Raw genomic sequence first — 57325 nt, 5'->3', positions numbered from 1 at the left:
CGCCGTCCTTTCTCGCGCGCTGCTGGTCTCAGATGCGCCCGAACCTGCCCACGACCTCGGCGCGCGACGGGTCCTCGCTGGAGAACACGCCCCCGTTCGCGACATGGTCTGCCTCGATCTCTGTGAACACGATCCGCACGTCCTGAGCCCGGGCGCCCAGCAGGTCGACGGCGTTGCGCGTCACCTCTTGGGCGAAGGCGCGACGCTGGTCGAGGGTGCGGCCGGTCAGCAGTTCGACGGTGATGTTCGGCATCGGCTCTCCTCAGGGGACGGATCCACAGGTCAGTGGATCAGGGGCCCACTCTAGCCAGCGCCGATGCTCAGGCGCTGTCGCGGACGACCAGCTCCGTGTCCATGATCGTGACGTGCGGCGGGTTGCCGCCGCCGAGCAGGCTCAGCAGCACGTCGGTCATGACCGCTCCCTGCGACAGGGACGGCTGGCGCATCGTCGTGAGCCGCGGCGTCAGAGTGGTGGCGACAGGGGAATCGTCGAACCCGATGATCGCCACGTCGTCGGGCACATGCATCCCCTCGGCCGCGAGCGCCGCGATGGCACCGCGTGCCATCAGGTCGCTCGCCACGAAGATCGCATCCGGAAGCTCGCCCTGCTGCAGGATGCGGCGCATGGCTTCTGCGCCTCCGTCGGCGGTGAAGTTGCCGTCGACCGCCTGCCCCTCTTCGAGCCCCGCCGCGGCGAGCGCGTCGCGCCACCCCTGGTGACGGTCGATGCCCGCCGGCATGTCGTGCGGACCGGTGATGGTCGCGATGCGGCGGTGGCCCTTGCGGATGAGGTAGTCGGTCGCGTCGCGGCCGCCCCTCACATTGTCGACATCGACGTAGTAGTCGCCTGGCCGCTCGTGCACGGGGCGGCCGCCGTAGACCACCGGCACGGCCGCTGCGATGCGCTCGATGAACGTGTCGCTCGTGTGGTGGGAGACGACCACCGCACCGTCGGCGTTCCCCCCGAGCAGGTAGCTCGTCGTCTTGTCGCCCGGGTCGTCCGAGGCGATGAACAGGCTGAGGATGTAGTCGGACCGGCTGAGGCGCGAGCTGATGCCGGTGACGATCGACGCGAAGAACGGGTCGCCGAAGAACCGCGTGGTGTCCTCGGGCACCACCAGCGCGATCGTGTGCGTCTGCCTGCTTGCGAGCGAGCGCGCGGCGCGGTTCGGCACGTAATTCAGCGCGCCGATCGCGGCCTTCACCGCCGCCACCGCAGAGGGGCTGACGGCCGTGGAGCCGTTGACGACGCGGGAGACCGTCGAACGCGACACACCGGCGGCGGCGGCGACCTCTTCGATCGTCGCCGGCCCGTGTCGTGCCTCGGTTTTCATACGGTCCCCCCGCGCGTCAGACGTTCGCGGGAGACGGCGACGATACAGCGCTCGGGATGTCGATCGCCCGCTCCGCGATGATGCGACGATACTCCAGGCCGCTGTCCTTGAGGGTGCGCTCCTGCGTCGCGTAGTCGACGCGCACGATGCCGAACCGCTTCTCGTAGCCCCACGCCCACTCGAAATTGTCGAGGAGCGACCAGTAGAAGTAGCCGCGCACGTCGACGCCCTGTTCGATGGCGTCGAGGATGGCTGCCACGTGCACCCGCACGAACTCGGTGCGCTCGCGATCGTGCACGCGGAGCTCGCCGCCCTCCCGGACGAGCTCGTCGTCGTAGGCCGCGCCGTTCTCGGTGACGAAGAGCTTCACCCCGGCAGGGCCCGAGTACTCTTCCTGCACGCGCAGGAGCAGTTGGGTGAGGCCCGCGGGCTGCACCTCCCAGCCCATGCTGGTGCGTGCGAGTCCTCGCTCGTGCGGGTGGATGTCAGCCACGATCGGGTACGGCGACGCACCCGGCCGGTCAGTGGGCGCGTCCCCGCGCACCGGCGGGTTCTGCGGCGCGTGCCCGCTGACGAAGTCGCCGTGGTAGTAGTTCACGCCGAGGCTGTCGATGGGCGTCGAGATGGTGTCGAGGTCGCCAGGACGGATGGCGGCGCGGAGCGCGTCATCCGCCACCTCGTCGTAGATGTCGGCGGGATAGGCGCCCCGGAAGATCGGGTCGAGGAACCAGCGGTTGAACTGACCGTCGATCAGGCGCGCGGCGTTCACATCCGCCGGGTCGGCCGGGTCCGCCGGCTCGGCCACCGTGAGGTTCAGCGTGATGCCGAGGTCGAGCGACGCGTCGCGCTTGCGCAGCTCGCTCACCGTCATCCCGTGCCCGAGCAGCAGGTGATGCGATGCCCGGAGCCCGTCGCTGACGCTGTACCGTCCCGGCGCATGCAGCCCGGCGGTGTAGCTCAGGAACGACGAGCACCACGGCTCATTGAGCGTCGTCCAGACGTTGACGCGATCGCCGAGCGCGTCGTGCATCGTGAGCGCGTACTCCGTGAACAGCTCGGCCGACTCGCGCACGGCCCAGCCGCCTCGCTCCTCGAGCGCCTGCGGCATGTCCCAGTGATACAGCGTGAGCCACGGCATGATGTCGGCGTCGAGCAGCTCGTCGACCAGGCGCTTGTAGAAGTCCACACCCTTCGGGTTGACGGCTCCGGCGTCGGGACGCACGCGCGACCAGGAGGTCGAGAAGCGGTACGTCTGCAGTCCCATGCTCTTCATCAGGGCGACATCGTCGCGGTACCGGTGGTAGTGGTCGCAGGCCACATCGCCGTTGTCGGCGTTGATGACCGCACCGGGAACCCGGGAGAAGGCGTCCCAGATCGATGCGGTGCGGCCGTCCTCGAACGCGGCGCCTTCGATCTGGTACGCCGCCGTGGCGGCTCCGAACAGGAAGTTCTCGGGGAATGGGCGGGTGGGGGTCTCGGGCATGCGCGCGAGGTCCTCTCTCGTCAGGATCGTCATGCGTCAGCCCTTCACCGCGCCGGCCATGATGCCGCTCACGAGCTGCTTGCCGGCGAAGGCGAACAGGATGAGGAGCGGGATCGTTGCGAGCAGCACTCCGGCGAGCACGATGGAGTAGTCGATGAAGTAGTTGCCCTGCAGCAGCGACAGAGCCACCGGAAGCGTGGGGCTCTGACGGTCGAGCACGATGAAGGGCCAGAAGAACTGGTTCCACGCCCCGACGAAGGTGAACAGGAACAGCATGGCCGCTGCCGGGCGGGCGGCGACCACGCCGACCGTCCAGAACGTGCGGAGCATCGAGGCGCCGTCGACGCGTGCGGCCTCGATGAGCTCGTCCGGGACGGTCTGGCTGAGGTACTGCGTCATCCAGAACACTCCGAACGCGCTGGTGAGGGCGGGCACGATGATGGCACCGATCTGACCCGTCCAGCCGAGGTCGGAGAACAGGATGTAGAGGGGCACGACGCCGAGCTGCATGGGCACGGCCATGGTCGCCACCACGAACGCGAGCAGCCACTTGCCGCCCTTGAAGTGCAGCTTCGCGAAGGCCCATCCGGCGAGTGTGGAGAAGACGACGACGGATGCTGCGATGAGCGTCGAGCTGAAGATGGAGTTCCACAGGGCGACCCAGAAGTTGACCGCCGAATCGTTGACGACCGACAGGGCGTTGGCGATGAAGTTGCCGCCGGGGATCCAGGACATGTTCGGATCGTTGATCGTCGAGGCGGTGCCCGAGCCGATCAGGAACGACCAGTAGTAGGGGAAGATGGCGGATACCGCGACGACGCCGAGGCCGATGTAGACCCAGGTGCCCGCGCGGATGCCGCGGATCCTGGTCGTGCGCTCCGCGCGACGGCGACGGCGACGACCGTCGTTCGGCAGGTTCTCTTCGATGATCGCGAGAGGGGGCGTGCTGACGGCACTCATGACTGGACTCCCTTCCGACGGCGGCGGTTGCGGACGACGCCGCGGCCGCCGTCATCACGCACCATGCGCCGAGTGATGAGCAGATTGATCAAGCCGATGACCAGGATGATGATGAACAGGATCCACGCGAGCGCGGCTGCTCGGCCGAAGTTGAACTGGCCCCAGCCGATGTTGTAGAGGTACAGCGTGATCGTGAGCCACTGCTGGGCGGCTCCGCCTTCACCGGTGTTGTCGAACATGCGGGGCTCGTCGAAGATCTGCAGGCCGCCGATCGTCGCGGTGATGACCACGAAGATCAAGGTGGGGCGCAGCGAGGGGAGCGTGATGCTCACGAACTGGCGGAAGGCGTTCGCGCCATCCACCGTCGCCGCCTCGTAGTACTCGCGCGGCACGGCCTGCATCGCGGCGAGGAGGATGAGGGCGTTGTACCCCGTCCAGCGGAAGTTGACCATCGTCGCGATCGCGATGTGGCTCCAGAACGGGTCCGTGTGCCAGGGGATGGGGGACAACCCGATGTCGGTCAGGACGTTGTTCACGAGACCGTGGTTGTCGCCGAACATGTTGCTGAAGATGAGGGAGACGGCGACCGGGGCCATCACGTACGGCAGGAGAACGCTCATGCGCCAGAACGTCTTGGCGCGGATGTTGCGATCGAGCATCGCGGCGATGAAGACCGCGAGCACCAGCTGCGGGATGGTCGAGAGCAGGAAGATGCTGAAGGTGTTGCGCAGGGCGGTCCAGAACTTGGGGTCGTTCAGGATCCAGATGTACTGCTCGAAGCCGACGAACGTGCCCGAATTGCGCACGAGGTCCCATTCCTGGAACGAGATGACGGCGGTGAACACGATCGGGAAGAGCCCGATGATCGCGAAGAGGACGAAGAAGGGGGCGATGTAGACGTAGGGGGAGTACTTGAAGTCCCACCTGCTCAGCTTGTTTCCGAACGACAGGCCGCTCTTCGGCTGCTTGTCCGGAAGGGTGCGCGGCTTCGGTGTCGTCCTCGCGCGGGTTTCGGTCGCGGTCACGTGAGTCTCCGTATCGTCGGGTCTCTGGGGCGAAAGCATCGGGGATGGGCGGGTGAGAACGATGCGGGCCGCGCCGCGTGGCGCGGCCCGCAAGGTTCGGATCGCTAGAAGGCCTCGACCTCGGCGACGTAGGTGTCCCACGAGGTCTGCTGGTCCTCGGTGCCGTCGAACACCCGGTTCACCGCGTTCTGGAGAGCGTCGTGGTACTTGTAGTAGTTCGCGCTCTTGTACGGCAGAACCGTCACGGCCTCGGCGCGGTCGGCACCGATGGCACCGGTGGGCGCGTCCTGGAAGTACGGGTTGGTGTAGTCCGTGAGCTTCGGGTTCTCGTACGCGTCGACCTGGCTCGGGAAGGTTCCGACGTTCAGGAAGGCCTCGACCTGCGTCTCCGGAGCGGAGAGCCAGTCAGCGAGCTCCTGCGCAGCGGCCACGTTCTTTCCGTTGGCCGGGACGGTCAGGTACGACCCACCCCAGTTGCCACCGCCGTTGGGGAAGACGTTGGCGATGTTCCAGCCCTCCACCTCGGGGGCGGTGCCGGAGATGATCCCCTGCATCCACGCGGGGCAGAGGAGCGTGGCGAACTCCCCGTTGGCCATGGAAGCGTTCCAGTCGTCGCCCCACTGCTTCGAGTACTTCGAGTTCGGCACGGCGCGTTCGATGACGGTGTTGTACGCCTCCTCGATCTCCGGGTTGGTCGTCGCGATGACCTTGCCGTCGGGCTCGTCGTAGGTGTACTCCATCTGGTTGACGATGCCCTGCAGCACGGAGTTCGCCGCGTCGATCATCGCCTTGCCGGTTGCGGCCTTGTACTGGTCGGCGACGTCGAAGTAGTTGTTCCAGTCGCCGGTGAACAGCGCCTCCACGTCTGCGGGGGCGCTCGGCAGACCGGCGGCCTCGAACAGATCCGCGCGGTAGCAGATCGCCTGAGGACCGATGTCGGTGCCGTAGCCGATCAGGTTGCCGTCGGGGTCGGTCGCCGCGGCCTCCTTCCAGTCCAGCCAGCGGCCCTTCAGCTCGTCGGGCACGGGAGCCAGCAGGTCGGAGTACTGCATAGCCTCGGCGAGCCAGTCGACCTCGACGGCCTCGATGTCGGCGAGGCCCTCCTTGCCGAGCTTCTGGAAGAAGTTCTTGCGGGCGTCGCTGGATTCGGCCGCCTTGTTGTGGACGATGGTCACGTTCGGGTGCTCGTCCATGTACTTCTGGAGGAACTCTTCGGTGTAGCCGAAGTTGTTGAACGTCGCGATCGTGAGGGTGATCTCCTCGTCGGGATCGGCGGATGCCTGGCCCCCGCCGCCGCTTCCGCCGGCGCAGCCGGCGAGGACGAGGGCGGTGGTGGATGCGGCGGCCAGAACGATGCCGGCCCTCCGCAGTGCGGGTGAATTCACTGTCACTCCTTTGTGGTGTCAGGGTGTTTTTTGCGCAGTGGTGCATGTGGCGGTGCTGCCGATGACGACGGACTGCCCGGCGCGATCCACTCCCCGAACTTCTTCCGTGGGAGCGCTCTCACGACCTTGTGGGGACTCTATGGGACCGCTCCCACGAAAGTCAAGGGAGCGCTCCCATCCGCATCGTCACGGTTATGTCACAGCGGTTGACCTGCTGCCGGAGCGAGGGAGATGACCGGGGCGCCGCGGCGCCCGGAGTGCGGCGGATAGACTGGGAGGAACGCCCGCCCGCGACATCCGGAGCCCTCCATGCCCACCATCGTCGTCGACGTCATGCCCAAGGCCGAACTGCTCGACCCCCAGGGGAAGGCCGTCTCCGGCGCGCTGACCCGGCTCGGAGTCGACACCTTCTCGGGGGTGCGCATCGGCAAGCGCTTCGAACTCACCGTCGAGGGGGAGGTCGGAGAAGACGTGCTCGCGCAAGCACGCCGGATCGCCGATGACATCTTGTCGAACTCCGTTATCGAGGACGTGGTGAACATCGAGGTGGTCGAGTGACCGCGCGCATCGGCGTCATCACCTTTCCCGGGTCGCTCGATGACCGCGACGCGCAGCGCGCGATCCGCGTCGCCGGGGCCGAGCCGGTCGCGCTGTGGCACGGCTCGCACGACCTCGAGGGCGTCGACGCGCTCGTGCTGCCCGGTGGCTTCAGCTACGGCGACTACCTGCGGGCGGGTGCGATCGCCGCGCACGCGCCGATCATGAGCGAGGTGTCGGATGCCGCGGCGAAGGGCATGCCCATCCTCGGGATCTGCAACGGCTTCCAGATGCTCGTCGAGGCGCATCTGCTGCCGGGCGGTCTCATCCGCAACGCGCACCAGCAGTTCATCCGCCGTGACCAGCGCCTGCGCGTCGAGAACTCCTCGACCGCGTGGACCTCGGACTTCGCGGACGGCCAGGAGATCGTCATCCCCTTGAAGAACGCCGATGGCGGGTATATCGCCGCGGAGTCGGAGCTCGACCGCCTCGAGGGCGAGGGGCTCGTCGCCTTCCGCTACCTCGGGGTCAACCCGAACGGATCGCTGCGCGACATCGCCGGCCTCTCCAACGAACGGGGCAACGTCGTGGGGCTCATGCCCCACCCCGAGCACGCCGTGGAGGAGGGCTTCGGCCCGAACACCCGCGAGGCGATGCGCTCGGGAACCGACGGCATCGGTTTCTTCACGTCGGCCGTCGCCGCGGTCGTCGGTGCCGCGGCCTGACCCGCAGAACCGCCGGGTGCGGCGCTAGACCGTTCCGGCCGGCGGCCAGACGCCGATGATCACCGCCATGAGAAGCACGGTGACGAGTTCGTGGGCGATGTTGAGGACCGTCAGCGACGACGGGCGGCCCTCGAACGCGTCGTGGGTGATGAAGCGGGCCGCGGTGAACCCCGCCCACAGGGCCACCGCCGTGGCGATCGCGGTCCACAGGTATCCGCCGCCGTAGAAGTGCCATGCGATCGCGGTCGCACCGGCGAGGACCCACGCCGTCACGAAACTCACGAGCACCGTGACCACGATGGGCAGCACCGCGGATGCCCCCGGTCGATTCATGTCGACGTCGGCGAGCTTCGCCCAGCGCGTTCCGAACACCTTCGGCGTGTACCAGATCGTGCCGACGACCATGCTCGATGCGGTCGCGATCAGCACCGCCCAGTAGTTGATCTCGGGAACCATGACAGCCTCCTTCGGATGAGCCTGCCGGCTCGCGCCGAGGGTATCGCCGTAGGCCGGCCTCGCGTGCGAAGCGCGCCGGAAGCGGGGCCGTGTGACCGCGTGCTGGCAACAACGGGCAGAGCCGCGCACGAGGTGGGTAGCGTGGAACCGTGACCACCGACATCCGAAACGTGACCGCATCCGTGCCGAGCCAGGAGCTCGCCGACGACGTCGCCCGTGCCATCGGTCGCCCGGAGGGGGTCGAGCTGATCGTCTGGGAGATGGACGGGCCCGCGCCGAGGGCGACGATCGACATCGTCGTGCCGCCGTACATGAGTCAGGGACGCGGGCTCGCGCTGCTCGCCGACGTCGAGACGCGGCTCGTGCAGGGTCAGTCCATCGGCTATGAGGGCATCGACGAGAAGCTGCCGCCGGGCACGACTTTCGCCAACGCGTCGTCGGTGCACGAGACGTCCACGGCGGAGCTGGCCGTGGGGCTCGCGATCGCCGCGCAGCGGCACTTCGCCGACTTCGTGCGTGCCCAGGATGCCGGTCGCTGGGCGCCGGTCTTCGCCAACAGTCTCGCCGACCGGCGGGTGCTGCTGCTGGGCTACGGCGGCATCGGCAAGGCGATCGCGGCCCGGCTCGCCCCGTTCGAGGTGGACATCACGGCGGTTGCACGCCGCGCCCGCACCGAGGACGGCATCCCCGTGCACGGCATCGACGAGCTGCACGACCTGCTGCCCCACGCCGAGATCGTGATGCTCTCGCTGCCCGGCGGCGATGACACCCGGCACGTTCTCGATGCCGAGGCGCTGCGTGCGCTTCCCGATGGCGCCCTGCTGGTCAACGTCGGCCGCGGCCCGCTGATCGACACCGACGCCTTCGTCGCCGAAGGCGGACGCATCCGGGCCGCCCTCGATGTCACCGACCCCGAGCCGCTCCCCGAGGACCACCCGCTCTGGAGCATGCCCGGGGTGCTGATCGCGCCCCACGTCGGTGGGGCGACGAGCGCGATGCGGCCGCGCATGGCCCGGCTGATCGCGCGTCAGATCCTCCGGATGCAGCGCGGCGAGGAACCGCTGAACGTGGTGTTCGGGGGCTGAGTCAGCCCGGTTCGCGGACGTCGATGTCGGCGCCCGACCACAGATCGCCGCACTCGACGGCCACCGCACCGTGGGTCTCGAGGTAGCCTGCGGCTCCCCGATCGCCGCTCAGATCGCCGGCCAGTGCGCTCCAGTGGGCGCTGCCCACCAGCACCGGGTGCCCGGGGTGGCCTCGGTACACCGCACGGGCGAGCGCGTCCGGGGCGGATGCCGCGGCGAGGCCCGCCTCCAGGACCCGTCGAGCTGCTTCCGCCGGGGCGTCAGGGGTGTCGACCGGCGTGATCAGCACGGCATCGAAGCCGGATGCCGCGGCGAGGGCGACCCGAAGGGTGGCCGAGACGCCATCGGCCCACTCCTCGACCACGACGACACGGGCGCCCACCGGCACCAGCATCCGGGCGGCATCGGCGTCCGCTCCCACCGCGACGAGCACGTCGGCGCATCCTCCCGCGACCAGCATCCGCACGGCCCTCGTCACCCAAGGGTCACCCCCGGCCGTGCGTGCGAGCGCCTTCGGGCCGCCGTAGCGGGTGCCTGCCCCGGCCGCCAGCACGAGGCCGCAGATGCGGGCATCCATGGTCACGATAGCGTAGCCCCGCGGTAACACACGGCGGGTAGCGTGGGTTCATGCTCGAGCTGGCCGCCGACCTGGTGCCGCGCCTCCGCGCGGGGGAGCGGCTGGCCGTCGTCACGGTGACCGCCGTGGCGCGCAGCGCTCCTCGAGGGACCGGCGCCTCGATGGCGGTGACCGGCGCCGGCGACGTGATCGGCTCGATCTCCGGCGGGTGCGTCGAGACGGATGCCGTGGCCCTGGCACACGAGGCGCGCCTCTCCGGAGCCGGACGCACCGCCCGGTTCGGCTTCTCCGATGCCACCGCCCACGCCGCCGGATTGGCGTGCGGCGGCGAGATCGAGGTCGTCGCCTATCCCCTGGACTCCGGCGATGCGATCGCCATGGCCGCACTCGACGGTGCGCTGAACGATGAGCAGGTCACGGTGTCGCTCGTCGTGCGCGGGCCTGATGCGGGAACATTCCGGGCGGCGTCGGATGCCGACCCCCGCGACGACGCGCTGCTGACGCTCTCGCACGCCCCGCGACCTCGCCTCCTCGTGCTGGGAGCGGGCGACTACGCCGCCGCCCTCTGCCGGACGGCCTCCACCGCCGGCTACGCCGTGACGGTCTGCGACGCGTGGGAGCTGCTCGTCACGCGCGCGCGATTTCCGGATGCAGCGGACCTGGTCGCAGCGATCCCTGCGCACTACCTCGTGGCGGAGGCCGCTGCCGGGAGGCTCGACTCCCGCTCGGTCGTGTGCGTGCTGACGCACGACGAGCGACTCGACGTGCCGGCGCTGGAGGTGGCGCTCCGGCTCCCCGTCGCCTTCGTCGGGGCTCTGGGAGCCCGCCGCACCGTCGCCCGCCGCGCCGATCTGCTGCTCCGACGGGGCCTCAACCACCTCGAACTCGAGCGCCTGCACTCCCCGCTCGGGCTGGACCTCGGGGCGACCACTCCGGAGGAGACCGCGATCTCCATCCTGGCCGAGGTGGTCGCCGCCCGCCGCGGCGGGCCGGGAACGCCGCTGCGCGACAGCCCGACGCCGATCCACCGGAACGAGCGCCGCGGCAACCACCCGGACAAGCTCCGCGACGAGCAGCGGAGCGAGCGCCGCGGCGCGGCACCCGGAACCGCCGCCGGGTCGGCATGCGGCATCGCGGAGCCCGCTCGATGAGCGCCCAGGACGCTGACGGCTCCCGCCGCACCGTGATCGAGGGTGCGCACATCGCGACCGTCGACGCGGCGGGCACCGAGCATCTCGCGGGCCACATCGTGTTCGAGCGGGGGCTGATCGCGGCGGTCGGCGCCGGGCCCGCACCGGCCGAGTGGCGCGAGGACGCGGACGTTCTCGACGCCTCCGGGTGCCTGGTCACGCCGGGGCTCATCAACACGCACCACCACCTATACCAATGGCTGACCCGGGGATATGCCCCGGACGACATACTCTTCGACTGGCTGACGTCGCTCTACCCGCTGTGGTCGAGGATCGACGCCCGTCTGACGGGGGTCGCCGCCGCAGGCGCGATGGCGGTGCTCGCCCGCTCGGGGTGCACGACCGTGGGCGATCACCACTACATCTTTCCGCGGGGGTCGGGCGACATCGTGGGTGCGATCGTCGAATCGGCCGGCCGGATCGGCGTGCGGCTGCATGCGACCCGCGGGTCGATGGATCTCGGCGCGTCGGATGGTGGCCTGCCCCCGGACTTCGCGGTGGAGACGACCGACGCCGCGCTGGCGGCATCCGCCCAGGCGGTCGAGCGCTACCACGACCCGTCGTTCGCCTCGATGGTGCGCGTGGCGATCGCGCCGTGCTCGCCGTTCTCAGTGACGGCCGATCTGCTGCGCGAATCGGCGGTGCTCGCGCGCTCGCTGAACGTGCGGCTGCACACGCACGCCTCCGAGACGGTCGAGGAGGACGCCTACTGCCTCGAACGCCTCGGGATGTCTCCGACGGACTATCTCGATTCGCTCGGCTGGCTCGGGTCAGACGTGTGGATGGCGCACGGTGTGCACCTGGACGAATCGGCGATCGCGAGATATGCCGAAACCGGAACGGGTGTGGCGCACTGCCCCTCCTCGAACGCCCGGCTGGCCGCCGGCATCGCCCCGGTGCGCGATCTCCTGGCCGCCGGGGTGCCCGTCGGCCTCGGCGTGGACGGGGCGGCGTCGAACGAGTCCGGCCAGCTCGGCATGGAGATCCGCGAGGCCGTGCTGATGAATCGGCTGCGCACCGGCGCCGACTCGATGAGCGTGCGGGCCGCGCTGCGCATCGCGACGGTGGGCGGCGCACGCGTGCTCGGCCGGGAGGCGGAACTCGGGTCGCTGGACATCGGGAAGCTGGCGGATGTCGCCGTGTGGCGCATCGACGGCGTCGAGCACGCCGGAATCCTCGATCCGGTAGCCGCGCTCGGTCTTGGCGCACTGCCCCCGATCTCGCGGCTCTTCGTCGGCGGCCGCACGGTGGTCGAGGACGGTCGGCTCACCACCGCCGAAGAGGCGGTGCTCGCCGAAGAGGTCGCCGCCGCGTCGCGCGAGCTCGCCGGGCGGCGCTGATCCGTGGACATCAACACGATCGCGGAATTCCGTCGTCCCGGCTCGCGGGAGGAGGCCGTTCTGCGGCCGGGTGAGACCTACCTGGCCGGCGGAACCTGGCTGTACTCCGAGCCGCAACCGGGGGTGACCGGCTTCGTCGATGTCACCGCACTGGGGTGGCCCTCGCTGACCATCGAGGCCGGCGGCCTGCGCATCGCCGCGACCTGCACCATCGCGGAACTCGTCGCGCTTCCCCCGCAGCCCGGCTGGACGGCTCAGCGCCTCTTCTTCCACTGCGCCACCGCGCTGCTCGCGTCGCACAAGGTGTGGAACGCGGCGACGGTGGGCGGCAACGTCTGCCGGTCGTTCTCGGCGGGCGCGATGGTCTCGCTCGCCGCGACGCTCGACGGAACCGCCGAGATCTGGGCCGCGGACGGCACGACCTCCGTGGCCCCCGTCGCCGAGCTGATGACCGGCAACGGCACGAACCGCCTGGCCCGCGGTGATCTGCTGCGCTCCATACTCCTCCCGGAATATGCGTTGCGCGCCCGCACCGCCTATCGCAAGATCGCGCTCGCGGAGCTCGGCCGATCCGGTGCTGTGGTCACCGCCCGGGTGGACGACGACGGCGCCGCGACCTTCGTCGTGACGGCGGCGACGGCGGTGCCGACGGTGCGCCGGTTCGCGGAGATCCCGGATGCCGCGGGCATCGCCGACGCGTTCGCGGACGTGCCCTTCGGAGGCGGCGGCTGGTACACCGACCCGCTCGGCGAGGCCCGGTGGCGGCGCGGGGTCTCTTTGGTGCTCCTCGAGCAGGTGCGCGCGGAGCTGGCCGGCGGCGCGGCTCGGAAAGCCGGAGGTGCCGGCGCATGAGGTTCACGCTGAACGGCGAACCGATCGAAGCGGATCCTCGACCCGGTCAGTGCCTGCGCACGCTCGTGCGTGAGCACGGCGGCCACGACGTCAAGAAGGGCTGCGACGCCGGTGACTGCGGCGCGTGCTCGGTGCTCGTGGATGGAACCCCCGTGCACTCCTGCATCTTTCCCGCGCCCCGTGCCGACGGCCGGCGGGTCACGACCGCCTCCGGCCTCGGGCCGGGGGACGAGCTGCATCCCGTGCAGGAGTCCTTCATCGAGCACTTCGGCTTCCAGTGCGGGTTCTGCACACCCGGGATGACGGTCAGCGCCTCGGTGCTCACCGAGCAGGACCTGCCGGATCTGGACCGGCTGATGAAGGGCAACCTCTGCCGATGCACGGGCTACCGAGCCGTGCGGGAATCGATCGAGGGCGCGGTGCGCGGGACCGGGTCCGCGTACCGACGGGACGACGCCTCGACCGGCTCGGCGACCGCGACCAGCCACGCCTCGACGGGCTCGGCGACCGCGACCAGCCACGACTCGACGGGCTCGGCGACCGGGACCAGCCACGCCTCGACGGGCTCGGCGACGGCCACCACGCGCTCGCCGGCGACCGGCGGAGGATCCCGCGTCGGACAGAGCGCCCACCCGCCGGCCGCCCGCCGGGTGGTGCAGGGCCTCGAGCCGTTCACCTTCGACACCGTCGTGCCCGGCGCCCTCACTCTGCGGGTGCTGTCGAGCCCGCACGCGCACGCGCGCATCACGGCGATCGACACCGCCGACGCCGAGGCAGTCGAGGGGGTCGTGGCAGTCTTCACCCACCGCGATGCACCGCCGAAGCTGTACTCGAGCGCGCGGCACGAGCATCCGGAAGACGATCCGGCGGACACCCGCCTGCTCGATGACGTCGTGCGGCACCGCGGCCAGCGGGTCGCGGCCGTGGTCGCCGAGACCGCCGCCGCGGCGGAGGAGGCGTGCCGTCGCATCCGCGTTTCGTACGAGGCGCTGCCGGCGGTCTTCGATCCCGAGACGGCGCGCGCGCCCGGATCCCCGGTTCTGCACCCCGACCGCACCCCGGGAGACCGCGTCGATGACGCCGCCCGCAACGTCGTCGCGGCGATCCACGAGGACTACGGCGACGCGGATGCCGCGCTGGCGGCCAGCGCGGTGACCGTGAGCGGTGAGTGGCGCACCTCTCGCGTCAGCCACGCACAGCTCGAGACCCACGGCTCGATCGGCTGGCTCGACGAACAGGGGAGACTCGTCGTGCGCACCAGCACGCAGGTGCCCTTCCTGACCCGCGACGCGCTCTGCGCGCTGTTCGACCTGCCCCAGGACCGCGTCCGCGTCTTCACCGCGCGCGTCGGGGGTGGCTTCGGCGGCAAGCAGGAGATGTTCACCGAGGACCTGGTGGCCCTGGCCGTGCTGCGAACAGGCCATCCGGTCGCGTACGAGATGAGCCGCACCGACGAATACTGGCGCACCGCCGTGCGGCATCCGATGCGCGTGCGCGTCGAGCTCGGCGCCTCGGCCGAGGGCGTGCTGACGGCGATGAAGCTCGATGTGCTGAGCGACGCCGGCGCCTACGGCAACCATTCCCGCGGCGTGCTGTTCCACGGATGCGCGGAGTCCGTGAGCGTCTATCGCGCGCCCGTCAAACGCATCGACGCGGAGGCCGTCTATACGAACAACGTGCCGTCGGGGGCGTTCCGCGGGTACGGCCTGGGACAGGTCATCCTCGGAGTCGAGTCGGCGATGGACGAGCTCGCCCTTCGGCTCGGGATCGACCCGTTCGAGCTGCGCCGCATCAATGCCGTGCGCGAGGGCGACCCGCTGGGCACCCACGAAGAGGCCGAGAGCGATGTGATCTGGGGTTCGTACGGCCTCGATCAGTGCCTGGACCTCGCCCAGCAGGCGCTCGCCCGCGGCAACGGCGTGCAGCCACCCGAAGGACCGCAGTGGCGAGTGGGCGAGGGGATGGCCGTCGCGATGATCGCCACCATGGCCCCCTTCGGGCACATCTCGGAGACATCGGTCACGGTCACGCCCGACGGTCGGTACCTGGCCGCGGTGGGAACCGTCGAGTTCGGCAACGGCACGACGACCGTGCACACGCAGATCGTCTCGACGGATCTGTCGACGACTTCGGACCGGGTGGTGCTGCGCAATTCGGATACGGAGAACGCCCGCTACGACACCGGCGCCTTCGCATCCGCGGGCATCACGGTCGCCGGCAAGGCGCTGCACGCGGCATCCCTCGCCCTGCGCGACCGCCTGCTCGGCATCGCCGCACGACTCGCCGGCCCAGGCGGCTCGCTCGAGGTGGACGGCGTGCGCGTCGGAAGCCGGCTGCTGCCCTTCGCCGAGCTGATCGCCGCCGCACCCGCGGAGTGGCTCTCGCCGGAGGGGCTGGTCGCCGACGGCAGCGAGTACGGCGAGCACCGGTCGCTGGCGTTCAACGTGCACGCCGTGCGGGTGGCGGTCGATGTGGAGACCGGAACCGTGCGCATCCTGCAGTCGCTGCAGGCGGCGGATGCGGGCTTCGTGATGAACCCGCAGCAGTGCCGCGGCCAGGTCGAGGGCGGGGCGGCGCAGGGCATCGGCAGTGCGCTCTACGAAGAGGTCATGATCGACGACGAGGGGTCGGTGCTGAACCCGGTGTTCCGCCTGTACCGGGTGCCGCAGATGGCCGACATCCCCGTCACCGAGGTCTACTTCGCCGACACGAGCGATGACCTGGGTCCCTTCGGCGCGAAGTCGATGAGCGAATCCCCCTACAACCCGGTCGCGCCCGCGATCGGCAACGCGATCGCCCGGGCGCTCGGCGCCAGGCCGTTCGAGCAGCCGTTCTCCCGAGACCGCGTCTGGCGCCTCGCGCAGGGACTCTGACGGGAGAGGTCGCCGCCGCCCTCAGTCCACGCGATCGCTGCTCACGCGTAGGGCTCGAATGGTGTGCCGGTACCCGACGAGCTCGTGCCCGACCACTTCGATGACCGCGCTGGCGGCGATGAGGGCGATCACCACGACGAGGGTGCTGATGTTGGATGAGACCGTCGCTTGCTCGACGGACCCCGCGGTGGACGCGGCGACGACGACGGCGGCGACCAGCGGCACCAGCGCGGCGACGAAGAGAGGAACGTGGGTGAGGTCGTACGTCTTCATGAGGACGCTCCACGTCAGGAAGACCGTGACGATGACCGCGGCCACCGGGATCGCGAGCGCGAGCGCGACCACCAGGACCGTCGTCTCGTCGTCTTCCACCGCTTCGGCTGCGATGTGCAGGCCAGCTCCGACCGCCGCCATCGAACCGAACATCGGCAGGTGCGCGTATCGCCATGCGAAGATCCGCTCCGGCCAGCGCTCGAGGATGGTACGGGAGGGAATCAAGAAGTATGCCCACCAGAGCGCGGCGGCAAGGACGAGTCCGGCCGTGATGACAGTGACGGCTCCCACCGACCAGCCTTCTTCCGCGGTCAGCGCACCCACGGCCGCGGTCGTGGCGGCGATCATCTCACCGATCGTGATGATCGTGAGGAGGGCGAAGCGCTCGGCGACGTGTCCGGCATTCCACGGCGCGAACCCCAGCTGTCGTTCCGCAATCACGGGCGCGGCCATCTCTGCAACGGCGAGCACGACGAGCGCGACGATGGTGGCGTCGACGGGAAGAGGAAGTACCGCGGTGAGGATCCAGCCGACCTGTGCGACGGCAATCATGATCGCATATGCCACGGCGATTCTTCGGTGCGCCGCATCCTCGCGGGCGGCGCGGAGCCAGAGTCCGATGAGCGGAACGCGCATGATGACGTAGCCGATGACCATGAGCGCATTGTTCGGGCTCTCACCGTGCGCGGCGGCGGAGAAGCTCACCGGCAATCCGAAGGTGAGCACGATGACACCGACCATCTGAACGATGGTCGCGACGCGGAACAGCGCATCGTCATTGCCGTAGGCAGAGGAGAACCACGTGAAGTTCATCCATGCCCAGCTGACCGCGAACACGGCGAAGATGTACGCCCCCAGAGCAGGGACCACTTCGCCGGCCACGACGCCGTGAGCGAGCTGGTCGGCGGCCGCGGCGAACGCGACGACGTAGGTGAGGTCGTAGAGGAGTTCCAGCGGTGTGGTCGCGCGGTCGCGCTCTGACGGGCCATGCCCCCCCCAAGGGCCGCAGTCTGTGGCGGAGCTGTTCTTTCAGCTCCGCGCGCAGCTTGTCGTCTACGTCGGCCACCCTGCCCATTCTGGGCACGCTTGCCCGCCGCGTCCAGCATCCGCCGCCGTCGGAGCACGGCCTTCACACCGCGGAAACACGGCGGCGGTGCAACCGAAACCTCGCCGGTCTACGTTCAGGGCGACCACACTTCTTGGAGGACACCCGAATGTCATCACACCGCACCTTCTCGAGGCGCGCCCGCCTCGCCGCATTCGTCGCAGCGGCCTCGGCGACCGCGCTTCTGCTCGCCGGCTGCGCGGGCAACGGCGCCGCAGCGGGCGAGTCGTCCTCGGACGCGGAAGCGGGCTACGGCGAGATCAGCGTGCAGTACTCGTGGATCAAGAACGAGGAGTTCGCCGGTGAGTTCCACGCGTACGAGAACGGCTACTACGAGGAGGCAGGCTTCGACGAGGTCATCGGCATCTCCGGCCCCGACACCGGTGTCGCGAAGCTGCTCTCCGGCACGGTGCAGGTGGCGCTCAGCGACGCGGCATCCGTCGGCGCGGCGATCGCCGAGCAGGACGCCCCGCTGAAGATCATCGGCGCGACCTTCCAGAAGAACCCCTTCACGATCCTGTCGCTCGCGGACGGGGGCAACATCCTCACTCCCGAGGACCTCGTCGGCAAGACGATCGGCGTTCAGGACTCCAACGCGAGCGTGTTCGCCGCGCTGCTGAACGCCAACGGCATCGACCCGGCCGACGTCAATGTCGTGCCGGTCGACTTCGACCCGACCCCGCTGATGAACGGCGATGTCGACGGCTTCATGGCCTACCTCACCAACGAGGCGCTGACGGTCGAGCTGGCCGGGTACGAGGTGGCGAACCTCTCCTACGCCGAGAACGGGGTGCCGTACGTGGCCGAGACGTTCACCGTCACCGACCAGTACCTCGCCGAGAACGAAGACCTGCTGAAGGCCTTCCTGACCGCCGAGATCAAGGGCTGGACCGACGTGTTCACCGGGTCGACCGACGACGTGGTGGCGCTGATCGAGAAGTACTACAACCAGGCGGCCGATGAGTCCGAAGAGGGACTCGAGTCGGTCTTCGGTGCTCTCGACCCCGAGAAGACCGCACTCGGACTCGAGGCGGAGAAGCTCCTGATCTCCACCGACGAGACCGAGGCGAACGGACTCTTCACCATCTCGGACGACCTCAAGCAGCAGACCGTCGACTCCCTCGCCGCCGCCGGGTGGGAGGTCTCGGTCGACGACCTGTTCGACACGAGCATCATCGACGAGATCTACGCCGAGTCGCCCGAGCTCAAGGACTACCTGCCCTGAGCAGGGGTCCCGACCCGCGATAGGTCTCATGGTCGACATCACCACCTCTGCCGTTCCGGATGCCGGGGCCCTCGCGGGCACCGGCATCCGGATCGATGGTCTCAGCAAGACGTTCGCCACCGGCCGCGGCAAGAGCGTCACCGCCCTGCAGGACACGCACCTGCACACCGACAAGGGTTCCTTCCTCGCCCTGCTCGGCCCTTCGGGCTGCGGCAAGTCGACGATCCTCCGCATCCTCGCCGACCTCGACGCGCCGACATCCGGGGAGATAAGGGTCGACGGAAAGACGCCGCACGAGCTGCGCGCCGCCAGCGAACTGGGCATCGCGTTCCAGGACCACGCCCTGCTGCCGTGGCGCAGCGTCGCAGCGAACATCCGACTGCCGTTCGAGGTGGCCGGGCGCAGGCCCGATCAGGGCTACATCGACGAGCTGATCGCCCTCGTCGGGCTGACCGGCTTCGAGAAGGCGAAGCCGGCGACGCTGAGCGGCGGGATGCGGCAGCGCGTCTCGATCGCGCGCGCGCTGGCGCTGAAGCCATCCGTGCTGCTGCTCGACGAGCCGTTCGGCGCCCTCGATGACATGACCCGGCAGAACCTGAACCTCGAGCTGCTGCGCATCTGGACCGAGAAGCCCGCAACCACCCTGCTCGTGACGCACGGCATCTCCGAGGCGATCTTCCTCTCCGACCAGGTGGCGGTCATGTCGCCCCGTCCGGGGCGGATCAAGGAGATCATCGACGTCGATCTGCCGAGGCCCCGCACGCCCGAGATGCAGCGCACGCCGGAGTTCCACGCGCTCGTGGACGAGGCATCCGAACTGCTTTTCGGCTCGTCGGGCAAAGCCGCCGCGGAGGCCTGATGAAGGCCGCGAAAGGCATGCCGGGCTGGCTCGCCGGCGTGATCGGGGCCGTAGCGCTCATCGCCGCGTGGTGGCTGTTCGCCGTGACGGTGTTCGTGCCGCCGGAGGGGACGACCTTCACGCCGGTGCCGACCCCGTGGACGGTGCTGCAGACGCTCGTCCAGGACGGCCTCGCGCCGTACTGGACGGTGTTCCAGGTGACCATCACCGAGGCGGCGATCGGGTTCGTCTGGGGCAACGCGCTCGCCCTGCTGCTGGCATCCACCGTTCTTCTCTTTCCCCGCATCGAGACCGTGGTGACGCAGGTCGCCGTCGTCAGCTACTGCCTGCCGGTGGTGGCCGTGGGTGGCCTCGCCATCGTCATCCTGGGTGGCGCGAAGCGGCCGGGCGATCCCAGCTCTACCGCGATCTTCCTCGCGGCCCTCGCGGTGTTCTTCACCACCGTCGTCGGAGCGCTGCTCGGCTTCCGGGCCGCCGACAAGGCGAGCCTCGACGTCGTGCGGGTCTACGGGGGCACACGGTTCACGCAGCTGCGCAAGGTGCGCCTGATCGCGGCGCTGCCGTCGATCCTCAACGCCCTGCAGATCGCCGTGCCCAGCGCGTTCCTCGGCGCCGTGCTCGGCGAGTACATGGGCGCCATCGACCGCGGGGTCGGCATCACGCTGATCAAGCTGCAGGGCGACCTGGACTCCGCACGGGTGTGGGCGGTGTTCCTGCTCTGCGCGGTCGTCGCCCTGATCGGCTACGGAGCGTTCGGGCTGCTCTCGCGGCTCGTCACGCCGTGGATCTCGGGAAAGACTCAGTCGTGAACGCCACAGGAAAGGCCGTCGGCCGCGCCGTGCTCAATGCCGTGCTGACCCTCGTGATCGTCGTCGCACTCTGGCAGGCGGTGATCAGCTTCACGAGCGTTTCGCCCTACGTGGCCAAGGGGCCGCTGGAGGTCTGGCAGTTCCTCTTCGTCGACGGCGACGAGCCGGGCAGTGCGGCCGCGAACCGCGCCGAGCTGTCGCCGCTCGTGGTGCAGACGCTGCAGGATGCCGCGCTGGGTTTCGTCGTCGGGATGCTGCTGGCCATCGTGATGGCCGTGCTCTTCTCCCTGTCCCGGGCCATCGAGGCCGGGGTGATGCCACTCGCCCTGCTGCTGCGCAGCGTGCCGCTCGTCGCGATCGCACCCGTCATCATCCTGATCACCGGTCGCGGAACGACGGCCTCCGTCGCCGTGATCGTCAGCATCGTGGTGCTGTTCCCCGCCCTCGCGGCGATCCTGTTCGGCCTGAGCCGCGCGAGCCAAGAGAGCCTCGACCTTGTGCACGTCTACGGCGGCGGCCGGTTGACGGGGCTGCGCAAGGTCAGCATCCCCGGGGCGACGCCGTCGCTCTTCGCGGCCGCCCGCGTCTCCGTCCCTGGTGCGGTGACGGGCGCCCTGCTCGCCGAGTGGCTCTCGACCGGTCAGGGCATCGGCGGGATGATCCAGAAGTTCAGCGCGTCGGCCCGGTTCGACGATCTCTGGGCATCGGTGGCGCTCATCACCCTCATCACGCTCGTGCTCTACAACCTCGTACAGGTGGCGGAGACCGCGGTGCTCGCGCGGATGGGAATGTCGACCGCCCAGCGCTGAGGCGCGGCGCGGGCCGGCGATTCGGTCCGCGGGTCCGTCGGTGGGCCGGCCGGCGGGTCGGTCGGTGGGCCGATCGGCGAATCCGACGGCGGGTCGGTCGACGGGGCGGCGTTACGGGAGGAGATCCGGGTTGCGGAGGGAGAGAAGCCCCGCGATCGGTCCTCCGCAGCCCGGATCTCCTCCCGTGTGTTCCCGCGGTCCGCGCAGGGACGCGTCAGCGCGGTCTCCCGCGGGGGCTCTCAGCGCGGTTCAGCGGCGAGGTGCAGGACCGATTCGGCGAGGGCCCGGATGCCCAGGGCGACATCAGGGGCGCTGACCGACTCGTCCGGGTGATGGCTGATGCCGTCGGGGTTGCGCAGGAACAGCATCCCGACATCGGTGATCGCCCCGATGGCCATCGCGTCGTGGCCGGCCCGGCTGAAGATGGTGGCGGGCTCCGCCGCGCCGTCCGGCAGGGTCGAGAGGATGCCCTCGCGCACGATGTCACGCAGCAGCGGGGCGCACATCACCGCGGCCGCGTTGTGGATCTCGCGCGCCTGCCACCGCAGGCCCCGGCGGCGCATGATCCCGTCGAGCTCCAGCGAGATCGCATCCCAGACCCGGTCGCGGGAGCCGTCGAACTCTCCCCGCAGGTCGAGGCTGAAGTGCGCCTCGCCGGGGACGATGTTGACGGCGCCGGGGAAGGCCTCGAGCTGCCCCACGGTGCCGATCACGTGGTGCTCCCCGAGGCAGATGCGCTCGACGGCGAGCGCCGCCTCGCTCGCACCGAGGAGCGCATCGCGGCGCATGTCGTAGGGGGTCCCGCCGGCGTGGCGCGCCTCGCCCTCGACCACGAGCTGGAAGCGCCGCGCGCTCGCGATCGACGACACGACGGCCAGCGACTCGCCGCGGCGATCGAGCTCCGGGCCCTGCTCGATGTGCGCCTCGAGGTATCCGACGAGCTCGTCGGGCCGCCGCGCGGCCTCGCCGATTCTTCCTGGGTCGAGCCCGAACTCGAGGAAGGCCTCGCGGAGCGTGGTGCCATCGGCATCCGTGTGCGCCCACCAGGCGTCGTCCCACTGCCCGGCCACGGCCGACGAGCCGAGCAGCGCCTTGCCGAAGCGGGTGCCCTCTTCGTCCGAGAACGCGATCACCTCGAGGGCGAAGGGCCAGGATGCCGCGGCTCCCCTCAGGAGCCGCACGACCTCGAGCGCCATCAGCACGCCGATGATCCCGTCGAACCGCCCCGCGTCGGGCACCGTGTCGAGGTGTGAGCCGAGCAGCAGCGCGGGCCATCCGGTCCCTGAGCTTGTCGAAGGGTCGAGCCGCCCCACCTGGTTGCCGGCGGCATCCTGCCATGTCGTCATCCCGAGCTCGCGCATCCACTCGGCCGCCAGCCGGTTCACCCGCGCGTGCTCGGGCGAGAGGTACACGCGCTCGATCGCCCCCGAGGTCGCCGACACCCGCGCCAGCTCGTCGCACCGCGCCATCACGCGCCGCGCCGCGCCCTCGAACACATCGGGGGCGAGCGAAGGCAGGCGGGTGAGCACGGTTCAGTCGCCGCCGGTGTCGCGATACACGTCCATCGCCGCCTCGACGCCGCCGCCCGTCGGGAGTGAGACCCCGAACCGGCTCAGCACGACCTCCAGCGCCGCCAACGTCTGCAGCACGGCGTCGTTGCGCGCGTTGTAGCCCATCGTCCCGATGCGCCAGACCTTGCCGTGCAGCGGGCCGAAGGACGTGCCGATCTCGATGCCGAAGTCCTCGAGCATCGCTGCGCGCGCGGCATCGCCCGGCACACCGTCGGGGATGTGCACGGCGACGACGTTGTTCATCTTGTGTCCGACGTCACCGAACACCGCGAGGCCCAGCCCGCCGACGCCGGCGAGCATCGCGGCGCCGTGCAGCCGATGCCGCTCGATGACCGTGTCGCGTCCCTCGACCAGCAGCACCCGGGCGCACTCGCGGGCGGCGTAGAGCATCGACGTGGCCTCGGTGTGGTGGTTCAGGCGCCGCGGTCCCCAGTACTCGAGGATCATGCCGAGGTCGAAGTAGTTCGAGCGGATGAAGTCCGGCGCGTCGGCGTCACCCGGCTCCCGGATGCCCGCTTCCACCTTGGCGCGCGAACGGACCACCTCGACCGCGCGCGCGGACAGGCTGATCGGCGCCGATCCGGATGGCCCGCCGAGGCACTTCTGCAGGCCGGCGGTCGCGGCATCCACACCCCACTCGTCGAGCTCGAACGGGTTGCCTCCGAGCGACGCGGTGGCGTCGGTGTAGAACAGGGCCCCGTGCTTTCGGCACAGGGCGCCGACCTCGTCGAGCGGCTGGTTCATCGTCGTGGAGGTGTCGCCCTGTACGAGGGCGAGCAGGTGCGGCTTCACCCTGGCGAGCGCCTCGTCGAGGACGGATGCCGGGAACACCTGCCCCCAGGGCACCTCGATCGTGTGCACCTCGGCCATCGCGCGTTCGGCGATCTCTGCGAGGAGGTGCCCGAAGCGTCCGAAGACGGGAACGAGCACGCGATCGCCCGGACGGATGAGCGACACCATCGCCGCCTCGATGCCGGCGCGGGAGGTGCCGTCCACCAGCAGCGTCGCCTCGTTCCGAGTGCCCCACACCCGGCGGTAGAGCTCCTGCGTCTCGTTCATCGTGGCCGTCATGAACGGGTCGTACTGCCCGACGAGCGGCGCCGACATCGCGCGCAGCACGCTGGGGTAGGCGCTGATGGGACCGGGTCCCATCAGCAGCCGGGGCGGCGGGTCGATCGGGCCGGGGATCGCCAATTCGGTCATGCGTTCTCCTTGCTGAAACGTCGCCGAGGACACGACCTCGCGCCGAGCGTACGGCGTGGTCGCGCGACCAGCTCGTGCACTCGACGAGATGCCGTGCACCGGGCACAGCGCACGCAACGCTCACGGGGTCTCCAGGGTGTCGGCAAGCCGGCGCGCGAGACGCACGAGGGCGATGTCGGTGCCGGCCGGCGCGATGAGGCAGACGCCGACGGGCGCGGGGCCGAGCGCGGAGGGCACGGTGAGCAGCGGGATGGAGATGCTCGGGAGCCCGGCGATCGCCGCCGGGGTCGTCATCCGCAGGGTTTCGCGACGCACGACGTCGATGCGCCCGCTCTCCGACGTGCGCATCGGCGCCGGTCCAGGCACGGTCGGCAGGATCAGCACGGTCTCGGCGACGAGGGAACGCATCCGCTCGCGCAGTGGGGCAAGGGCCGCCCGTGCGGATGCCTCGTCCTCGGCCGTCACCTCCGACGCCGCACGGAAGCGCTCGGCCACCGCGGCACCGACCGCATCGGGATGTGCGCGCAGCCAGTCGCCGTTGTTGCGCCACGCCTCCGCACCCTGCACCGTGCGGAAGGGCGCGAGGTAGTCGTCGAGATCGCCGAGCGAGACGGATGCCACGGCCTCGGCCTCCTCATTGCGCAGCCGATCGAGCATCCGGTCGAACTCCGCGAGCGTCTCCGGTTCGATCGATGCCCGCACCTCTGCGGGCACCGCGAAGCGCCACGGCAGGTCCGACTCCGAGGCGCCGTAGGCGCGGTCGGTGGAGGGCGAGCCGTCATAGCTCAGACACCAATCGGCCACGCGCTGCAGCGTCTCACCGTCGCGGGTCAGCCACCCGACGGTGTCGAAGGACTGCGCAAGGGGCAGCAGTCCCTGGCGGGGGACGAGGCCGTGCGTGGTGCGGAGTCCCCACAGCCCCTGGTACGACGCGGGCACCCGCACGGAGCCCGCCGTGTCGGTCGCGAGGCCGACGTCGGCCTGCCCAGTGGCGACCGCGGATGCCGGTCCGCTCGATGACCCACCCGGCAGGGCGCCGGGGAGCGCACCGTTGGGCGGTGTCCCGTAATGCGCGTTGTCGCCGGCGATGCTGTACGCGAACTCGTCGGTGCGCGCGATGCCCCTCAGCGACGCACCGCCCCTGAGCAGGTCGCTGACCGCCGGTGCTGTCGTGGTCTCGGGCCGGGCGTCGTCGAGGAACGCGGGGTTGCCGGCACCGATCCGGTACCCCTTGATGGCGAACAGGTCCTTCACCGCGACGCTGAGCCCCGCGAGCGGCCCGTTCCATGCACCCTGCCAGAGCGGATCGCCGACGGTCCGCCACACCGAGCGGTCGAACGGCTGGGCGCGGGGTGTGACGTGTGCGGCCGTGATCAGCCACCTGTCGTCGATCCGCTGCCACACCTGCGTCTGCAGCCCGGTGCCGCCACCGGAGAACCGGGAGACCGAGACGAGAAGCGCGACATCCGGCGCGAGAGGCCGGTACTCGATGCGCTCGATCACCCGCGACGGCACGCCCCCGCGCATGCCGCGGAAGGCCTGGATGGCGTCGTGGCCCACGAGTAGGCCGGCCGAGTCGCCCCGCAGCGTGCCGTCACCCGGGGCGAACGAGGCGTCGAGCGCGTCGAGGTCGTTCGCCATGATGGCCCGCTCGTAGGCGTCGAAGGCGTCACGCAGGTCGGCCGGGATGCCGCCGCCGGCGGTACCAGGGGGCGTCTCAGTCATCCGGTCCCGGCCTCCCCGCCGTCCCGGCCGCGGTCGACACGCCGGAAGTCCGCCTCGCGAATGCGCGCGTGCACCCCGCAGACGATGTCGACGACCTGCGAGATGTCGAAGTCGGTAGCGGCGCTGAGATACGCGTAGGCCAGGTGCTCCTCGAGGCTCCACCGCGCCTGCAGAAGCGAGAGCGCGGCCCGCACGCAGCGGCGCATCGCCTCGTTGAGATCCGGATCGAGGCCGGTCGGCACGAGGTACTCGGGCGTCCGCACGAGCGGCCCGGTGATCTCGCCGAACTCGCTCAGCGCCTCGGCGCGCGGCACGACGTCGAAGCGCAGCGTGGCTCGCAGCGATGCCTCGAGTGCGGTGAGCGCCACCTCGCCGTCGCCCTGCGCGAAGTGCGGGTCGCCGACGTAGGCGAGCGCGCCGGCCACCTGCACCGGCAGGTACAGGACGGCGCCTTCGACCAGCAGATTGATGTCGATGTTTCCGCCGTGCGACCCCGGCGGCACCGAGTGGGGGCGCTCGTTCCCGGCCACCGCCACGCCCATCGTGCCGAGGAAGGGGGCGAGCGGGAACTCCACGATCCGCGGTCCTCCATCGGTCACCGGAAGCACGCCGACGAGCCCCTCAGGCCGCTGCTCGACGGGCGTGAACACCGACATCGTGGTCAGGGCACGGGGCAGCAGCCCGGCGAGCGCGCCCTTGCCGTGCCGGTTCGAGATGACCCCGTATGGCACGCGCGGCTGCAGCCGCTCGACCGTGATCTTCAGCAGATCGCCCGGCTGCGCGCCCTCGACGTGGATGGGGCCGGTGACGACGTGCGGGCCGTCGGACTCCGGGTCGCGGGCGAGGCTCGCTGCGATCGCGATGGCATCCTCCAGGACGGATGCCGCGGGCACGCCGTGCCCGCCGAAGTAGGCGATGGGGTCCTTGCCCTGGTCCTCGAGCACGCCCTCGTGGCTGACGGTGTCGATCGTGACGCTCTCGCCCGACGCGATGCTCAGCACCGTGGCATCCGTCTCGCACGGCAGCCTGCCCCACAGCACGGTGTGCGGCGTCGCGCGCAGGTAGTGCGCCGCGGGGATCTCGCCCACGCCGGGCTGCAGGATCTCCATGACGCCGACCATCCCCCCATCCAACTGCATCCGCGTGCCGGGCGCGCGGGCTCGACCCATCACGCCGACGCGGTCGCCCGCGCCGAGAGCAGCCGACCGCGGGGCTTGCCGCGGAACTCCGGGGCCTCTCCCGGCCCGCCCTCGGTGACGTTGTAGATCGCCTTGCCGTGCAGCCAGGTGCGGCGGATGCGGCCGCTCAGCACGCGGTGGTCGTAGGCGGTGATCGGGTTCTTGTGCAGCAGCCGCCGCGCATCGATCACGAGGGGGTCATCGACCCCGAAGACGGTGAGGTGGGCCGGCGCTCCGGGCGCGATCACCCCCGCGCCCTCGAGCCCGGCGACGCCCGCGGGGCCCGTCGTGAAGAGCGGCAGGATGCGCTCGAGCGGGATGCCGCGGTCGCGCGCCTCGGTCCACACGGCCGACAGGCCCACCTGCAGGCCGGCGATGCCGCCCCACGCCAACCCGAAGTCGCCCTCGCCGGACCGCTTGAGGTCGACCGTGGAGGGCGAGTGGTCGCTGACGATCGCGTCGATGGTGCCGTCGACGATCCCGTCCCACAGCAGGTCGCGGTTCGCCGATCCCCGGATCGGGGGGCAGCACTTGAACTCGCTGGCGCCGTCGGGGATCTCCTCCGCCACGATCGTCAGGTAGTGCGGGCAGGTCTCGACCGTCAGCGCCACGCCCGCGGCCTTGGCCGCACGGATGGCGGGGAGGGAGTGTGCGTCGCTCAGGTGCAGGATGTGGGCGCGGGCGCCCGTGCGCCGTGCCGCATCGATGACCGCATCGATGGCGGATGCCTCGCTCTCGGCCGGGCGCGAGGCGAGGAACGCCGAGTACTCGCGGCCGAGAGCCCCGTCCGCGGCGAGCAGCGCCGGGTCTTCGGCGTGCACGATCAGCCGCGATCCGAGCGCGGCGACCTCCTCCATGGCGGCGAGCAGCTGGGCTCGGTCGAGGTGCGGGAACTCGTCCACGCCGGAGGGTGAGAGGAAGCACTTGAACCCGTACACCCCCGCCACGTGCAGCGGGGCAAGCCTGCCCAGGTTCTCGGGCACCGCTCCACCCCAGAACCCGACGTCGATGTAGGCGGAAGGGGCGGCGGCGGCCTTCTTGACGCCGAGCGCCTCCGCCGTCGTCGTCGGCGGCAGGGAGTTGAGCGGCATGTCGACGATCGTCGTCACCCCGCCCGCCGCGGCGGCGAGGGTGGCGGAGCGGAACCCCTCCCACTCGGTGCGGCCCGGCTCGTTGACGTGCACGTGCGAGTCGACGAGCCCGGGCAGCAGCACGGCGTCATCGGGCACGAGCACCTGGCGTGCGCCGGCGACCTTATCCCGCCCGCCCACGACGTCGGCGATGCGTCTGTCCTCGACGACGACGGCGGCGGGGCGCAGGGTGCCGTCGAGGAAGGTCCTTCCTGCGCGGATGACGAGGCGGCGGTCCCCCACTCAGGCTCCGATCGACACGTCGGCGCCCTCAGTGGCCGTAGCGGCGGCATCCGTCTTCGCCCGGTACGACCACATCACCGCGATGTACAGCAGTGCACCGAGCGCCGCCCCGATCACCCAGGCGAAGCCGCTCAGGTCCTTGAGCGCAGGCACCCACACGGCTGCGATCGAGAAGATCGCCGCGACGCCGATCGCAAGGAGCGCGCGCACGTTCCAGCCGCGCTGGTAGAAGTAGCGACCGGCCTCGTCCATCGAGAACAGGTCGGCGACCTTCACCGAGCGCCGCTGAACGATGTAGTAGTCGGCCACGAGTACACCGTAGAGCGGTGCGAGGATCGCGCCCAGGGTGTCGACGAACATCGGCAGCCCGATCTGGCTGATCGTCGCAACCCACAGCGCTCCGACCACGAAGCCCAGCGCCGCCGTCAGGTAGCCGCCGGTCTTGAAGCTGATCCGCTGCGGCGAGAGGTTCGACAGGTCGTAGGCCGGAGGGATGAAGTTGGCGACGAGGTTGATGCCGATCGTCGCGACGACGAAGGTGATCGCCGCGATGATCGTGAGGAACACGTTGCCGACGAGCCCGACGATGTCGGCGGGGTTCGTCAGCGGCTCGCCCTCGCCGCCCTGCAGCACGATGTACGCGCCGGCGGTGGTGAAGAGGCTGAGGAACGTGAAGAACGTCAGGCTGACCGGAAGGCCGTAGAAGTTGCCGCGGCGCATCGCCTTCTCGCTGCGGGAGAACCGCGCGAAGTCGCCGAAGTTGATGATCACGGCGGAGAAGTAGGCGATCATCGTGCCGATGACCCCGAAGAACGCGGCGACGGCGGCCCAGCCCTCGACCGACGAGTTGTTGAAGATGGACCCCACCGCCGGCAGCAGCCGGTCGCCCGCCTGCACCCAGATGGCGACCAGCAGCGCGATCATGACGACGTAGACGGCCGGGCCGGCGAAGTTGAGGAATTTCTCGATCCACGCGATGCCTTTGAGGAACAGCACGACCTGCAGGGCGGCGACGAAGACGTAGGACACCCAGTCGATGACGTCCATCCCGAGGAACTCGGGCAGCTCCGGGCTGAGGAAGATCGCGTTGAGGGCGAGGGCGACGGCGGTGGAGGCGAAGTAGGTCTGCGCGCCGTACCAGAAGATCGCGACGATTCCTCGGATGAGAGCGGGGAACTGCGCGCCCTTCACGCCCATGCTGGAGCGGGCCATGACGGCGTAGGGGATGCCGTACTTGACGCTCGGCTTGCCCGTCAGATTCACGAGGAAGTTGACGAAGAATCCGGCGAGGATGATCGCCGCGAACACCCACCACCCGTTGATGCCGGCGGTGATGAACAGGCTCGCGGCCAGCGTGTAGCCGGCGAGGCTCTGCACGTCGTTCGTCCACACGTTGAAGAACTCGAACGCGCCCCAGCGGCGCTTGGACTCCACCAGCGGAGCCAGGTCCTCGTTGTAGAGGCCCGGGTGGGGGGCGGCACCGACTTCTGTGTCGAATGCGTGCCCGGCGGGAAGGGTTGTGGCCATGCGATGCCTCCAGCGGGGGATGGGACTGGATGGAGCGGGGAACGGCGACGGTGGCGTCCTGCGGCCACGCTATTCCCGGTGCGGAGGCCCCCGATTTCGGCCGTGTAACGGGTTTGTGACCTCTCGAGCCCGCGGCGGTACCGCGTTTTCACACGGGCGAAACGCCGGAGGGGTACGGTCGCATCACGGAAGGCGGTCGGCATGCACCTCGAGCAGTTCAACGCAGCGGATGCCGCGGACGCGGCCGTCGTGGTGCGGCTCTGGGCCGATATCCCCTGGTGGATCGGAGCCATCCTGTCGGGCCGGCCGTATGCCGACGTGGACACGCTCGCAGCCCGCGCCGCGGCGCTGGCGGCGCGCTGGAACGCCGCCGACCTGGAGACGGCGCTCGCACACCACCCGCGCATCGGCGAGCGCCCGAGCGGAGTCGGCGCCCACGCCGCAGCATCCCGTCGTGAGCAGTCGTCGATGGATGCCGCTGCCTCCGATGTCGCGGCCCGCATCGCCGCCGGCAACGAGGCCTACGAGCGCCGGTTCGGCCGGGTGTTCCTCATCCGGGCCGCCGGGCGTTCGCCCGAGCAGATGCTGGGCGAGCTGGAGCGACGGCTCCGCAACGACCCGTCGACCGAGCAGCGCGAGGCGCTCGGGCAGCTGGCGGAGATCGCGGTGCTGCGGCTGCGCTCGAGCCTCGATGACATCCCGATCACGAAGGCGGCCTCATGACCTCCCACCTCACCACCCACGTGCTCGACGCCGCCACGGGCGCCCCCGCCGAGGGCATCGACGTCGTTCTCGCCGCGGCATCCGCAGCCGCCGTGCTCGCCGAAGCGCGCGGTTCGGTGCTCGCCCACGGCCGCACCGACGCCGACGGGCGCCTCGCCCTCGGGCCGGAGCGGCTGCCGGCGGGGGACTACATGCTGACGTTCCTCACCGGCGAGTACTTCGCGGCGCGAAAGGTGCCGACGTTCTACCCCTACATCACCGTGACCTTCATCGTCGAGGTCGCGGACGACGGTTCCAGCCGCCACTACCACGTTCCGTTGCTGCTCAGCCCGTTCGCCTACTCGACCTACAGGGGGAGTTAGCCATGAGTGATGTGTCCGTCAGCCTCGGCGCCAACAAGTACGGCAAGGCAGAGAACAGGGTCGTACGGGTCCTGCGCGACACCGCCCGGCACGAGATCGCCGATCTGAACGTCACGTCGCAGCTGCGGGGAGCGGCGCTCACCGACTCCTACCTGCAGGGCGACAATGCGCTGGTGGTCGCCACGGACACGCAGAAGAACACCATCTACGCGTTCGCCAAGGAACACGGCATCCCCTCGCCGGAGCAGTTCCTGCTGCGGCTCTCGGAGCACTTCGTGCGCGAGTTCGAGTGGATCGAGGGCGGCCTCTGGCAGGCCGAGCAGTACGAGTGGGAGCGGATCGTCGTCGATGGTTCGCCCCACGACCATTCGTTCGTGCGCAAGGGCCAGGGCACGCGCCTGGCGACGGTGCAGGTGGTGGATGCCGCGACCCACGTCACGGGCGGCGTGAAGGACCTCGTGGTGCTGAAGACCACCGGCAGCGAATTCGCCGGCTTCCCCCGCGACCGCTACACGACCCTGGTCGAGACGGACGACCGGGTGATGGCGACCTCGGTCACGGCGCGCTGGCGGTACCTGCCGGAGGCGGTCGAGGCGGGGATCGATTACAACGGGCTGTACGCAGAGGTGCAGCAGGTGCTGCTCGAGACGTTCGCCACCGTGCACTCCCTCGCGCTGCAGCAGACGCTGTGGGAGATGGGCAAGGCGGCGATCCAGGCACGCCCCGAACTCGCGGAGGTGCGCTTCGCGATGCCGAACAAGCACCACTTCGTGTACGACCTCGCGCCGTTCGGCCTCGAGAACCCCGGCGAGGTGTTCTACGCTGCGGACCGCCCGTACGGCCTGATCGAGGGGACCGTGGTGCGCGACGGCGCTGCGCCGGCAGCCCGTGCGTGGCTCGACATCCCGACGTCGATCTGACCCCGGTCGCCGCAGGCGGAGCAGCCGGCGCGGTCGTGGCGTAGATGCGTGTCAGTTCGCCAGGTCGTCGATCGCCGGGGTGTCTCCGCGTCCACGCCCGCGGCGCGACGGCGCGGCTTCTCGGACACGGCGGATGATGAGCACCGCGACTCCCAGCGCGAGGGCCCCGTACACGACGTAGTCGAGGTAGGACAGGTACCCCTCGAGCCGCTCGTGCTGGGTGCCGAGCGCGGCGCCCACGCCGATCAGCAGCGCGTTCCACGCGCCGCTGCCGATGATCGTGTAGAGGCTGAACCGGAACAGGTTCATCCGCGAGGCCCCGGCCGGCAGCGAGATCAGGCTCCGCACCCCGGGTACGAGCCTGCCGACCAGCACGGTCCAGCTGCCACTGCGGCCGAACCACTCGGCTCCTCGTTCGAGGTCCGATCGACTGACGAGGCGCGTCGCGGCCAGCCACTGCACGGCACGATGCATGCCGATCGCCGAGCCCAGCCAGTACATGAGCAGCGCGCCGATCCAGGATGCCAGTGTGGCCCAGAACACGAGCCACCCGAGGTTGAGGTCGCCGCTCTGGCTGAGGTACCCCGCGAACGGGAGGATCACTTCGCTGGGGAGCGGGGGGATCAGCACCTCGATGAAGACGAGCACGCCGACGCCGAAGTCGCCGAGGGCGGTGAGGACGTCGGCGGCGAACCCGGTCAGTCCGGTGAAGCCGTGCGCGGAGGTGGAAGCGGAGGCGGTGGAAGAAGTGGAGGCGGAGAAGGCAGTGGAGGCGTCGGTGGCAGTGGCAGTCGTGGCACTCATGAGGTCAGTCCCTGTCGTTGTCATCGCGCCCGATCCTAAGAGACCCGGATGGACCGAACCTGAAGGGAGCGTGGCCGGCGCTCAGGACTTGCCACCTCCCGGATGCTCGGGATCGACCCTCGACACGTCGACGGGCACGCCGTCGCCGACCTGTTCGGCGGCCAGCTCCTCGCCGAGCACCTGCGCCGGGATGAGACCGGTGCCCTCGGCATCCGGATGCACGAGAGCCGCCGCGGCCGGTCCCCGCACCGCGTCGTGCGCCCCGATCTTCGGATCGTCGGCGTGAGCGCGCCTCATCTCCTCGGAGTTCAGCAGCAGGTTCAGCAGGATGGCGGCGATCGCGCCCGCGCTGATCCCCGAGTCGAAGATGAGCGTGAACCACTGCGGGAACTGGTCGTAGATCGTCGGCGCCACTGTGGGCAGCAGGGCGACGCCCACCGAGATCGCGACGATGAGCACGTTGCTGTTGTTGAACCGGACCTTCGAGAGCGTGCGGATGCCGGATGCCGCGACCATCCCGAAGAGCGCGATGCCGGCGCCGCCGAGCACCGCCCGGGGCACGCCCTCCACCAGCGCCGAGATCTTCGGAATGAGACCGAGCACGACCAGGATGACGCCGGCCGCCGTGGCGACCCAGCGGGACTTCACGCCGGTGAGCGACACCAGTCCGACGTTCTGCGCGAACGCCGTGTACGGGAAGGTGTTGAAGATCCCTCCGATGACGGTGCCCAGGCCGTCGGCCCGGAGGCCGTCGGCGAGCTGTCGCCGCCCGACGGGCTTCTCGACGATCTCGCCGACCGCGATCATGTCGCCGGTCGTCTCGGTCATGATCACGATTCCGACGATCAGCATCGACACGATCGACGCCACCTGGAACGTCGGCAGGCCGAAGTGGAACGGGGTGATCAAGGCGAACCACTCTGCCTCCGCGACGCCGGACCAGTCGACCATCCCCGGCACCAGCAGAGCGAGCACCGTGCCGAGCACGAGTCCGAGCAGCACCGACACCCGCTTCAGGGCCGGGGGCGCGAAGCGCTCGATGAGCACGATGAGCAGCAGAGTCCCGAACGCGAAGGCGACGTTGATCGGCGGGGCGCCCTCCTCCGCTCCGTCGACGATCCAGCCGGCCGCAACGCGCATCAGCGTGAGGCCGATGATCAGGATGACGGTGCCCGTGACGATCGGCGGGAAGAAGCGCAGCAGCTGCGAGAAGAACGGGGCGATGAGGATCATGAAGAGGCCGCACGCGATCGTGGCCCCGAAGACCGCCTGGATGCCCTCGCTCTGGCCGATCGCGATCATCGGACCCACCGCGGCGAACGTGACACCCTGCATCAGCGGCAGCCGCACGCCGAAGCGCCAGAACCCGACGGACTGGATGATCGTGGCGATCCCGGCGACGAAGAGGTCGGCGCTGATCAGGAAGGCGAGGTCGGCCGAGGAGTATCCCAGGGCCCCGCCGACGATGAGCGGTACCGCCACCGCGCCGGCGTACATCGCGAGCACGTGCTGAAGACCGAGGGGGAAGAGACGAGCAAGCGGAGGTATCCCGTCGACCGTGTTCCCGTTGCGCCGCTCGGCCTTCGCGGCCTTGCGCTCGGCGCCCGTCTTCTCCGTCACATCCGATGCCGCCATCCGCCCACTCCCGCCGTCGAGGTCCGGCCGTCCGCGTCCGTCCCATTGCCTGGCCTGCAGGCTAAGCTCGCGGCGAGCGGTGAGACCAGGGGATGCCAGCACTGTTTACGACCGCGTTACGCGCCCGCAACGCCCGGGCCGAAGACTCGAGTCCGGGCTGCTCCGGATGCGGGTGACCACGCCACCGAGGAGATGCCGTGACGATCTACCGCGGCCACCTGATCCACGTGGCCGGCAGCCCGACCCTCGCCCGGGCTCCCGAGACCCTCGTCTCGATCCCGGACGGCGCGCTCGCCGTCGACGGGACGGGGCGCATCCGGTACTCCGGCGCGTGGGACGCGATCCCGGCTGAACTGGCTCTCGATGATGTCGTGCTGACGGGCGGCTGCCTCCTGCCGGGGTTCGTCGACACGCACCTGCACTTCCCCCAGACGTTCACCACGGATGCCTTCGGGGGCGGGGAGCTGCTCGAGTGGCTCGAGCGCTGCGTGTTCCCCGCCGAGTCGCGGCTGTCCGATCCGGTCTTCGCCGACCTGGTCGCCGCCGAGTTCGTGCGCCGACGCATCGCTGTCGGCACGACATCCGCCCTCGTCTTCGGCTCGGCGTTCCCCGCCGCGCAGGACGCCCTCTTCCGCCGCGGCCTCGCGGCCGGCCTCCGCACGGTGAGCGGCCGGGGCATCCAGACGGTGGGTCCGGCGAGCGCCGCTCCGCTGCTCACGAGCGAGGATGCCGCGATCGGGCTCGCCCGCGACGAGATCGCCCGCTGGCACGGCCAGGATCCGACCGGCCTCGCGGCCGACCCTCGCGCGGCGCTCGCTCAGGTCGCCGTCGTCCCGCGCTTCAGCCTCGCCGTCACGACCGAGACCCTGTCCGCCCTCGGAGACCTGTACGCCGACGTGCGCGGCGACGGCGTCTACTTCCACTCGCATCTGAACGAGAACGATCGGCGCGGGGACGGCGAGATCCAGGCGGTGCGCGACCTCTACGGCGTCGAGTGCTACCTCGACACCTACGACGGGCGCTTCCTGGCCGGCTCACGTCGGGGCGGCGAGAGCCTGCTCGGCCGGCGCAGCATCCTCGCCCATGCCGTGCACTGCCACGACCGCGAACTGGAGCGACTCGCCGAGACGGGCTCATCCATCGCGCACTGCCCGACGTCGCAGCTCTTCCTGGGCAGCGGCACGATGCCCTGGCGGCGCACCGTCGCGTCGGGGACCAACATCTCGATCGGCACCGACATCGGTGCGGGGGACGAGTGGCTGATCCCGCGGGTGCTGAACGACTGCTACAAGGTGCACATGAGCGAGACGGGGACGGATGCCGAGGCGCTGCATCCCGCGCAGCTGCTGTTCCTCGGCACCCTCGCCGGTGCCCGCGCGCTCGATCAGGAATCATCCATCGGCAATCTCGACGCCGGCAAGGAGGCGGACTTCCTGGTCGTGGATGCGGGGGCGCAGCCCGGCCTCTCCGAGGCGCTCGCCGCCGCGGCGGAGCGCGGCCCGGCGTCGCACCTGTTCACCCTGCTGATGGGCATGCGCGAGCAGGCGGTGGACCAGGTGTTCGTCCGCGGCTCCCGGGTCGTCGCCTGACGCGACGGGCAGGTGAGTGAGGATCCGACCCCGAGAGAGGATCGGTCCCCGAGCCTGTCGAGGGGTCGACGCTTCGACAGGCTCAGCGACCGTGTGAGGGCTGAGCGACCGTCCGTCGTCAGGCCGTGAACACGGCGCGCACCGGCGCGCCGACCGCCGCCCGCCCGTCCAGCGCGGCGATCTCGAGCACCACGGCCGTGCCGACGACCTCCCACCCCAGCGCGGAGCCGATCTCGTGGGCGGCCCGGATGGTTCCGCCGGTCGCCAGCACGTCGTCGAGGATCAGCACCCGCGAACCGGCGGGCAGGTCACCGCGGTGGGCCTCGATGGTCGCCGTGCCGTACTCGAGGGCGTACTCGGCCGACACCCTCTCACGGGGCAGTTTGCCGGCCTTGCGGATCGGCACCAGCCCGACATCCGCCGCCCTCGACGCCGCCCCGGCGAGCACGAACCCGCGGGCCTCGATGCCGGCGACGGCGTCGAACCGCCCGTGGAACGGCGCCAGGAGCGCATCGATGACGGCGCGGAAAGCCGCGGCATCCGCGAAGAGCGGCGTCAGGTCGCGGAACACGATGCCGGGCTCAGGATAGTCCGGGATCGAGGCGATCAGGGTCTGCGCTCGGGACAGCGCGGAGGGTTCGTCCATGCCGGTCACCCTAGCGAGACACTGCGCGGCGTGCCGGTTCCGGGAGCGTCACCGGGGCACCGCGGAAGGGGAGTGCAAGCGTTTGCAGTACCCTGGTCGCATGACTTTGATGCACGAGGCGATGATCGAGCGCGCGCTCTCCACGACCGGGTCGTTCCCCGGCGCGGAGTGGTGGCGCTCCGCCGTCATCTACCAGATCTACCCCCGCTCCTTCGCGGACGCGAACGGCGACGGGATCGGCGACCTTCCCGGAGTGACGAGCCGTCTCGACTCGCTCCAGCGTCTCGGTGTGGACGCCATCTGGCTGAGCCCGTTCATGACCTCGCCCCAGAAGGATGCCGGCTACGACGTCGCCGACTACTGCGATGTGGATCCGCTCTTCGGCACGCTGGAGGACTTCGACGACCTGCTCGCGGCCGCCCACGCCCGCGGTATCCGGGTCATCGTCGACCTCGTCCCCAACCACTCGAGCGACCAGCACGTCTGGTTCCAGGAGGCCCTCGCCGCCGGCCCCGGCAGTCCGGAGCGCGCCCGCTACATCTTCCGCGACGGGAAGGGGGAGAACGGCGAGCTGCCCCCGAACAACTGGGAGTCGGTCTTCGGCGGACCCCAGTGGACCCGCACGACCAACCCCGACGGCACGCCGGGCCAGTGGTACCTGCACATTTTCGACACGACGCAGCCCGACTTCGACTGGTCGAATCCGGTCGTCTGGGAGGAGTTCCGCCGCATCCTGCGCTTCTGGCTCGACCGGGGCGTCGACGGCTTCCGCGTCGACGTGGCGCACGGCCTGATGAAGGCCGATGGACTCCCCGACTACACCCCGCCGGCGGATGCCGCGTCCATGGGCGGCGACGAGGCGGACGTGCCGTACTGGGGTCAGGACAGCGTGCACGAGGTGTACCGCGACTGGCACAAGGTGATGGCCGAATACGACGGCGACCGGGCGCTCTGCGCCGAGGCGTGGCTTCCGACGATCGAGAAGACGGCCCGGTGGGTGCGCCCCGACGAGATGCACCAGGCCTTCAACTTCACGTACCTCGAGACGCCGTGGGATCCCGACGCCCTCCGCGCCGTGATCGACGACTCGATCCGCGGCTTCGCGGCGGTCGGTGCGCCGAGCACCTGGGTGCTCTCGAACCACGATGTCGTACGGCACGCCTCTCGGCTCGCTCTGACGGCCGAGAACCCGCAGGGCCACGGCATCGGCCCCGACTCTCCGGGCAAGCCGATCGCCGACGTCGGCCTTCGCCGCGCTCGCGCCGCCACGAGCCTGATGCTCGCGCTGCCGGGTTCCGCCTACCTCTACCAGGGTGAGGAGCTCGGCCTGCCCGAGGTCATCGACCTCCCGGACGACGCGCGCCAGGATCCGACGTGGTTCCGCACGCAGGGCGAGCGGTACGGGCGCGACGGATGCCGGGTGCCGCTCCCCTGGACCGCCGACGGCGTCGGGCACGGCTTCAGTGACACCGGCGCCTCCTGGCTGCCGCAGCCCGCCGAGTGGGCGGCCTTCGCCCGCGACGTGCAGCAGGCCGACCCGGACTCGACGCTCAACCTCTACACCCGTCTGCTCGAACTGCGCGCGCGCTTCTCCCTCGGGCACGGCGAACTGGAATGGCTCGACGGCTACGGCCCGGATGTCATCGCCTTCCGCCGCGGAGGGCTGTATGTTGTGGCGAACCTCGGCGACAACCCGGTCGACGTGGGTGGCGAGGACGTGCAGGTCCTCGCGCAGAGCGAGCCGTTCGCCGGAACGGTCGTGCCGACCGACACGACCGTCTGGTTCGAGCGGGTCTGATCCCGATCCGGCGCGGCCCCGCAGAGGAGCCCGACAGGAAGCAGCGACACCGTGGTGAGCATCGATGAAGTGGCCCGCCTCGCGGGGGTCTCCACCGCCACGGTCTCGCGCGCCCTGAGCGGTCGGGGACACGTCTCCGCGGCCACCCGCGCGCGGGTCCAAGCCGCGACGGAGAGCCTCGGCTACGTCGTCTCGGCCTCGGCGTCGAGCCTCGCGTCCGGCCGCACGCGCAACATCGGCGTGCTCGTGCCGTTCCTCGACCGGTGGTTCTTCAGCACAGTGCTGAACGGCGTCGCGTCGGCGCTGATGCGCCGCGGGTACGACATCACGCTCTACAACCTCACGGCCGATGCCGACGTGCGGCGCAGCATCTTCGAGACCTTCCTGCGCCGCCAGCGCGTCGACGGCGTCATCGCCGTCTCGATCGAACTCGGTCCCGAAGAGACCGCCCGCCTGAGCGAACTCGACCTGCCCGTGATCGCGATCGGCGGCCCCAACCCGCGCCTCTCGACCCTCACGGTCGACGACGTGGCCGTCGCGCGGCTCGCCACCGAGCACCTGCTCGCGCTCGGACACCGCGACATCGCGCACATCGGCGCCAACCCGCAGTTCGACCTGGACTTCCACATCCCGACCCACCGCCGTCAGGGCTTCGAGCAGGCGATGGCGGATGCCGGCATCCCGGCCCGCCCCGCGCTGTACGAGCCGGCCGACTTCACGATCGAGGGCGGATTCCGCGCCGCGAAGCAGCTGCTCGGCCGACCGGGCCCGCGGCCGACGGCGATCTTCGCGGCTTCGGACGAGATGGCGATCGGCGCGCTGCTCGCCGCCCGCGAGCTGGGATACCGGGTGCCGGAGGACCTCTCCATCATCGGCATCGACGGCCACGAGCTCGGGGAGTTCTTCCGCCTCACGACCGTCGACCAGTTCCCCCTCGGGCAGGGCGAACGAGCGGCCGACGCGATCCTCGACGAACTCGAGCGCGGCGACGCCGCCCCCGTGGAGCACGCCCCGGGTGAGCTGCCGTACGAGCTCGTGGTGCGCGGCACCACGGCCCGCCACGACGGCTGACCCGGCCTTCCGACCCCGGGTTCAGGGGCCCGGGTTTCGCGGGCGCCTCCCTTCTCTCGGCGCCCGGGCTCCGGGGGCCCTTGCATCCCTGGTTCGGGGCGCCTCACGATCTTTGGGGCGCAACTGCTGCGCCCCAAAGAGACTCGTACGCCCCAAACCGCGCGAAGGGGTCCTGGCGGAGGCCCCCAGCCGGCCGGACCGGGAGCGCGATTAGGCTCGGACGCATGACCATCGACCTCGAGGCCCTGTACATCGACCTGCACCGGCATCCGGAACTCTCCTTCCAGGAGACGCGCACCGCCGGCATCGCCGCGCAGCACATGCGCGACCTCGGGCTCGAAGTGATCGAGGGCCTCGGGGTCACCGGAGTGGCCGCCGTGCTTCCAAACGGCGAAGGCCCCGTCGTGTGGCTGCGCGCCGACATGGATGCCCTGCCGGTGGCCGAGCGCACGGGTCTGGACTACGCGAGCATCGCGCATGGGCGCGATCCGGCCGGCAACGAGGTCCCCGTCATGCACGCGTGCGGCCACGACATGCACGTGAGCGCCCTGGTCGGCGCGATCGAGCGGCTGGTGGAGACCCGGGACCAGTGGACGGGCACGGTCGTCGCGATCTTCCAGCCGGCCGAGGAATACGGCGCCGGGTCGCAGGCGATGATCGCCGACGCCCTGCTCGAGCGCGTCCCCCGCCCCGACGTCGTGCTCGGCCAGCACGTGACCCCGCTGCCCACCGGCACGATCGGCGTACGGCCCGGCACCCAGATGGCCGCCTCGGATGGCCTCACGGTCATGCTCTACGGGCGCGGCGGGCATGGCTCCCGTCCGCACTCGACGATCGATCCCATCGTGCTCGCCGCGGCCACGGTCATGAGGCTGCAGACGATCGTCTCGCGCGAGGTCGATCCTCGCGACGTCGCGGTGGTCACCGTCGGCTCGATGCACGCCGGGCTGAAGAACAACATCATCCCGGCCGAGGCGAAGCTCGAACTCAGCCTGCGGTACCCCGACGATGAGGCACGCGACCGCATCCTCGCCAAGGTGGAGCGCATCGTGAACGCCGAGGCCGCGGCATCCGGCGTGGAGACGCCCCCCACGATCACGACCGACCACTCGCTGCCCCCGACGATCAACGACGCCGACGCCACCGCGCGGCTGACCGCGGCGTTCGACGGGGCCTTCGGCGAGGGCACGGTTCTCGATCCGGGCATGTTCACCGGAAGCGAGGACGTCTCGTGGTTCGCCACCGAGGCAGGCGTTCCGCTCGTGTTCTGGTTCTGGGGAGGCGTCGACTCGGAGGCATTCGCGAAGGCCACCGCCGCCGGCACCGTCGACCGCGACGTCCCGACGAATCATTCGCCGTTCTACGCCCCGGTGCTGCAGCCGACGCTGGACAACGGCGTGGCGAACCTCGTGGTGGCTGCCCGCGAATGGCTGGCCGACAAGGCCTCGTAGACTGCCGCACATGTCGGGCACCTCAGCTTCCGCGCGAGAAGATGACACGGCGGATGTCGCCGCAGACCACGCGGAGGTCGCGGAAGCCGACGCTCGGGCCACGGCGGACGGCAAGGCGGATGCCGAACCGCCGTCGCGCCTCGCGCGCGCGTGGTGGTGGGCGTCCGACTACGTCTACGCGGCGCGGCGGCAGCTGTCGATCCTCGCGCCGCCATGGACGATCGGCCGTCCTCGCCCGGAACCCGGCGGCTGGCGTCGTGGCTCGCCCGACCTCCCGGAGATCATCCTGCTCCCGGGCGTATACGAGCACTGGACGTTCATGCGCCCGCTCGGCGACGCCCTGAGCCAGGCAGGACACCGCGTCACCGTGGTGCACGGACTGGGCGTCAACCGCCGAGGTGTCGTCGAGACGTCGGAGCGCCTGGGCCGCGCGCTCGCCAAGAAGCGACCCGCCCCCGCCGGCCGCGTGATCGTGGCGCACAGCAAGGGCGGACTGATCGGCAAGCATCTGCTCATCTCCTCCGGAGCCGCCACGGCGGCGGCGGCGCAGGCGGTCACCGGCGGCGACCCCGCAGAGGCGGCGGCGAGCGCACCCGCTCCGGATGCCGCGTCCACCGACGCGCGGCCGCTGGGCCTGCTCGGGCTCGTGGCGGTGTGCACGCCGTTCAAGGGATCGCGCCTCGCGCGCTACCTCGTCGATCCGAGCGTGCGGGCCATGCTGCCCAACGACGAGACCATCGTCACCCTCGGCCGCGACTCATCCGTCAACGGCCGAATCGTCTCGGTGTTCGGCGGCTACGACCCGCACATCCCCGACGGCAGCATGCTGGAGGGAGCCACCAACGTGCAGGTGCCCGCCGTCGGGCACTTCGCTGTGCTGGCCGCGCGGGCGACCCACCTGGCCGTGCTCGACGGCGTCCGGATGCTCTCGACCCGCTGACCCCCCGTCCCCCGCCCCTGAGCCCCTGAGCCCCCGCGCCCGTCGTCCCCCCCGTGCCCCCGAGCCGAAAGGACGCAACCTGCTGCTCCCAGGCATGCTGAGCCGCCGATTGCGTCCTTTCGCGATGGAAGGGGGAGGGGCTCGGGGCTCACGGGGAGCGGCCGGGAGGCCCCGGATAGGATGGGAGGGTCCGGCCCCCCGCGATCTTGGAGTTCAGCCGCGTGACACTTTCCACCCCGAACGCCGCTGCCGCGGCATCCGCCCACAAGCTTGACGCCGCCGCTGCCGCGGCATCCGCCCAGAAGCTTGACGCCGCCGCCGCGGCATCCGCTCGCAAGCTCGCCGATACCGTCGAGAACGCCGAGGCGACCCCCGAACGGGATCAGCCGTATGCGGCGCTGGGCCTCAAGCCCGACGAGTACGCGAGCATCCGCGAGATCCTGGGTCGGCGCCCGACGAGCGGCGAGCTGGCCATGTACTCCGTGATGTGGTCGGAGCACTGCTCGTACAAGTCGAGCAAGATCTTTCTCCGTCAGTTCGGCGAGAAGGTCAGCCCCAAGATGCGCGAGAAGCTCATGGTCGGCATGGGCCAGAACGCGGGCGTGGTGGATGTCGGTGAGGGCTGGGCTGTGACCTTCAAGGTCGAATCGCACAACCACCCGAGCTACATCGAGCCGTTCCAGGGCGCTGCGACCGGCGTCGGCGGCATCGTGCGCGACATCATCTCGATGGGCGCCCGCCCCGTTGCGGTCATGGACCAGCTGCGCTTCGGGGCGATCGATGACCCCGACACCGCCCGCGTCGTCCATGGCGTGGTCAGCGGCATCTCGTTCTACGGCAACTGCCTCGGCCTGCCCAACATCGGCGGTGAGACGGTGTTCGACGCGGTCTACCAGGGCAACCCGCTCGTCAACGCCCTGGCCGTCGGCGTGATGCGCCACGAGGACATCAAGCTCGCCAACGCGAGCGGCGCCGGCAACCAGGTCGTGCTGTTCGGTGCCCGCACCGGCGGCGACGGGATCGGCGGCGCATCCATCCTCGCGTCCGACACGTTCGCCGACGGCGGTCCCACCAAGCGCCCCGCCGTGCAGGTGGGCGACCCCTTCGCCGAGAAGGTGCTCATCGAGTGCTGCCTCGAGCTGTACCGCGATGACCTCGTCGAGGCGATCCAGGATCTCGGTGCGGCCGGCATCTCGTGCGCCACGTCGGAGCTCGCCGCCAACGGCGGATCGGGCATGAAGGTCGACCTCGAGAAGGTGCTGCTGCGCGACCCCAGCCTGACGCCCGAAGAGATCCTGATGTCGGAGTCCCAGGAGCGCATGATGGCGATCGTGGCGCCCGAGAAACTCGACGCGTTCCTCGCCGTCACGGCGAAGTGGGATGTCGAGACGAGCGTGCTCGGCGAGGTCACCGGCGACGGACGCCTGGTCATCCACTGGCACGGCGAGGAGATCGTGAACGTCGATCCGTCGACGGTCGCGGTCGACGGTCCTGTATACGAGCGCCCGGTCGCCTACCCCGACTGGATCGACGCCCTGCGCGAGGACTCGGCGAGCGCGCTGCCCCGCACGGATGACGCCGACACCCTGCGCGCGCAGTTCGCGCAGCTGCTCTCCAGCCCCAACCTGGCCGACACGTCGTGGGTGACCAACCAGTACGACTACTACGTCATGGGCAACACGGCCCTCTCCTTCCCGGACGATGCCGGCATGATCCGCGTCGACGAGCAGTCCGGGCTGGGTTTCGCCATCGCGACCGACTGCAACGGGCGCTTCTGCCAGCTCGACCCCTACGAGGGCGCCAAGCTCGCCCTCGCGGAGGCGTATCGAAACGTCGCGGTGACCGGCGCGATCCCGACGGCCGTCACGGACTGCCTGAACTTCGGCAGCCCCGAGAACCCCGACGTGATGTGGCAGTTCCAGCGCGCGGTCGAGGGCCTCTCGGACGGATGCCTCGAGCTCGAGATCCCGGTCACCGGCGGCAACGTCTCGTTCTACAACCAGACAGGCGACACCCCGATCTTCCCGACTCCCGTCGTCGGCGTGCTCGGCATCATCGATGACGTGGCCCGGCGCGTTCCGAGCGGATGGCAGGACCCCGGCGAGAACATCTACCTGCTCGGCGTGACCTCGACCGAGCTGAGCGGCTCGGCCTGGGCCGGCACCGTGCACGGGCACCTCGGAGGGCGGCCGCCGAAGGTCGACCTCGCCGGCGAGAAGCGGCTCGCGGAGCTGCTGCGCGCGGGAGCGGAGCAGTCGCTCATCTCCAGCGCACACGACCTCTCTGACGGCGGTCTCGGCCAGGCACTTGCCGAGGGCGTGCTGCGCTTCGGCGTCGGCGCACGCGTGTGGTTGCGCGAGATCATGGAGCGCGACGGGGTGGATGCCGCATCCGCGCTCTTCTCCGAGTCCACCGGCCGCGTGATCGTGACCGTGCCGCGCGAGGACGACGTGAAGTTCCGCGGGCTCTGCGACGGTCGCGGCTACCCGGTGCTGCGCATCGGTGTGACGGACACCCCGCCGTCCGGCGAGAGCGTGCTCGAGGTGCAGGGACTTTTCACTGTGCCGCTCTCCGAGCTGCGCGAACTGTCCACCGCGACGCTTCCGGCCGCCTTCGGCCCGACGGTGTCCGAGCCGTCGCCGACCCTAGACTGAACGGGTGATGGACGAAGACGAATCCGTATACTCCGACGCCCGCCAGAAGCGCATCCGGGTGGTGGCCTGGGTGGTCATCGCTTCACTCGTGCTCGTCGGCGGCGGAGCGACGGTCTTCGCCCTGCTCTTCGGCTGACGACGGCCGCGTCGGCGACTTCCTGAGCACTTGCCCGAACCCCGGCACGGCGCAACGCGCGCGGTTACCATGTCGGTATGGAGCCGGTCTTCGCGCTGTTCGAGGCCTGGTGGTGGGCAGCCCCCGCCACCGTCGGGCTCGGTGTCGCCTCCTACAGCGCCTTGACCGCCGGACGTCGCCGCCAGCGCCGCCTCGAAGTCGACGCAGCACGGCGGGAGGTGACCGCGGCCCATGCGGCGATCGTGGTGGCGCGCGCGGAAGCTCGTGCCGCGCACGCCCGGATGCTGACCGCACAGGCGGAGACCGGAACGTGGCTGCCCGGCTTCCTCTCCGCGCCCGAGGCGCACCGCGAGCTGCAGGCCGCCAGGCGCGCGCAGCGAGCCGCGGTGACGACCCTTCGTGCCAAGCGCATGGCCGTGAGTGCGGCGCGTGCGCGCATGGCCGCCGCGACGCGGGATCCCTCTGCCGCTCCGCTCGCCGCGCTGATGACCCGGCACGACGCCGTGACGGCACGCTGGCTCGACTACGAGACGGATGTCGCGAAGCTCATCGCCTTCCCGCAGATGACCGACGCCCGGCATCCGAGCACCGCGGCCTTCCTCGTGCGCCGCGCGGAGGCATCCCGCCTGCGCCCCGCTTCGGCGCGCGCACGCGTGACCACGGTGGAGTTCGCGACCTACCGGGATGCGGTCCACGCCCTGGAGGCGGCCTTCGGAGTCGCGGAACAGGACGCGCGTCGGTCGGTTCCACGCGGATAGCATGAGGGTGTGGAGCCGTTCTGGCAGTTCATCGGCGGGTTCTGGTGGCTGATCTTTCCCTTGATGGGGGTCGCCGGCGGTGTCGGGCGCGCCTGGCAGAAGGCCCTCGATCGGCGGCACAAGCGGCGTATTGAGATCCTGCACGCGAAGAGCGAGTACAAGGCGGCGCAGGCCGCCGCACGGGCAACGACCGGACCGATCGGGCTCCGAGGCAAGCCGGAGGTCGAATCGCAGGTCACACGGCTGCAGCGGCTCATGGACGCACACGACGAGGTCACGCAGCGGTGGCTGACGTACGAACTGGATGTCGCCAAGCTCATCGCCTTCCCCGCGATGAGCGATGGCCGGCAGCCCCTCACCGCCGCGTTCCTCCGCGCGAAGAAGGTGGCCGATCGGCTGCGGCCCGTGTCCGCCCGCGTGAAGATCGACGCGGCGTCCCTCGCCGAGTACCGGGAGGCGGTGAACGACTACGAGGTGGCCTTCGACGTCGCGGAGAAGGATGCGCGGCGCCTGCGTGACTCGACGTTCACCGAGGCGGAGCGCCGGCGCCTCGACACGGCGAAGCAGCTGCTCAGCGTGGCGATCGACGAAGCGGCGACTCCGGCCGAACGGCAGCTCGCGTACCGCCGGGTGCGTCAGGAGCTCGATGGGCTGATCTCGCTCTCGGATGAGGCGGTCGAGGTCCTCGAGAAGAAGGTGGCGCTCGAGCTGACGACGGGCGCCGTCGACCCGGCGAACCCCGCGGGGTCTGCCGACCAGACGCCCTCCGCTCCCCGCGCGGCGCCGGCGCCGCCCCCCAAGCCATGGGCCGCCCCGCCGCGACCCGGCGGTTCGGGTCCGGCGAACCCCTGGCCGGTCCCCAGCCGGGGCACGAAGCCCCCGACGTCTCCCTAGCCGCTCCGCTCGAGCGTCCCGCTCGGCTCGCCCAGGCCGTCCGCTCGCGCGTCCTCCCCGTCGTCCATGGGACGCCCAAAGAGCACGTTCCGCGCGAACGCGAAACCTCGGCATCCGGCAGTTGACGTCCCCTTGGTTCTGTGGTTAGTTGGTTAAGTAAGTAACCAGTACAGGGGGGAGGCCCGCGCGTGATCGAAGAAGGCAGAGCGCTCTTCCTCCAGATCGCGGAGCAGGTCGAGGACTCGATCATCGACGGGGCGCTCCCCGAAGACGGGCAGGCCCCGTCGACGAACGAACTTGCCGCGTTCTACCGCATCAACCCGGCGACGGCAGCGAAAGGCATCGGCATGCTGGTCGACAAAGGCATCCTCTACAAGCGCCGTGGCGTCGGCATGTTCGTCGCCCCAGGCGCCCGCGACTCCCTCCTCGCGGAGCGCCGCGAAGCGTTCGCCGCCCGTTTCATCGACCCGCTCCTGCTCGAGGCGCGCAAGCTCGCGCTCGACGCGGACGAGCTGGCCACCCTCATCCGCGGGCGGAAACCCCAGACCGCGGAATCCCCCGCCACAGAAGGGACCTCATCATGACGAGCGTCATCGAGGTGAACGGATTGACGAAGCGCTATCGCGAGACCACGGCTGTGGATGACGTGAGCTTCACCATCGAGAAGGACACGATCTACGGCCTGCTCGGCCGCAACGGCGCCGGCAAGACCACGGTCATGTCGATCCTCACCGCCCAGAACTTCGCAACGAGCGGCGAGGTGCGCGTCTTCGGCCAGAATCCGTACGAGAACGCACACGTGCTCTCGCGCATGTGCTTCGTGCGGGAGAGTCAGAAGTACCCCGACGACGCCAAGCCGTCGCATGCGCTCCGCGCCGCATCCCTGTTCTTCCCTCATTGGGATCAGGCACTGGCGGACCGGCTCGTCGCCGACTTCCAACTGCCCCTCAACCGGCGCATCAAGAAGCTCTCACGTGGACAGCTCTCCGCCGTCGGTGTCATCATCGGCATCGCCTCGCGCGCCGAGATCACGTTCTTCGACGAGCCGTACCTCGGGCTCGACGCGGTCGCACGGCAGATCTTCTACGACCGCCTGCTGGCGGACTACGCGGAGCACCCGCGCACGGTCATCCTGTCGTCGCACCTGATCGACGAAGTCTCCAACCTCATCGAGCGCGTGCTCGTCATCGACCGCGGGCGCATCATCATCGACGAGCAGACCGACGCCATCCGCGACCGCGCCGCCAACATCGTGGGCGACACGGCGGCGGTCGACGCCTTCGTGGCCGGCCGCGAGGTCATCCATCGCGAGAGCATGGGACGGGTCTCGTCAGTGACGGTGCTCGGCGCCCTGTCGAGCGCCGACCGCGCCCGGCTGACCGAGGCGGGGCTCGATGTGGCGCCCGTCTCCCTCCAGCAGCTCATCGTCCGCACCACGCAGCACGCCGGCGGCGAGGCCGCGGCGGCCGCCGTCAGATCCGATGGCACCGACACGAAGGAGGCGCTGCGATGACCCGCACGCTCAACGTCGTCCGCATGCAGCTGATCAACCGCCAGACCTTCGTCTGGGTGCCGCTGCTCATACTGGGCGGCTCCCTCGCCCTGACGCTGATCATCTTCTCCTTCATTCCCTACGAAGGCGCGAAGTACGGCGGGGCGGCGCAGTCCACCTACTGGTACTTCCTCGCGCTCGGTGTGCTGGCGATGTCCGCCACCTTCCCGTTCTCCCAGGCGATGAGCGTGACGAGGCGCGAGTTCTACCTCGGCACGCTCGCGACGGCAGCGCTGGCCTCCGGCATCCTGGCGGCCCTCTTCATCGTCGGCGGGTTCCTCGAGCAGGCCACGAACGGCTGGGGCCTCAACGGCTACTACTTCTACATCGAGGCCATGTGGGCGGACGGGTGGTGGGCTGCCTGGTTCACGTGGTTCGTCATCGGGATGCTGTTCTTCGTGATCGGATTCTGGGCGGCCACGATCTTCAAGCGGTGGGGCACCTTCGTTCTGACGGCGATCCTGATCGGAATCGGCGCCCTCCTCGTCGGCGCCATGTGGATCATCGGCAACCTGGACGCCTGGGCGCAGGTGTTCGCGTGGTTCGGCGAGCAGGGCACCCTCGGCCTGTCGGCGTGGGCGCTCCTGCTCACGGCGGCGCTCGCCGGTATCTCCTACCTCACGCTGCGTCGAACCACTCCCTGACCGCCGTTGCTCCGGCGCGATCGGTCGCCCTGATTCACTCGCTCCGCCGCCCTATCGGTGCACCAACTTCGGAGAATGTCACGGACTTCGGGGGGTTCCCTCGGAATCCTCCGAAGTTCGCTGCATCCTCCGAAGTACGTGAGGGGTGGGATGCCGCGGCGGCCGGACGGCTCAGCGCAGCGGCACCTTCACGTCGCTGCCGCCCTCGTGCGTCAGCCTCGACCCCATCTGCACCAGGCTCGCCTGGTCGACGAAGCCCCCCGCGAAGAGCGCCTGACCCTGGGCGAAGCCCGGGCTGCGCCCGAGGAGCGACTCGGGAGCGTAGCCGAACACGTCGCCGAGCTCGTCGAGGTCACGGGGGGAGCTCATCCGCATCAGGGCGAGGTTGTCGCACTGCGACAGCGCGTTCGGGTGCACCTTCGACGGCCGCTGCGTCGAAAGCAGGAGCCATAGTCCGTACTTCCGACCCTCGGCGGCGATCTGCACGATCCGTTCGGTGAGCAGCCGCTGCACCGGCGTGCTGGGTTCCGGGGTGCACAGATTGTGCGCCTCGTCGATGACGATGAGCCGCCCGATGCGCTGCTCACGGTTGTCCCAGAGGTGATCGAGCACGGCGAGCGCGGCGGACCGCGACTCGGCCTGGGTCGGGAAGCCGCCGAGGTCGATCACGGTCGCGTCCGGCCGCTCCTCGATGTCTTCGATGACGTTGCGGTGACCCCACGCCCAGAGCTCCCAATCGGCGACGCCGAGGTTCTCGAGGCGCATCGCGAGCCGACGGCGAATCGGGTCGTCCGAGCCCTTGAGGAACGCGACGAGCTGCCCGTGGCCGAATGACTCGGGCAGTCGACCCGACGGCTGCAGGGCGGTCAGCTCCGCTTCGAGGCGCAGCATCGCATTGAAGTCCTCGGCGTCGTTCAGCGGATCGACCTGGAGGATCGCGGCGCGCGAGCGCACCGGCATCCTCAGGAACTGGACGTGCAGCGGCTCCCCGCCCGCTCCCGATGGGCGGAAGACGCGGATGTCTCGCTTGGCCAGCTCCACCGCTTCGGCCGCGGGCGCATCCTTCCTGATCTCGCCGAGCCGCACGAAGTCCGAGTTGGGGTCGAGGATGACGAGCGGGAGCTGAGTGTGCAGCAGCACCTGCTCGAGCAGCACCCCCAGGGCGTAGGTCTTGCCGGACCCGCTCTGCCCGCACCAGAAGGTATGCCGGTTCAGCTTGGCGGCGAGCACGTGCGACGGTGCCGCGTCTTCCGATTCGAGGAGGGTGCCGATGCGCAGTTCGTTGGCCATCTTCGAATGCTAGAGGGGCTCGGTCGTCTCCGCGGCGGCCACGTGGTGACGGATGACTTCGGCGACGACGAAAGTGAACCACTTCTGGGCGAACTCCGGGTCGAGTTCGGCATCCAGGGCGAGGGCACGCAGCCGCGCGAGCTGCTGCTCCTCCCGCGCGGGGTCGGATGCCGGCATCCCGTGCTTCGCCTTGAGCTCGCCGACCTCCTTCGTGCACTTGAAGCGCTCGGCAAGCAGGTAGACCAGCGTGGCGTCGATGTTGTCGATGCTGCCGCGCAGCCGCTGCAGAGTCGCGGTGGGGTCCTCGGAATCGTTCATCGGTCCTCCTCGTTCGACGATATCGCCCCGCGGCGCGTTCACTTTCATGGAGATCGGGTGGCGACCGCGATCGAGCGCCGGGCCTACAGTGTGACCATGAGCGATGGCACCCCCTCTTCCGTTCCACTCGCAGCCTCGCCGGCCGCCGGCACCGATCTGGCCCCCGCATCTCCCGTGGCGCCCCTCACGACAGGCGGACCGGGCGCTGTGTCCACTTATCCCGAACCGCCGATCTCGCGGTTCTGGGCGAGGCTCGACAGCCCGTTCGGAGTCGGCTTCCTGCTGACACTCGGTGGGCTCGGGGCGCTGGCGATCGGGGCGGCCTTCATCAACCTGTCGACGATCTTCATCTACATCGCGTTCGCGATGTTCGCCGCGCTGGGGCTTGACCCCGTGATCAAATTCCTCGAGCGGCACAACGTCAAGCGCGGCCTGGCCGTGCTGATCATCTTCTTCGTCTTCGCCGTCATCGTCATCGGCCTGCTGTGGCTGGTCGTCCCCACGCTGGTCGACCAGATCACCTCATTCATCGATGACTTCCCCCAGACGGTGAAGAACTTCCAGGATTCGGACTTCTTCGCTTGGCTGGAGGGGATCTTCGGCACGGGCCTGTCGTCACTGGTGACCGACGCCGAGAAGTTCCTCACCGATCCGGCGAACATCGCCGCCATCGGAGGTGGTGCCCTGAAGATCGGGGCGGGCATCGCGACTGCCATATCCGGCGGGCTCATCGTCGTCGTGCTGACCCTCTACTTCGTGCTGTCGCTCTCGGGGATCAAGGCGTCGTTCGTCCAGTTCGCGGCGGCCCGCAACCGCCCGAAGGCGCGCTCGATGATCGATCAGATCACCGAGTCGGTCGGCGGCTACCTGATGGGCATGGTGATCCTGGCGTTCTGCAACTCGGTGATCGCCTTCACGCTGCACCTCGTGCTCCAACTGCCGTTCCCGCTGCTGATGGGCGTGCTCGCGTTCTGCATCACGATCATCCCGCTCGTCGGGCCGGTGCTCTACTGGATCACCGCGACGATCCTCGCTCTGTTCACGAGCCCGCTCTCGGCCCTGATCTTCGCGATCTGCTACCTGATCTACATCCAGATCGAGGCTTACGTGCTCACCCCCAAGGTGATGAGCAAGGCCATCGAGATCCCGGGTTCGCTGGTCGTCATCGGCGCGCTCATCGGCGGCACCCTGCTCGGCCTGCTCGGCGCCCTGATCGCGATCCCGGTGACCGCGTCGATACTCCTGATCATCAAACAGGTGTTCCTGCCGCGGCAGGACGCCAAGATCTAGCCCCGAGCGCATATCCGCGGCGCGGGGACCGGTTCAGCCGCGAGACGGGGATCGGCCCAGCCGCGAGGCGGGGATCGGCTCAGCCGCGAGGCGGGGATCGGCTCAGCCGCGAGACGGGGATCGGCCCAGCCGCGAGGCGGGGATCGGCTCAGCCGACCGGCAGCAGCATCGTCGGCGAAGGCGCCTCGGCACGGTACCGCACGCGACCCGGCACACCGGTGCGGAGGTCGAGGGTGAGCGACGTCACGTCGTTCGAGCGCTGCCCGGCGACGAGCAGGGTGTCGCGCTGGATGATGTGATGCCGGGGCCAGTCCACGCCCGATTCGACGAGGGCGACCGGCTCCACGGTCTCGCCCGCACCGCGCACCCGCACAGTGGCGATCGTGTTGCTGCCCCTCAGCCCCGCGTAGAGGAAGTCGCCATCGCGCGAGGACGCGAGCTCCGCGGCGGTGTCGCCGGCCATCGCCGCGAGCGACGCGCCGCCCAGCAGAACCCAGCGGCCCTCGCGGTTGCGACCGAGCGTGAAGACCTCGCACGAGTACTCCGTCACGACGTGCAGGTGACCGCTCGGATGCACCACCATGTGCCGTGGCCCGCTTCCGCTCGGCAGCACGATCTCGTGATCGGGGCGCAGTCCGGATGCCGTCGGCCTCCAGATGCGCACCAGATCGAAGCCGAGATCCGTCGTGGCGACGCGGCCGTCGGGAAGGAAGGCGGCGGAGTGGGCGTGCGAGACCCGCCCCGCTCCCTGGGGAGCCGCCGCAGGCGCGGCCGGTTCCTCCACTGAGCGGCCCTCCTCGGCCGCCGCGAGCGACGCGCGGAAGTCACGCAGAAGCACGGCCCCGTCATCCGCGGGCGCCGACGCCTCACCGAGGACGAAGTTCGCCGGCATGTCCTCGCCGGGCAGGGCGTACGGATTCGCGGCGGGCGCGCCCGCGACCGGGTTCGACGGCGTGCCCGCGGCATCCAGCGACACGCGCACGACGCGCCCGTCGCCGTAGCAGCTCGCGATCAGCGAGCCCCCGTCGGGTGAGACGGCGATGTGGCACACGTTCTCGCCGACCTCGACGGCAGGTCCCAGCCTGGCGAGGGCCGCCTCGCCGGTGCGCGTGAAGGCGGCGACCTTTCCGATCCCCTCCAGCGCGGCGTAGACGACGTCGGCGGAGGGATGCCGGGCCAGCCACGACGGCGAAGGCGCGGGTGCCGCGGCGCCTTCGTAGGTCAGTGGGCCGCCGGCGGACGCGTCGTGCATCGATCCCGCGAGCAGCGTGCCCACACCGTCCGCGCCGCCTCCCATGTCGGCGGTGTAGCCGCCGGTCCAGAACCGCATCAGCGTCCCTCGTCCGGCAGTGTCGGTCCCAGACCTCGTCGCACGGTCCGGTCTCGGTGGTTCGACAAGCTCACCAACCGGATGGGGAGGGGCATCAGTCGATCAGATCGTGGCGCACGATCACCGCGTCACGAGAGGCACCGACACCGATGACGGAGATGCGGGTTCCGCTCATCTCCTCGAGCGCGAGCACATAGTCCTGGGCCTCGAGCGGCAGGTCCTCGAACGTGCGCGCCCCGGAGATGTCCTGCTTCCAGCCGGGGAAACTCTCGAGGATGGGCCGTGCGTGGTGGAAGTCCGTCTGGTTGACGGGCACCTCATCGAAGCGCGTGCCGTCGACGTCGTAGGCGACGCAGACCGGGATCTCGTCGAGTCCCGTGAGGATGTCGAGCTTGGTCAGCACGAGATCGGTGATGCCGTTCACACGGGTGGCGTAGCGGGTCATCGGTGCGTCGTACCAGCCGACGCGGCGGGGGCGGCCGGTCGTCGTCCCGAACTCGAAGCCGCGCGAGCGCAGCCACTCGCCCTGCTCGTCGAACAGCTCCGTCGGGAAGGGCCCGGCCCCGACACGGGTCGTGTACGCCTTGACGATGCCGACGATGCGATCGAGTCGGTTCGGGGCGACGCCGGATCCGGTCGCCGCGCCGCCGCTCGTAGCCGAGGACGAGGTGACGAACGGATACGTGCCGTGATCGACATCCAGCATCGTCGCCTGACCGCCCTCGAACACCACCACGTCGCCCGCGTCCAGGGCGTCGTTGAGCAGCAGGCCGGTGTCGGCGACCATGGGCCGCAGGCGCTCGGCATAGGCCAGCAGTTCTTCGACGACCTCGTCGACGGTGATCGCGCGGCGGTTGAACACCTTGACGAGCAGGTGGTTCTTCTGGTCGAGGGCGCCGTCGACCTTCTGGCGCAGGATGTTCTCGTCGAAGAGATCCTGCACGCGGATGCCGACGCGGTTGATCTTGTCGGCGTACGAGGGCCCGATGCCGCGCCCGGTCGTGCCGATCTGCCGCTTGCCGAGGAAGCGCTCGGTCACCCGGTCGAGCACGCGGTGGTACTGCGTGATCAGATGCGCGTTGGCGCTCACCTTGAGCCGAGAGGTGTCCACGCCGCGGGCGTGCAGCGCCTCGAGCTCCGCGAAGAGCACTTCGAGGTCGATGACGACGCCGTTGCCGATCACCGGCGTCACACCGGGGGAGAGGATGCCGGAGGGCAGCAGGTGCAGGGCGTACTTCTCGTCGCCGATGACGACGGTGTGGCCGGCATTGTTGCCGCCGTTGAACTTCACGACCCAGTCGGTGCGGTCACCCAGCAGGTCGGTGGCCTTGCCCTTGCCCTCGTCCCCCCATTGCACTCCGACGATGACGATGGCGGGCATATTCACTCCTCGGGAAGGATCCGACGGTACACCCCATCCTATCGGGCGGCCCCGATGCGGCCGGGGATGCCCATCAGCCGGCCGAGTGCTTGACTGGGACGCATGTCCTCCCGATGGCGCGAAACGGCCTTGACCCGGATGCTCGGGATCGACCTGCCGATCGTGCTCGGAGCGTTCGGCGGAGCGTCGAGCATCGCGCTGACCGCCGCCGTGAGCAACGGGGGCGGACTCGGGTCCTACGGCCTCTATGGATACGGTCGCGAGCGCATTCTCGGCACGGCGGCGGAGCTGCGGAATGCCACCACCCGGCCGTTCGCGCTGAACCTGTGGCTGCCGCACCGCGGGCCCGGCGAGGAGGAACCGGGCTCCGCGTTCTCTTGGGACCGGTTCGGTGCCGCCGCGGAGCGACTGGCCCCCCTGTTCGCCGAGGTCGGCATGACACCGCCTTCCGAGGCTCCCGCCGCCTATCTGCCCGCGTTCGACGAGCAGCTGGACGCCGTGCTCGAAGCGCGCCCCGCCGTGCTGAGCGTTGTCTTCGGCGTGCCCGACGCCGCGACGGTCGACGCGTGCCACGCCCGCGGCATCCGCGTGATCGGCACGGCGACGACGGTCGACGAAGCCGTCGCGCTCGCACGCGGAGGAGTGGATGCCGTCGTCGCGAGCGGCATGGAGGCGGGCGGCCATCGCGTGTCGTTCCTGCGCCCGGCCGAGGAGTCGCTGGTGGGCACCTTCGCCCTCGTGCCGCAGGTCGTCGACGCGATCGATGTGCCGGTGATCGCCGCGGGCGGCATCGCCGACGCCCGCGGAGTCGCGGCGGCGCTGGTGCTCGGTGCGTCGGGGGCGATGATCGGCACCGCCTTCCTCGCGACGGAGCAGAGCGGCACCTCGGGGGCCCACCGCGACGCGCTGCGCTCGAGCGCGGCCGCGGAGACCGTGCTGACCCGGGCGATGAGCGGCCGGCTGGCGCGCGGCATCCCGAACCGTGCCACTCGCGAGATCACAGATCCGGCGCCCTTCCCGCTGCAGAACTGGCTCACGGGGCTGTTCCGGGCGCGCGCCGCCGAGCTCGGTCGCACGGACTTGCTGTCGCTGTGGGCGGGACAGGCGGCGAGCCTTGTCCGCGAGCGGGACGCGTCCGCCTTGCTGCGGGACCTCGCGGCCGGAGTGGACGTGCTCCTTCCCGAGTGAAGCCGGCGCGGCATCCCGTCCTCGGGCGTCGGCGCGGCATCCGCTCGGCGGGCGGCGGCGACGCATCGTATCCCTGACCGTCGGCGCGGCATCCGGCCGTCGACGCGATCCCTGTCGCTAGTCTGGCGAGTAATCCACGAAGGGTCTCGCCATGGGTTATGCCTTCTTCCGCGCCGCCGGCGCCCTCCTCGGCCTTGCGGCGATCATCGCCCAGATGGCGCGGAGCGTGCAGAACGCGCTGGCGAGCAGCACGGACTACGGCTCCCACCTGCCGACCGTGATCGCCAACTTCCTGAGCTTCTTCACGATCCAGTCCAACGTGCTCGCCGTCGTGACGCTCGCCATCGGCGCCGTCTGGGCGTGGACGAAGGGCCGAGACGAGGACACCGAGCCCCGGTGGTTCGCCATCCTGCTCGCCTGCACGACCACCTACATGCTCGTGACCGGCGTGGTCTACAACACGCTGCTGCGCAACGTCGAATTGCCGCAGGGCGTCACGGTGCCCTGGTCGAACGAGGTGCTGCACGTCGTCATCCCGCTCGTGCTGCTCGTGGATCTCTTCTTCGCGCCCAAGCGCCGGGCGCTGCCGTGGCGCGCGGTCTGGATCATCGTCGCCTACCCGATCGTGTGGGTCCTCTACACGCTCGTGCGGGCGAACCTCATCATCGCCCCGGCGACCGGCAACGCGTGGTGGTACCCGTATCCATTCCTCGACCCGAACGGTCCTGGCGGCTTCGGAAGCGTCGTCGTCTACGTGATCGCGATCGCCGTCGGCATCATCGTCTTCGGGTTCTTCGTCATCTGGGCCGGCCGCTGGCGGCACGAGCGCGTCAAGGCCGAATTCGCCACGATGTGACGGAGCGCAGAGGCCTCATTACGCGCGCCGCGGAGCCCGGCGCTCACGGCGGAGCCCAGTGAGGGGCCGCATCCGCCCCTCACTAGACTTGGGGCATGTCGAAGGTCCTTACTTCCCTGCCCGTCGGCGAACGCGTCGGCATCGCCTTCTCTGGGGGTCTCGACACCTCGGTCGCCGTCGCGTGGATGCGCGACAAGGGCGCCGTCCCCTGCACATACACCGGTGATCTCGGGCAGTACGACGAGCCCGACATCGATGCCGTGCCCGATCGCGCGCTGGAGTACGGCGCCGAACTCTCACGCCTGGTGGACTGCAAGGCGGCGCTCGTCGAAGAGGGGCTCGTCGCCCTCGCGTGCGGCGCCTTCCACATCCGCTCGGGCGGCAAGACCTACTTCAACACGACGCCGCTGGGCCGTGCCGTCACCGGCACGCTTCTCGTGCGTGCCATGAAGGAGGACGGCGTCGACATCTGGGGCGACGGCTCCACCTACAAGGGCAACGACATCGAGCGGTTCTACCGCTACGGCCTGCTCGCCAACCCGCGCCTGCGCATCTACAAGCCGTGGCTCGACGCCGACTTCGTCACGCAGCTGGGCGGCCGGAGCGAGATGAGCCAGTGGCTCGTCGAGCACGGATTCCCCTATCGGGACTCCGCCGAGAAGGCCTATTCGACCGACGCCAACATCTGGGGCGCCACCCACGAGGCGAAGACGCTCGAGCACCTGAACGTCTCGCTCGAGACCGTCGAGCCGATCATGGGCGTGCGGTTCTGGGATTCCTCCGTCGAGGTGCCGACCGAGGACGTCACCGTCACCTTCTTCGAGGGCCGCCCTGTGGCGATCGACGGCGACGAGTTCGGCGATGCGGTCGCCCTGGTGCGAAAGGCCAACGAGATCGGCGGCCGCCACGGCCTCGGCATGAGCGACCAGATCGAGAACCGAATCATCGAGGCGAAGAGCCGGGGCATCTACGAGGCACCCGGCATGGCGCTGCTGCACATCGCGTACGAGCGGCTGCTGAACGGCATCCACAACGAAGACACCGTCGCGAACTACCACGCCGAGGGCCGGCGGCTCGGACGCCTGATGTACGAGGGCCGATGGCTGGACCCGCAGGCGCTCATGCTGCGCGAATCGATCGACAAGTGGGTCGGGTCATCGGTGACGGGGTCGGTCACCGTGCGGCTGCGCCGCGGCGACGACTACACGATCCTCGACACCTCCGGACCGTCGCTGTCCTACTCGCCCGAGAAGCTCTCCATGGAGCGCGTCGGCGACGCCGCCTTCGGTCCCACCGACCGCATCGGCCAGCTCACCATGCGCAACCTCGACATCGCGGACTCCCGTGCGCGACTCGAGCAGTATGCCGCGCAGGGCATCATCGGCGGTGCCACCGCGGCACTGGTCGGCAGCGTGACGGAGGGCGAAGCCCTCGAGATCCTGGGCTCCGGTGCCCCGCAGGATGCGGATGCCGAGGCCCTCGAGGACGCCATCGAAGCGGCATCCGACTCGGCCATGTACGACGCCGGCACCGACTGACCCCCCCGTTACTTTCTTCGTGGCCGTCCAGTGAGCATGCTGGGCGGTGACAGCCTGCCGGGCCCGGCATGATTGGTC

52 protein-coding genes are annotated in these 57325 nt (G+C 70.0%); 30 read left to right on the top strand and 22 right to left on the bottom strand.

All coding sequences use genetic code 11. The features are described from left to right. Positions 1-28: 28 nt before the first annotated feature. The 6 genes from ACPW96_RS16050 to ACPW96_RS16025 all read right to left on the bottom strand — a co-directional run bounded on the left by ACPW96_RS16050 (position 29) and on the right by ACPW96_RS16025 (position 6187). Positions 29-253, bottom strand: a complete 225-nt coding sequence (locus tag ACPW96_RS16050; RefSeq protein WP_425822047.1) for a tautomerase family protein — start codon at positions 251-253, stop codon at positions 29-31. 67 nt (positions 254-320) lie between these two features. After that, entirely contained in the window at positions 321-1334 is a 1014-nt protein-coding gene (locus ACPW96_RS16045; RefSeq protein WP_425822049.1) for a LacI family DNA-binding transcriptional regulator, read from the bottom strand. A gap of 16 nt (positions 1335-1350) precedes the next feature. Next, entirely contained in the window at positions 1351-2850 is a 1500-nt protein-coding gene (locus tag ACPW96_RS16040) for a GH1 family beta-glucosidase (RefSeq protein WP_425884270.1), read from the bottom strand. Positions 2851-2853: 3 nt separating this feature from the next. Further along, the gene (locus tag ACPW96_RS16035; RefSeq protein ID WP_425884268.1) at positions 2854-3777 is read right to left on the bottom strand and encodes a carbohydrate ABC transporter permease; all 924 of its coding nucleotides are present in this window, start codon (positions 3775-3777) and stop codon (positions 2854-2856) included. Beyond that, a complete protein-coding gene (locus tag ACPW96_RS16030; RefSeq protein WP_425822055.1) occupies positions 3774-4802 on the bottom strand; it encodes a carbohydrate ABC transporter permease in 1029 nt (342 codons plus the stop codon). Before ACPW96_RS16030 ends, ACPW96_RS16035 begins: the two co-directional genes overlap by 4 nt. Before the next feature lie 104 nt (positions 4803-4906). Beyond that, complete coding sequence (locus ACPW96_RS16025; protein WP_425822057.1) at positions 4907-6187, bottom strand: extracellular solute-binding protein; 1281 nt, start codon at positions 6185-6187, stop codon at positions 4907-4909. A gap of 309 nt (positions 6188-6496) precedes the next feature. Here ACPW96_RS16025 and purS point away from each other — a divergent pair, with 309 nt between their 5' ends. Next, entirely contained in the window at positions 6497-6745 is a 249-nt protein-coding gene (purS, locus tag ACPW96_RS16020; RefSeq protein ID WP_425884266.1) for a phosphoribosylformylglycinamidine synthase subunit PurS, read from the top strand. Further along, a complete protein-coding gene (gene purQ / locus ACPW96_RS16015; RefSeq protein ID WP_425884265.1) occupies positions 6742-7449 on the top strand; it encodes a phosphoribosylformylglycinamidine synthase subunit PurQ in 708 nt (235 codons plus the stop codon). Before purS ends, purQ begins: the two co-directional genes overlap by 4 nt. Before the next feature lie 24 nt (positions 7450-7473). Here purQ and ACPW96_RS16010 read toward each other — a convergent pair whose 3' ends face one another. Continuing rightward, positions 7474-7905, bottom strand: a complete 432-nt coding sequence (locus ACPW96_RS16010) for a DUF1761 domain-containing protein (protein WP_425884263.1) — start codon at positions 7903-7905, stop codon at positions 7474-7476. Between the two features lie 149 nt (positions 7906-8054). On the opposite strand from ACPW96_RS16010, the gene ACPW96_RS16005 reads away from it, so the two are divergent. Beyond that, positions 8055-8990, top strand: a complete 936-nt coding sequence (locus ACPW96_RS16005) for a 2-hydroxyacid dehydrogenase (protein WP_425822064.1) — start codon at positions 8055-8057, stop codon at positions 8988-8990. Between the two features lies 1 nt (position 8991). Here ACPW96_RS16005 and ACPW96_RS16000 read toward each other — a convergent pair whose 3' ends face one another. Next, a complete protein-coding gene (locus ACPW96_RS16000; protein WP_425884262.1) occupies positions 8992-9567 on the bottom strand; it encodes a nucleotidyltransferase family protein in 576 nt (191 codons plus the stop codon). 50 nt (positions 9568-9617) lie between these two features. On the opposite strand from ACPW96_RS16000, the gene ACPW96_RS15995 reads away from it, so the two are divergent. The 4 genes from ACPW96_RS15995 to ACPW96_RS15980 are packed head-to-tail and all read left to right on the top strand — an operon-like array spanning position 9618 to position 15822. Continuing rightward, positions 9618-10718 carry an XdhC family protein gene (locus ACPW96_RS15995; protein WP_425884260.1) on the top strand — a complete coding sequence of 367 codons (1101 nt, stop codon included), beginning with the start codon at positions 9618-9620 and terminating at the stop codon, positions 10716-10718. Then, the gene (locus ACPW96_RS15990) at positions 10715-12097 is read left to right on the top strand and encodes an 8-oxoguanine deaminase (RefSeq protein WP_425884259.1); all 1383 of its coding nucleotides are present in this window, start codon (positions 10715-10717) and stop codon (positions 12095-12097) included. The genes ACPW96_RS15995 and ACPW96_RS15990 overlap by 4 nt, the downstream gene beginning before the upstream one ends. 3 nt (positions 12098-12100) lie before the next feature. Next, positions 12101-12949, top strand: coding sequence for an FAD binding domain-containing protein (locus ACPW96_RS15985; protein WP_425884257.1), 849 nt, complete (start codon positions 12101-12103; stop codon positions 12947-12949). Continuing rightward, the gene (locus ACPW96_RS15980; RefSeq protein WP_425884255.1) at positions 12946-15822 is read left to right on the top strand and encodes a molybdopterin cofactor-binding domain-containing protein; all 2877 of its coding nucleotides are present in this window, start codon (positions 12946-12948) and stop codon (positions 15820-15822) included. The genes ACPW96_RS15985 and ACPW96_RS15980 overlap by 4 nt, the downstream gene beginning before the upstream one ends. A gap of 21 nt (positions 15823-15843) precedes the next feature. On the opposite strand, the gene ACPW96_RS15975 is transcribed toward ACPW96_RS15980, so the two are convergent. After that, positions 15844-17049, bottom strand: coding sequence for a low temperature requirement protein A (locus tag ACPW96_RS15975; protein ID WP_425884445.1), 1206 nt, complete (start codon positions 17047-17049; stop codon positions 15844-15846). Between the two features lie 260 nt (positions 17050-17309). On the opposite strand from ACPW96_RS15975, the gene ACPW96_RS15970 reads away from it, so the two are divergent. Genes ACPW96_RS15970 through ACPW96_RS15955 form a run of 4 tightly spaced genes read left to right on the top strand, consistent with a single transcriptional unit; the run spans position 17310 to position 20902 of the window. Next, positions 17310-18425, top strand: a complete 1116-nt coding sequence (locus ACPW96_RS15970; RefSeq protein WP_425822077.1) for an ABC transporter substrate-binding protein — start codon at positions 17310-17312, stop codon at positions 18423-18425. Positions 18426-18453: 28 nt separating this feature from the next. Then, on the top strand, positions 18454-19284 hold the full coding sequence (locus ACPW96_RS15965) for an ABC transporter ATP-binding protein (RefSeq protein ID WP_425884253.1): 831 nt from the start codon (positions 18454-18456) through the stop codon (positions 19282-19284). Next, positions 19284-20093 carry an ABC transporter permease gene (locus tag ACPW96_RS15960; protein ID WP_425884251.1) on the top strand — a complete coding sequence of 270 codons (810 nt, stop codon included), beginning with the start codon at positions 19284-19286 and terminating at the stop codon, positions 20091-20093. Before ACPW96_RS15965 ends, ACPW96_RS15960 begins: the two co-directional genes overlap by 1 nt. After that, positions 20090-20902, top strand: a complete 813-nt coding sequence (locus ACPW96_RS15955) for an ABC transporter permease (RefSeq protein ID WP_425884250.1) — start codon at positions 20090-20092, stop codon at positions 20900-20902. The genes ACPW96_RS15960 and ACPW96_RS15955 overlap by 4 nt, the downstream gene beginning before the upstream one ends. A gap of 239 nt (positions 20903-21141) precedes the next feature. On the opposite strand, the gene ACPW96_RS15950 is transcribed toward ACPW96_RS15955, so the two are convergent. The 6 genes from ACPW96_RS15950 to ACPW96_RS15925 all read right to left on the bottom strand — a co-directional run bounded on the left by ACPW96_RS15950 (position 21142) and on the right by ACPW96_RS15925 (position 29479). After that, positions 21142-22431: an allantoate amidohydrolase gene (locus ACPW96_RS15950; protein WP_425822085.1), complete on the bottom strand. Its 1290-nt coding sequence runs from the start codon at positions 22429-22431 to the stop codon at positions 21142-21144. A gap of 3 nt (positions 22432-22434) precedes the next feature. Beyond that, positions 22435-23676, bottom strand: a complete 1242-nt coding sequence (locus tag ACPW96_RS15945; protein WP_425884248.1) for a pyridoxal-phosphate-dependent aminotransferase family protein — start codon at positions 23674-23676, stop codon at positions 22435-22437. Between the two features lie 120 nt (positions 23677-23796). Next, positions 23797-25401, bottom strand: coding sequence for an AtzH-like domain-containing protein (locus ACPW96_RS15940; RefSeq protein WP_425884246.1), 1605 nt, complete (start codon positions 25399-25401; stop codon positions 23797-23799). Continuing rightward, positions 25398-26522, bottom strand: coding sequence for an acetamidase/formamidase family protein (locus tag ACPW96_RS15935; protein ID WP_425884245.1), 1125 nt, complete (start codon positions 26520-26522; stop codon positions 25398-25400). Before ACPW96_RS15935 ends, ACPW96_RS15940 begins: the two co-directional genes overlap by 4 nt. Before the next feature lie 47 nt (positions 26523-26569). Continuing rightward, the gene (gene allB / locus ACPW96_RS15930) at positions 26570-27952 is read right to left on the bottom strand and encodes an allantoinase AllB (RefSeq protein WP_425822089.1); all 1383 of its coding nucleotides are present in this window, start codon (positions 27950-27952) and stop codon (positions 26570-26572) included. Then, positions 27953-29479: an NCS1 family nucleobase:cation symporter-1 gene (locus tag ACPW96_RS15925; protein WP_425822091.1), complete on the bottom strand. Its 1527-nt coding sequence runs from the start codon at positions 29477-29479 to the stop codon at positions 27953-27955. A gap of 201 nt (positions 29480-29680) precedes the next feature. Here ACPW96_RS15925 and uraD point away from each other — a divergent pair, with 201 nt between their 5' ends. The 3 genes from uraD to pucL are packed head-to-tail and all read left to right on the top strand — an operon-like array spanning position 29681 to position 31484. Beyond that, a complete protein-coding gene (gene uraD, locus ACPW96_RS15920; RefSeq protein ID WP_425884243.1) occupies positions 29681-30202 on the top strand; it encodes a 2-oxo-4-hydroxy-4-carboxy-5-ureidoimidazoline decarboxylase in 522 nt (173 codons plus the stop codon). Then, positions 30199-30564 carry a hydroxyisourate hydrolase gene (gene uraH, locus ACPW96_RS15915; RefSeq protein WP_425822095.1) on the top strand — a complete coding sequence of 122 codons (366 nt, stop codon included), beginning with the start codon at positions 30199-30201 and terminating at the stop codon, positions 30562-30564. The genes uraD and uraH overlap by 4 nt, the downstream gene beginning before the upstream one ends. 2 nt (positions 30565-30566) lie before the next feature. After that, positions 30567-31484, top strand: coding sequence for a factor-independent urate hydroxylase (pucL, locus tag ACPW96_RS15910; protein ID WP_425884241.1), 918 nt, complete (start codon positions 30567-30569; stop codon positions 31482-31484). A 51-nt stretch (positions 31485-31535) separates the two neighbouring features. Here pucL and ACPW96_RS15905 read toward each other — a convergent pair whose 3' ends face one another. After that, positions 31536-32288, bottom strand: coding sequence for a DedA family protein (locus tag ACPW96_RS15905; RefSeq protein ID WP_425884239.1), 753 nt, complete (start codon positions 32286-32288; stop codon positions 31536-31538). An 81-nt stretch (positions 32289-32369) separates the two neighbouring features. Beyond that, positions 32370-33923: a nucleobase:cation symporter-2 family protein gene (locus tag ACPW96_RS15900; protein WP_425822101.1), complete on the bottom strand. Its 1554-nt coding sequence runs from the start codon at positions 33921-33923 to the stop codon at positions 32370-32372. Between the two features lie 197 nt (positions 33924-34120). On the opposite strand from ACPW96_RS15900, the gene ACPW96_RS15895 reads away from it, so the two are divergent. Then, entirely contained in the window at positions 34121-35512 is a 1392-nt protein-coding gene (locus tag ACPW96_RS15895) for an amidohydrolase family protein (protein WP_425884237.1), read from the top strand. A 118-nt stretch (positions 35513-35630) separates the two neighbouring features. Here the strand turns inward: ACPW96_RS15895 and ACPW96_RS15890 are convergent, their stop codons facing one another. Continuing rightward, a complete protein-coding gene (locus ACPW96_RS15890) occupies positions 35631-36158 on the bottom strand; it encodes an adenine phosphoribosyltransferase (RefSeq protein ID WP_425822105.1) in 528 nt (175 codons plus the stop codon). 109 nt (positions 36159-36267) lie between these two features. On the opposite strand from ACPW96_RS15890, the gene ACPW96_RS15885 reads away from it, so the two are divergent. The 11 genes from ACPW96_RS15885 to ACPW96_RS15835 all read left to right on the top strand — a co-directional run bounded on the left by ACPW96_RS15885 (position 36268) and on the right by ACPW96_RS15835 (position 48056). Continuing rightward, positions 36268-37956, top strand: coding sequence for a glycoside hydrolase family 13 protein (locus ACPW96_RS15885; protein ID WP_425822332.1), 1689 nt, complete (start codon positions 36268-36270; stop codon positions 37954-37956). A 51-nt stretch (positions 37957-38007) separates the two neighbouring features. Further along, on the top strand, positions 38008-39027 hold the full coding sequence (locus tag ACPW96_RS15880; RefSeq protein WP_425884236.1) for a LacI family DNA-binding transcriptional regulator: 1020 nt from the start codon (positions 38008-38010) through the stop codon (positions 39025-39027). A gap of 224 nt (positions 39028-39251) precedes the next feature. Beyond that, entirely contained in the window at positions 39252-40478 is a 1227-nt protein-coding gene (locus tag ACPW96_RS15875) for an amidohydrolase (RefSeq protein WP_425884234.1), read from the top strand. Between the two features lie 10 nt (positions 40479-40488). Further along, the gene (locus tag ACPW96_RS15870) at positions 40489-41418 is read left to right on the top strand and encodes an esterase/lipase family protein (protein ID WP_425884233.1); all 930 of its coding nucleotides are present in this window, start codon (positions 40489-40491) and stop codon (positions 41416-41418) included. A gap of 221 nt (positions 41419-41639) precedes the next feature. After that, positions 41640-44072: a phosphoribosylformylglycinamidine synthase subunit PurL gene (gene purL, locus ACPW96_RS15865; protein WP_425884232.1), complete on the top strand. Its 2433-nt coding sequence runs from the start codon at positions 41640-41642 to the stop codon at positions 44070-44072. A gap of 4 nt (positions 44073-44076) precedes the next feature. Next, entirely contained in the window at positions 44077-44208 is a 132-nt protein-coding gene (locus ACPW96_RS15860) for a hypothetical protein (RefSeq protein WP_425822338.1), read from the top strand. 77 nt (positions 44209-44285) lie between these two features. Next, a complete protein-coding gene (locus ACPW96_RS15855; RefSeq protein WP_425822115.1) occupies positions 44286-44966 on the top strand; it encodes a hypothetical protein in 681 nt (226 codons plus the stop codon). A gap of 9 nt (positions 44967-44975) precedes the next feature. Beyond that, positions 44976-45860, top strand: a complete 885-nt coding sequence (locus tag ACPW96_RS15850) for a hypothetical protein (protein ID WP_425884230.1) — start codon at positions 44976-44978, stop codon at positions 45858-45860. 188 nt (positions 45861-46048) lie between these two features. Further along, positions 46049-46444, top strand: a complete 396-nt coding sequence (locus tag ACPW96_RS15845; protein WP_425884228.1) for a GntR family transcriptional regulator — start codon at positions 46049-46051, stop codon at positions 46442-46444. Continuing rightward, the gene (locus ACPW96_RS15840; protein WP_425884226.1) at positions 46441-47373 is read left to right on the top strand and encodes an ABC transporter ATP-binding protein; all 933 of its coding nucleotides are present in this window, start codon (positions 46441-46443) and stop codon (positions 47371-47373) included. The genes ACPW96_RS15845 and ACPW96_RS15840 overlap by 4 nt, the downstream gene beginning before the upstream one ends. Next, positions 47370-48056 carry a hypothetical protein gene (locus ACPW96_RS15835; protein WP_425822123.1) on the top strand — a complete coding sequence of 229 codons (687 nt, stop codon included), beginning with the start codon at positions 47370-47372 and terminating at the stop codon, positions 48054-48056. Before ACPW96_RS15840 ends, ACPW96_RS15835 begins: the two co-directional genes overlap by 4 nt. Before the next feature lie 171 nt (positions 48057-48227). Here the strand turns inward: ACPW96_RS15835 and ACPW96_RS15830 are convergent, their stop codons facing one another. Continuing rightward, the gene (locus ACPW96_RS15830) at positions 48228-49346 is read right to left on the bottom strand and encodes an ATP-binding protein (protein WP_425822125.1); all 1119 of its coding nucleotides are present in this window, start codon (positions 49344-49346) and stop codon (positions 48228-48230) included. Between the two features lie 9 nt (positions 49347-49355). Further along, positions 49356-49664 carry a chorismate mutase gene (locus ACPW96_RS15825; protein ID WP_425822127.1) on the bottom strand — a complete coding sequence of 103 codons (309 nt, stop codon included), beginning with the start codon at positions 49662-49664 and terminating at the stop codon, positions 49356-49358. A 96-nt stretch (positions 49665-49760) separates the two neighbouring features. Here ACPW96_RS15825 and ACPW96_RS15820 point away from each other — a divergent pair, with 96 nt between their 5' ends. Further along, a complete protein-coding gene (locus ACPW96_RS15820; protein ID WP_425822129.1) occupies positions 49761-50954 on the top strand; it encodes an AI-2E family transporter in 1194 nt (397 codons plus the stop codon). A gap of 148 nt (positions 50955-51102) precedes the next feature. On the opposite strand, the gene ACPW96_RS15815 is transcribed toward ACPW96_RS15820, so the two are convergent. Both ACPW96_RS15815 and ACPW96_RS15810 read right to left on the bottom strand, forming a co-directional pair. Continuing rightward, on the bottom strand, positions 51103-52284 hold the full coding sequence (locus tag ACPW96_RS15815; protein WP_425884224.1) for a lactonase family protein: 1182 nt from the start codon (positions 52282-52284) through the stop codon (positions 51103-51105). 94 nt (positions 52285-52378) lie between these two features. Beyond that, entirely contained in the window at positions 52379-53665 is a 1287-nt protein-coding gene (locus ACPW96_RS15810) for an adenylosuccinate synthase (RefSeq protein WP_425822133.1), read from the bottom strand. A gap of 102 nt (positions 53666-53767) precedes the next feature. On the opposite strand from ACPW96_RS15810, the gene ACPW96_RS15805 reads away from it, so the two are divergent. From ACPW96_RS15805 to argG, 3 genes are all read left to right on the top strand, one after another. Further along, positions 53768-54853 carry an NAD(P)H-dependent flavin oxidoreductase gene (locus ACPW96_RS15805; protein ID WP_425884223.1) on the top strand — a complete coding sequence of 362 codons (1086 nt, stop codon included), beginning with the start codon at positions 53768-53770 and terminating at the stop codon, positions 54851-54853. A 151-nt stretch (positions 54854-55004) separates the two neighbouring features. After that, complete coding sequence (locus ACPW96_RS15800; protein ID WP_425884222.1) at positions 55005-55709, top strand: Pr6Pr family membrane protein; 705 nt, start codon at positions 55005-55007, stop codon at positions 55707-55709. 95 nt (positions 55710-55804) lie between these two features. Then, on the top strand, positions 55805-57247 hold the full coding sequence (gene argG / locus ACPW96_RS15795) for an argininosuccinate synthase (protein WP_425884220.1): 1443 nt from the start codon (positions 55805-55807) through the stop codon (positions 57245-57247). Positions 57248-57325: the final 78 nt, after the last annotated feature.

This window comes from Micromonospora sp. DT81.3 (assembly GCF_049847225.1).
GTDB lineage: Bacteria > Actinomycetota > Actinomycetes > Actinomycetales > Microbacteriaceae > Microbacterium.
Note: the sequence above shows the minus strand (reverse complement) of the source record. Positions and strands in the feature narration are given on the sequence as shown.

Coding starts and splice junctions, on each gene's coding strand:
- ACPW96_RS16050 (WP_425822047.1), bottom strand. CDS start 253: ATGCCGAACATCACCGTCGAACTGCTGACCGGCCGCACCCTCGACCAG.
- ACPW96_RS16045 (WP_425822049.1), bottom strand. CDS start 1,334: ATGAAAACCGAGGCACGACACGGGCCGGCGACGATCGAAGAGGTCGCC.
- ACPW96_RS16040 (WP_425884270.1), bottom strand. CDS start 2,850: ATGACGATCCTGACGAGAGAGGACCTCGCGCGCATGCCCGAGACCCCC.
- ACPW96_RS16035 (WP_425884268.1), bottom strand. CDS start 3,777: ATGAGTGCCGTCAGCACGCCCCCTCTCGCGATCATCGAAGAGAACCTG.
- purS (WP_425884266.1), top strand. CDS start 6,497: ATGCCCACCATCGTCGTCGACGTCATGCCCAAGGCCGAACTGCTCGAC.
- ACPW96_RS16010 (WP_425884263.1), bottom strand. CDS start 7,905: ATGGTTCCCGAGATCAACTACTGGGCGGTGCTGATCGCGACCGCATCG.
- ACPW96_RS16000 (WP_425884262.1), bottom strand. CDS start 9,567: ATGGATGCCCGCATCTGCGGCCTCGTGCTGGCGGCCGGGGCAGGCACC.
- ACPW96_RS15995 (WP_425884260.1), top strand. CDS start 9,618: ATGCTCGAGCTGGCCGCCGACCTGGTGCCGCGCCTCCGCGCGGGGGAG.
- ACPW96_RS15990 (WP_425884259.1), top strand. CDS start 10,715: ATGAGCGCCCAGGACGCTGACGGCTCCCGCCGCACCGTGATCGAGGGT.
- ACPW96_RS15980 (WP_425884255.1), top strand. CDS start 12,946: ATGAGGTTCACGCTGAACGGCGAACCGATCGAAGCGGATCCTCGACCC.
- ACPW96_RS15970 (WP_425822077.1), top strand. CDS start 17,310: ATGTCATCACACCGCACCTTCTCGAGGCGCGCCCGCCTCGCCGCATTC.
- ACPW96_RS15965 (WP_425884253.1), top strand. CDS start 18,454: ATGGTCGACATCACCACCTCTGCCGTTCCGGATGCCGGGGCCCTCGCG.
- ACPW96_RS15960 (WP_425884251.1), top strand. CDS start 19,284: ATGAAGGCCGCGAAAGGCATGCCGGGCTGGCTCGCCGGCGTGATCGGG.
- ACPW96_RS15945 (WP_425884248.1), bottom strand. CDS start 23,676: ATGACCGAATTGGCGATCCCCGGCCCGATCGACCCGCCGCCCCGGCTG.
- ACPW96_RS15940 (WP_425884246.1), bottom strand. CDS start 25,401: ATGACTGAGACGCCCCCTGGTACCGCCGGCGGCGGCATCCCGGCCGAC.
- ACPW96_RS15935 (WP_425884245.1), bottom strand. CDS start 26,522: ATGGTCGGCGTCATGGAGATCCTGCAGCCCGGCGTGGGCGAGATCCCC.
- ACPW96_RS15925 (WP_425822091.1), bottom strand. CDS start 29,479: ATGGCCACAACCCTTCCCGCCGGGCACGCATTCGACACAGAAGTCGGT.
- uraD (WP_425884243.1), top strand. CDS start 29,681: ATGCACCTCGAGCAGTTCAACGCAGCGGATGCCGCGGACGCGGCCGTC.
- uraH (WP_425822095.1), top strand. CDS start 30,199: ATGACCTCCCACCTCACCACCCACGTGCTCGACGCCGCCACGGGCGCC.
- pucL (WP_425884241.1), top strand. CDS start 30,567: ATGAGTGATGTGTCCGTCAGCCTCGGCGCCAACAAGTACGGCAAGGCA.
- ACPW96_RS15905 (WP_425884239.1), bottom strand. CDS start 32,288: ATGAGTGCCACGACTGCCACTGCCACCGACGCCTCCACTGCCTTCTCC.
- ACPW96_RS15900 (WP_425822101.1), bottom strand. CDS start 33,923: ATGGCGGCATCGGATGTGACGGAGAAGACGGGCGCCGAGCGCAAGGCC.
- ACPW96_RS15890 (WP_425822105.1), bottom strand. CDS start 36,158: ATGGACGAACCCTCCGCGCTGTCCCGAGCGCAGACCCTGATCGCCTCG.
- ACPW96_RS15885 (WP_425822332.1), top strand. CDS start 36,268: ATGCACGAGGCGATGATCGAGCGCGCGCTCTCCACGACCGGGTCGTTC.
- ACPW96_RS15875 (WP_425884234.1), top strand. CDS start 39,252: ATGACCATCGACCTCGAGGCCCTGTACATCGACCTGCACCGGCATCCG.
- ACPW96_RS15870 (WP_425884233.1), top strand. CDS start 40,489: ATGTCGGGCACCTCAGCTTCCGCGCGAGAAGATGACACGGCGGATGTC.
- ACPW96_RS15855 (WP_425822115.1), top strand. CDS start 44,286: ATGGAGCCGGTCTTCGCGCTGTTCGAGGCCTGGTGGTGGGCAGCCCCC.
- ACPW96_RS15840 (WP_425884226.1), top strand. CDS start 46,441: ATGACGAGCGTCATCGAGGTGAACGGATTGACGAAGCGCTATCGCGAG.
- ACPW96_RS15835 (WP_425822123.1), top strand. CDS start 47,370: ATGACCCGCACGCTCAACGTCGTCCGCATGCAGCTGATCAACCGCCAG.
- ACPW96_RS15830 (WP_425822125.1), bottom strand. CDS start 49,346: ATGGCCAACGAACTGCGCATCGGCACCCTCCTCGAATCGGAAGACGCG.
- ACPW96_RS15825 (WP_425822127.1), bottom strand. CDS start 49,664: ATGAACGATTCCGAGGACCCCACCGCGACTCTGCAGCGGCTGCGCGGC.
- ACPW96_RS15820 (WP_425822129.1), top strand. CDS start 49,761: ATGAGCGATGGCACCCCCTCTTCCGTTCCACTCGCAGCCTCGCCGGCC.
- ACPW96_RS15815 (WP_425884224.1), bottom strand. CDS start 52,284: ATGCGGTTCTGGACCGGCGGCTACACCGCCGACATGGGAGGCGGCGCG.
- ACPW96_RS15810 (WP_425822133.1), bottom strand. CDS start 53,665: ATGCCCGCCATCGTCATCGTCGGAGTGCAATGGGGGGACGAGGGCAAG.
- ACPW96_RS15805 (WP_425884223.1), top strand. CDS start 53,768: ATGTCCTCCCGATGGCGCGAAACGGCCTTGACCCGGATGCTCGGGATC.
- ACPW96_RS15800 (WP_425884222.1), top strand. CDS start 55,005: ATGGGTTATGCCTTCTTCCGCGCCGCCGGCGCCCTCCTCGGCCTTGCG.
- argG (WP_425884220.1), top strand. CDS start 55,805: ATGTCGAAGGTCCTTACTTCCCTGCCCGTCGGCGAACGCGTCGGCATC.